This is a genomic window from Streptomyces sp. NPDC007205, from assembly GCF_040634095.1.
In the GTDB taxonomy this organism is placed as follows: domain Bacteria; phylum Actinomycetota; class Actinomycetes; order Streptomycetales; family Streptomycetaceae; genus Streptomyces.
The window spans coordinates 384,893-440,252 of the sequence record NZ_JBEYEW010000004.1 but is presented as its reverse complement, the minus strand read 5'-3'; the positions used below and the strand labels follow the sequence as shown (position 1 = coordinate 440,252).

At 72.0% G+C, this 55,360-nt stretch carries 55 protein-coding genes and 1 pseudogene (1 of these 56 only partly in view); 31 read left to right on the top strand and 25 right to left on the bottom strand.

Annotated features, from left to right (window positions below):
- A protein-coding gene (locus ABZ624_RS10780; protein ID WP_360085073.1) for a DUF5994 family protein crosses the window boundary here: on the top strand, positions 1–48 show its final stretch. Its footprint begins 612 nt before the window's first position; 48 of the gene's 660 nt are visible here — the last part of the coding sequence; its start codon lies off the left edge, out of view; its stop codon occupies positions 46–48.
- 422 nt (positions 49–470) lie between these two features.
- On the top strand, positions 471–677 hold the full coding sequence (locus tag ABZ624_RS10775) for a cold-shock protein (RefSeq protein ID WP_067116135.1): 207 nt from the start codon (positions 471–473) through the stop codon (positions 675–677).
- A gap of 368 nt (positions 678–1,045) precedes the next feature.
- Here the strand turns inward: ABZ624_RS10775 and ABZ624_RS10770 are convergent, their stop codons facing one another.
- The 3 genes from ABZ624_RS10770 to ABZ624_RS10760 all read right to left on the bottom strand — a co-directional run bounded on the left by ABZ624_RS10770 (position 1,046) and on the right by ABZ624_RS10760 (position 4,327).
- A complete protein-coding gene (locus tag ABZ624_RS10770; protein ID WP_360085070.1) occupies positions 1,046–2,578 on the bottom strand; it encodes an SDR family oxidoreductase in 1,533 nt (510 codons plus the stop codon).
- A 144-nt stretch (positions 2,579–2,722) separates the two neighbouring features.
- On the bottom strand, positions 2,723–3,484 hold the full coding sequence (locus ABZ624_RS10765; RefSeq protein ID WP_360085067.1) for a class I SAM-dependent methyltransferase: 762 nt from the start codon (positions 3,482–3,484) through the stop codon (positions 2,723–2,725).
- 105 nt (positions 3,485–3,589) lie between these two features.
- A complete protein-coding gene (locus ABZ624_RS10760) occupies positions 3,590–4,327 on the bottom strand; it encodes a flavodoxin family protein (RefSeq protein ID WP_360085064.1) in 738 nt (245 codons plus the stop codon).
- 546 nt (positions 4,328–4,873) lie between these two features.
- On the opposite strand from ABZ624_RS10760, the gene ABZ624_RS10755 reads away from it, so the two are divergent.
- The 4 genes from ABZ624_RS10755 to ABZ624_RS10740 all read left to right on the top strand — a co-directional run bounded on the left by ABZ624_RS10755 (position 4,874) and on the right by ABZ624_RS10740 (position 9,990).
- A complete protein-coding gene (locus ABZ624_RS10755; RefSeq protein WP_360085061.1) occupies positions 4,874–5,554 on the top strand; it encodes a TNT domain-containing protein in 681 nt (226 codons plus the stop codon).
- A 30-nt stretch (positions 5,555–5,584) separates the two neighbouring features.
- Positions 5,585–5,938: a hypothetical protein gene (locus ABZ624_RS10750; RefSeq protein WP_360085058.1), complete on the top strand. Its 354-nt coding sequence runs from the start codon at positions 5,585–5,587 to the stop codon at positions 5,936–5,938.
- A 106-nt stretch (positions 5,939–6,044) separates the two neighbouring features.
- Positions 6,045–6,533, top strand: coding sequence for a hypothetical protein (locus ABZ624_RS10745; protein WP_360085055.1), 489 nt, complete (start codon positions 6,045–6,047; stop codon positions 6,531–6,533).
- Between the two features lie 82 nt (positions 6,534–6,615).
- Positions 6,616–9,990 carry a CHAT domain-containing protein gene (locus ABZ624_RS10740; protein ID WP_360085052.1) on the top strand — a complete coding sequence of 1,125 codons (3,375 nt, stop codon included), beginning with the start codon at positions 6,616–6,618 and terminating at the stop codon, positions 9,988–9,990.
- A 77-nt stretch (positions 9,991–10,067) separates the two neighbouring features.
- Here ABZ624_RS10740 and ABZ624_RS10735 read toward each other — a convergent pair whose 3' ends face one another.
- The 3 genes from ABZ624_RS10735 to ABZ624_RS10725 all read right to left on the bottom strand — a co-directional run bounded on the left by ABZ624_RS10735 (position 10,068) and on the right by ABZ624_RS10725 (position 12,921).
- A complete protein-coding gene (locus ABZ624_RS10735; RefSeq protein WP_360085049.1) occupies positions 10,068–11,321 on the bottom strand; it encodes a hypothetical protein in 1,254 nt (417 codons plus the stop codon).
- Positions 11,322–11,427: 106 nt separating this feature from the next.
- A complete protein-coding gene (locus tag ABZ624_RS10730) occupies positions 11,428–11,916 on the bottom strand; it encodes a hypothetical protein (RefSeq protein ID WP_360085046.1) in 489 nt (162 codons plus the stop codon).
- 51 nt (positions 11,917–11,967) lie between these two features.
- Entirely contained in the window at positions 11,968–12,921 is a 954-nt protein-coding gene (locus ABZ624_RS10725) for a LysR family transcriptional regulator (RefSeq protein ID WP_360085043.1), read from the bottom strand.
- 137 nt (positions 12,922–13,058) lie between these two features.
- Here ABZ624_RS10725 and ABZ624_RS10720 point away from each other — a divergent pair, with 137 nt between their 5' ends.
- Both ABZ624_RS10720 and ABZ624_RS10715 read left to right on the top strand, forming a co-directional pair.
- Positions 13,059–13,979 carry a zinc-binding dehydrogenase gene (locus tag ABZ624_RS10720; protein ID WP_360085214.1) on the top strand — a complete coding sequence of 307 codons (921 nt, stop codon included), beginning with the start codon at positions 13,059–13,061 and terminating at the stop codon, positions 13,977–13,979.
- 19 nt (positions 13,980–13,998) lie between these two features.
- On the top strand, positions 13,999–14,475 hold the full coding sequence (locus tag ABZ624_RS10715) for a nuclear transport factor 2 family protein (protein ID WP_360085040.1): 477 nt from the start codon (positions 13,999–14,001) through the stop codon (positions 14,473–14,475).
- A 66-nt stretch (positions 14,476–14,541) separates the two neighbouring features.
- Here the strand turns inward: ABZ624_RS10715 and ABZ624_RS10710 are convergent, their stop codons facing one another.
- Entirely contained in the window at positions 14,542–14,760 is a 219-nt protein-coding gene (locus tag ABZ624_RS10710) for a hypothetical protein (protein WP_360085037.1), read from the bottom strand.
- Positions 14,761–14,887: 127 nt separating this feature from the next.
- Complete coding sequence (locus ABZ624_RS10705) at positions 14,888–15,721, bottom strand: helix-turn-helix domain-containing protein (protein WP_360085034.1); 834 nt, start codon at positions 15,719–15,721, stop codon at positions 14,888–14,890.
- Between the two features lie 266 nt (positions 15,722–15,987).
- Between ABZ624_RS10705 and ABZ624_RS10700 the strand changes: the two genes are divergently transcribed.
- From ABZ624_RS10700 to ABZ624_RS10690, 3 genes are all read left to right on the top strand, one after another.
- Positions 15,988–17,250 (top strand): S53 family peptidase, encoded by a 1,263-nt coding sequence (locus ABZ624_RS10700; protein ID WP_360085031.1) that lies wholly within the window; start codon positions 15,988–15,990, stop codon positions 17,248–17,250.
- A 229-nt stretch (positions 17,251–17,479) separates the two neighbouring features.
- Positions 17,480–18,112, top strand: coding sequence for an RNA polymerase sigma factor (locus ABZ624_RS10695; protein ID WP_360085028.1), 633 nt, complete (start codon positions 17,480–17,482; stop codon positions 18,110–18,112).
- Between the two features lie 105 nt (positions 18,113–18,217).
- Positions 18,218–19,075, top strand: coding sequence for a hypothetical protein (locus ABZ624_RS10690; protein ID WP_360085025.1), 858 nt, complete (start codon positions 18,218–18,220; stop codon positions 19,073–19,075).
- Between the two features lie 2 nt (positions 19,076–19,077).
- Here the strand turns inward: ABZ624_RS10690 and ABZ624_RS10685 are convergent, their stop codons facing one another.
- The gene (locus ABZ624_RS10685) at positions 19,078–20,109 is read right to left on the bottom strand and encodes a medium chain dehydrogenase/reductase family protein (RefSeq protein ID WP_360085022.1); all 1,032 of its coding nucleotides are present in this window, start codon (positions 20,107–20,109) and stop codon (positions 19,078–19,080) included.
- A gap of 103 nt (positions 20,110–20,212) precedes the next feature.
- On the opposite strand from ABZ624_RS10685, the gene ABZ624_RS10680 reads away from it, so the two are divergent.
- Complete coding sequence (locus tag ABZ624_RS10680) at positions 20,213–20,869, top strand: TetR/AcrR family transcriptional regulator (RefSeq protein ID WP_360085019.1); 657 nt, start codon at positions 20,213–20,215, stop codon at positions 20,867–20,869.
- A 191-nt stretch (positions 20,870–21,060) separates the two neighbouring features.
- A complete protein-coding gene (locus tag ABZ624_RS10675; RefSeq protein ID WP_360085016.1) occupies positions 21,061–21,579 on the top strand; it encodes a hypothetical protein in 519 nt (172 codons plus the stop codon).
- Here ABZ624_RS10675 and ABZ624_RS10670 read toward each other — a convergent pair.
- The 3 genes from ABZ624_RS10670 to ABZ624_RS10660 all read right to left on the bottom strand — a co-directional run bounded on the left by ABZ624_RS10670 (position 21,557) and on the right by ABZ624_RS10660 (position 22,913).
- On the bottom strand, positions 21,557–21,682 hold the full coding sequence (locus tag ABZ624_RS10670; RefSeq protein ID WP_360085013.1) for a hypothetical protein: 126 nt from the start codon (positions 21,680–21,682) through the stop codon (positions 21,557–21,559). The two genes, ABZ624_RS10675 and ABZ624_RS10670, sit on opposite strands and share 23 nt — an antisense overlap.
- Before the next feature lie 22 nt (positions 21,683–21,704).
- Entirely contained in the window at positions 21,705–22,202 is a 498-nt protein-coding gene (locus ABZ624_RS10665) for a hypothetical protein (RefSeq protein ID WP_360085211.1), read from the bottom strand.
- A 114-nt stretch (positions 22,203–22,316) separates the two neighbouring features.
- Entirely contained in the window at positions 22,317–22,913 is a 597-nt protein-coding gene (locus tag ABZ624_RS10660) for a hypothetical protein (protein WP_360085010.1), read from the bottom strand.
- A gap of 177 nt (positions 22,914–23,090) precedes the next feature.
- Between ABZ624_RS10660 and ABZ624_RS10655 the strand changes: the two genes are divergently transcribed.
- Positions 23,091–24,209, top strand: coding sequence for a helix-turn-helix transcriptional regulator (locus ABZ624_RS10655; RefSeq protein ID WP_360085007.1), 1,119 nt, complete (start codon positions 23,091–23,093; stop codon positions 24,207–24,209).
- A gap of 12 nt (positions 24,210–24,221) precedes the next feature.
- Positions 24,222–24,803 carry an HD domain-containing protein gene (locus ABZ624_RS10650; protein ID WP_360085004.1) on the top strand — a complete coding sequence of 194 codons (582 nt, stop codon included), beginning with the start codon at positions 24,222–24,224 and terminating at the stop codon, positions 24,801–24,803.
- A gap of 188 nt (positions 24,804–24,991) precedes the next feature.
- On the opposite strand, the gene ABZ624_RS10645 is transcribed toward ABZ624_RS10650, so the two are convergent.
- On the bottom strand, positions 24,992–25,138 hold the full coding sequence (locus ABZ624_RS10645) for a hypothetical protein (RefSeq protein ID WP_360085001.1): 147 nt from the start codon (positions 25,136–25,138) through the stop codon (positions 24,992–24,994).
- 101 nt (positions 25,139–25,239) lie between these two features.
- Here ABZ624_RS10645 and ABZ624_RS10640 point away from each other — a divergent pair, with 101 nt between their 5' ends.
- Positions 25,240–25,542: a hypothetical protein gene (locus tag ABZ624_RS10640; RefSeq protein WP_360084998.1), complete on the top strand. Its 303-nt coding sequence runs from the start codon at positions 25,240–25,242 to the stop codon at positions 25,540–25,542.
- A 244-nt stretch (positions 25,543–25,786) separates the two neighbouring features.
- Here ABZ624_RS10640 and ABZ624_RS10635 read toward each other — a convergent pair whose 3' ends face one another.
- Positions 25,787–26,560, bottom strand: a complete 774-nt coding sequence (locus ABZ624_RS10635; RefSeq protein WP_360084995.1) for a VOC family protein — start codon at positions 26,558–26,560, stop codon at positions 25,787–25,789.
- A 148-nt stretch (positions 26,561–26,708) separates the two neighbouring features.
- Here ABZ624_RS10635 and ABZ624_RS10630 point away from each other — a divergent pair, with 148 nt between their 5' ends.
- The 3 genes from ABZ624_RS10630 (at position 26,709) to ABZ624_RS10620 (ending at position 28,699) form a co-directional block, all read left to right on the top strand.
- Entirely contained in the window at positions 26,709–27,743 is a 1,035-nt protein-coding gene (locus ABZ624_RS10630; protein WP_360084992.1) for a hypothetical protein, read from the top strand.
- Between the two features lie 39 nt (positions 27,744–27,782).
- Positions 27,783–28,202 (top strand): hypothetical protein, encoded by a 420-nt coding sequence (locus ABZ624_RS10625; protein ID WP_360084989.1) that lies wholly within the window; start codon positions 27,783–27,785, stop codon positions 28,200–28,202.
- A 101-nt stretch (positions 28,203–28,303) separates the two neighbouring features.
- Positions 28,304–28,699: a hypothetical protein gene (locus tag ABZ624_RS10620; protein ID WP_360084986.1), complete on the top strand. Its 396-nt coding sequence runs from the start codon at positions 28,304–28,306 to the stop codon at positions 28,697–28,699.
- 121 nt (positions 28,700–28,820) lie between these two features.
- Here the strand turns inward: ABZ624_RS10620 and ABZ624_RS10615 are convergent, their stop codons facing one another.
- Together ABZ624_RS10615 and ABZ624_RS10610 are read right to left on the bottom strand one after the other, a co-directional pair.
- Positions 28,821–33,710, bottom strand: a complete 4,890-nt coding sequence (locus ABZ624_RS10615; protein WP_360084983.1) for a DNA repair ATPase — start codon at positions 33,708–33,710, stop codon at positions 28,821–28,823.
- Positions 33,711–33,884: 174 nt separating this feature from the next.
- The gene (locus tag ABZ624_RS10610) at positions 33,885–36,074 is read right to left on the bottom strand and encodes a flotillin family protein (RefSeq protein ID WP_360084981.1); all 2,190 of its coding nucleotides are present in this window, start codon (positions 36,072–36,074) and stop codon (positions 33,885–33,887) included.
- 246 nt (positions 36,075–36,320) lie between these two features.
- Between ABZ624_RS10610 and ABZ624_RS10605 the strand changes: the two genes are divergently transcribed.
- The 3 genes from ABZ624_RS10605 (at position 36,321) to ABZ624_RS10595 (ending at position 38,351) form a co-directional block, all read left to right on the top strand.
- Positions 36,321–37,403, top strand: coding sequence for a helix-turn-helix domain-containing protein (locus ABZ624_RS10605; protein ID WP_360084979.1), 1,083 nt, complete (start codon positions 36,321–36,323; stop codon positions 37,401–37,403).
- Between the two features lie 127 nt (positions 37,404–37,530).
- Positions 37,531–37,998 carry a hypothetical protein gene (locus tag ABZ624_RS10600; RefSeq protein ID WP_360084976.1) on the top strand — a complete coding sequence of 156 codons (468 nt, stop codon included), beginning with the start codon at positions 37,531–37,533 and terminating at the stop codon, positions 37,996–37,998.
- Positions 37,995–38,351: a transcriptional regulator gene (locus tag ABZ624_RS10595; protein WP_360084973.1), complete on the top strand. Its 357-nt coding sequence runs from the start codon at positions 37,995–37,997 to the stop codon at positions 38,349–38,351. Before ABZ624_RS10600 ends, ABZ624_RS10595 begins: the two co-directional genes overlap by 4 nt.
- Before the next feature lie 7 nt (positions 38,352–38,358).
- Here ABZ624_RS10595 and ABZ624_RS10590 read toward each other — a convergent pair whose 3' ends face one another.
- Positions 38,359–39,306, bottom strand: a complete 948-nt coding sequence (locus ABZ624_RS10590) for an MIP/aquaporin family protein (RefSeq protein ID WP_360084970.1) — start codon at positions 39,304–39,306, stop codon at positions 38,359–38,361.
- A 95-nt stretch (positions 39,307–39,401) separates the two neighbouring features.
- Entirely contained in the window at positions 39,402–40,067 is a 666-nt protein-coding gene (locus ABZ624_RS10585) for an SDR family NAD(P)-dependent oxidoreductase (protein WP_360084967.1), read from the bottom strand.
- 239 nt (positions 40,068–40,306) lie between these two features.
- Here ABZ624_RS10585 and ctaD point away from each other — a divergent pair, with 239 nt between their 5' ends.
- Together ctaD and ABZ624_RS10575 are read left to right on the top strand one after the other, a co-directional pair.
- Positions 40,307–42,019 (top strand): cytochrome c oxidase subunit I, encoded by a 1,713-nt coding sequence (ctaD, locus tag ABZ624_RS10580; RefSeq protein WP_360084964.1) that lies wholly within the window; start codon positions 40,307–40,309, stop codon positions 42,017–42,019.
- Positions 42,016–42,360, top strand: coding sequence for a cytochrome C oxidase subunit I (locus tag ABZ624_RS10575; RefSeq protein ID WP_360084961.1), 345 nt, complete (start codon positions 42,016–42,018; stop codon positions 42,358–42,360). Before ctaD ends, ABZ624_RS10575 begins: the two co-directional genes overlap by 4 nt.
- 125 nt (positions 42,361–42,485) lie before the next feature.
- On the opposite strand, the gene ABZ624_RS10570 is transcribed toward ABZ624_RS10575, so the two are convergent.
- Positions 42,486–43,172 carry a DUF6445 family protein gene (locus tag ABZ624_RS10570; protein WP_360084958.1) on the bottom strand — a complete coding sequence of 229 codons (687 nt, stop codon included), beginning with the start codon at positions 43,170–43,172 and terminating at the stop codon, positions 42,486–42,488.
- Between the two features lie 264 nt (positions 43,173–43,436).
- Here ABZ624_RS10570 and ABZ624_RS10565 point away from each other — a divergent pair, with 264 nt between their 5' ends.
- Positions 43,437–44,165 (top strand): DUF4142 domain-containing protein, encoded by a 729-nt coding sequence (locus ABZ624_RS10565; RefSeq protein ID WP_360085208.1) that lies wholly within the window; start codon positions 43,437–43,439, stop codon positions 44,163–44,165.
- Here the strand turns inward: ABZ624_RS10565 and ABZ624_RS10560 are convergent.
- From ABZ624_RS10560 to thrS, 4 genes are all read right to left on the bottom strand, one after another.
- Positions 44,162–45,820 carry a glycoside hydrolase family 13 protein gene (locus ABZ624_RS10560; protein ID WP_360084955.1) on the bottom strand — a complete coding sequence of 553 codons (1,659 nt, stop codon included), beginning with the start codon at positions 45,818–45,820 and terminating at the stop codon, positions 44,162–44,164. The two genes, ABZ624_RS10565 and ABZ624_RS10560, sit on opposite strands and share 4 nt — an antisense overlap.
- Before the next feature lie 87 nt (positions 45,821–45,907).
- Positions 45,908–46,252 (bottom strand): metalloregulator ArsR/SmtB family transcription factor, encoded by a 345-nt coding sequence (locus tag ABZ624_RS10555; protein WP_360084952.1) that lies wholly within the window; start codon positions 46,250–46,252, stop codon positions 45,908–45,910.
- A 69-nt stretch (positions 46,253–46,321) separates the two neighbouring features.
- On the bottom strand, positions 46,322–47,290 hold the full coding sequence (locus ABZ624_RS10550) for a nucleoside hydrolase (protein ID WP_360084949.1): 969 nt from the start codon (positions 47,288–47,290) through the stop codon (positions 46,322–46,324).
- Positions 47,291–47,387: 97 nt separating this feature from the next.
- Positions 47,388–48,614, bottom strand: coding sequence for a threonine--tRNA ligase (gene thrS, locus ABZ624_RS10545; protein WP_360084946.1), 1,227 nt, complete (start codon positions 48,612–48,614; stop codon positions 47,388–47,390).
- 327 nt (positions 48,615–48,941) lie between these two features.
- Between thrS and ABZ624_RS10540 the strand changes: the two genes are divergently transcribed.
- The 4 genes from ABZ624_RS10540 to ABZ624_RS10525 all read left to right on the top strand — a co-directional run bounded on the left by ABZ624_RS10540 (position 48,942) and on the right by ABZ624_RS10525 (position 51,481).
- Complete coding sequence (locus tag ABZ624_RS10540) at positions 48,942–49,730, top strand: hypothetical protein (protein ID WP_360084943.1); 789 nt, start codon at positions 48,942–48,944, stop codon at positions 49,728–49,730.
- A 61-nt stretch (positions 49,731–49,791) separates the two neighbouring features.
- Complete coding sequence (locus ABZ624_RS10535) at positions 49,792–50,157, top strand: MerR family transcriptional regulator (RefSeq protein ID WP_360084940.1); 366 nt, start codon at positions 49,792–49,794, stop codon at positions 50,155–50,157.
- A 47-nt stretch (positions 50,158–50,204) separates the two neighbouring features.
- Positions 50,205–51,221 (top strand): zinc-binding dehydrogenase, encoded by a 1,017-nt coding sequence (locus ABZ624_RS10530; RefSeq protein ID WP_360084937.1) that lies wholly within the window; start codon positions 50,205–50,207, stop codon positions 51,219–51,221.
- Positions 51,212–51,481 (top strand): hypothetical protein, encoded by a 270-nt coding sequence (locus ABZ624_RS10525; protein ID WP_360084934.1) that lies wholly within the window; start codon positions 51,212–51,214, stop codon positions 51,479–51,481. The genes ABZ624_RS10530 and ABZ624_RS10525 overlap by 10 nt, the downstream gene beginning before the upstream one ends.
- 287 nt (positions 51,482–51,768) lie before the next feature.
- Here ABZ624_RS10525 and ABZ624_RS10520 read toward each other — a convergent pair whose 3' ends face one another.
- Complete coding sequence (locus tag ABZ624_RS10520; protein WP_360084931.1) at positions 51,769–53,112, bottom strand: helix-turn-helix transcriptional regulator; 1,344 nt, start codon at positions 53,110–53,112, stop codon at positions 51,769–51,771.
- A 113-nt stretch (positions 53,113–53,225) separates the two neighbouring features.
- Here ABZ624_RS10520 and ABZ624_RS10515 point away from each other — a divergent pair, with 113 nt between their 5' ends.
- Positions 53,226–53,396 carry a hypothetical protein gene (locus tag ABZ624_RS10515; RefSeq protein WP_360084928.1) on the top strand — a complete coding sequence of 57 codons (171 nt, stop codon included), beginning with the start codon at positions 53,226–53,228 and terminating at the stop codon, positions 53,394–53,396.
- Between the two features lie 118 nt (positions 53,397–53,514).
- Entirely contained in the window at positions 53,515–54,756 is a 1,242-nt protein-coding gene (locus ABZ624_RS10510) for an amidohydrolase (protein WP_360084925.1), read from the top strand.
- Between the two features lie 22 nt (positions 54,757–54,778).
- Here ABZ624_RS10510 and ABZ624_RS10505 read toward each other — a convergent pair.
- A pseudogene (locus ABZ624_RS10505) lies at positions 54,779–55,360 on the bottom strand (hypothetical protein); the annotation flags it as partial.

The window sequence follows — 55,360 nt, the reverse complement described above, 5'->3', positions numbered from 1 at the left end:
CTGTCCGCCGCCGGTCTGACACCGGAACCGGGCCGCTCCCCGAGCTGAGTGGGGCCCGGGGGCGGAGGGAAATCTGTCACGGCGAGTGCATATCTCCATGCCTGCCGGAGTCAGGGTTGCCGCACGAGGCGGATGCTGGCGGACGCTTCGGAGCCCGGTGCCAGGCACGCCCGGGCCCCTCGCCGCGTCCCCGGACGAAGAAATGCGCCGAAAGCTGGACGGCCAGGACATGGATACCTGGTCTCGCCACCACAGAAATACACACCGGAACGGGATGAGAATTACCTGACGCTCCCAAAACGCGTGGCCGTTTCCATCCGGCCTGTGCTAGCGTGATATCAGTTGCAGTTTTGGTTGCCAGAGATTTTTTCTTTGCAGAGCTTTCCGGATCTTTCCGGAGGGGTGATCATCGCGGCGACTCGGCTCCGCAAAGTGCGGAGTCCGGCACTGCCCCCCAAGGGAGATTCAATATGGCATCTGGCACCGTGAAGTGGTTCAACGCGGAAAAGGGCTTCGGCTTCATCGAGCAGGACGGCGGCGGCGCTGACGTGTTCGCCCACTACTCGAACATCATCAGCAACGGTGGCTTCCGCGAGCTTCAGGAAGGCCAGAAGGTTAGCTTCGACGTCACGCAGGGCCAGAAGGGCCCGCAGGCCGAGAACATCGTTCCCGCCTGACGCTGACGCGATCGTCGCGAGCCAGTGGTTCGTGCATCACGTGGCTGGGGCCCGCACCCTTGGGGTGCGGGCCCCAGCCCATTGTTTTCCGCTTTCCGGATTATCAAGCGCGACGGCAGATGATGCGTCGTTCGCGGGTTGAAGACCGAAGGATGTGGCACCCGGCTTGTGGCGGGCCGGACGCGGGAACCGCGTCCCGTAGGGTTGATGGTTCGGCAATGAGCCGTAAGCCGCGCGAGGCCGGTACGACCCGCTCCCCCGGTTGTCGCCGCGAGGCTGCCCGGCGGCAACCGGGCGTGGCGTCGAGCCACACCCGGCGGTCCAGTGGTTCTTGCCCGTCCAGTGGTTCTTGCCCTCATCCGTAGGCGTCAGTGCACCCGGGCCGGTTCCTCGGCGGCCGACTCGGCCGCTGCGGCGATGTTGCGGATCATGCCGCCGAAGACCGCGGCGTGGAAGGGTGCCACGCCCCACCAGTACGCGTGCCCGGCCAGTCCGTGCGGATGGAACAGTGCCCGCTGCCGGTACACCGTGCGGCCCTGCGGATCCCGGTCGACGGCCATCTCCAGCCAGGCCAGGCCCGGCAGCCGCATCTCCGCCCGCAGACGGAGCAGCCGGCCCGGCTCGATCTCCTCCACGCGCCAGAAGTCCAGACTGTCGCCGACCCTCAGCCGGGTCGCGTTCCGGCGGCCCCTGCGCAGGCCCACACCGCCCACCAGCGTGTCCAGCCAGCCCCGCAGGGACCAGGCGAGCGGTGAGGAGTACCAGCCGTTCTCGCCGCCGATCGCCTCGACCACCTGCCACAGCGCCTGCGGCGACGCCGCGACCGTGCGCTCACGGTGATCCGTGTAGAGGCTTCCGCCCGCCCAGTCGGGGTCGGTCGGCAGCGGGTCGCTGGGGGCACGGGGAGTCGAGGCGGAGGACCACCTGGTGGCCACGTCCGCGTCCTGCACGCGCCTCAGAGCCAGCCGGATCGCCCGGTCGAGACCGACCGGTCCCTCCGGCGGGTCCGGCACGTGACGGACGATGTCCCGCTCGGTGCAGACCACCTCGTGCTTCAGCGACTCGACCAGCGGGCGCGCGAGAGCACCCGGCACCGGGGTGACCAGGCCGACCCAGAGGCTGGACAGCCGGGGGGTGAGCAGCGGAACAGGGACGATGACGCGTTTCGGCAGCCCGGCGACGACGGCGTACCGCCGCATCATCTCCTCGTACGTGACGATGTCCGGCCCGCCGATGTCGAAGGTGCGGTTCACGTCGTGCGGCAGCCGCGCGCACCCCACGAGCAGGCGGAGCACGTCACGGACGGCGATCGGCTGGATGCGGGTGCGCACCCAGCTCGGAGTCACCATGACGGGCAGCCGCTCGGTCAGATACCGCAGCATCTCGAAGGATGCCGAACCGGAACCGATGATCACCGCTGCTCGCAGTACGGCGGTCGGCACCCCCGAGGCCAGGAGGACGCGGCCCACTTCGGTGCGGGACCGAAGGTGGGGCGACAGCTCGTGCTCGGGTACTCCGGACGGGGTCAGCCCGCCGAGGTAGACGATCCGCCGGACCCCGGCGGCGCGCGCCTGCTCGGCGAAGATCCTGGCCGCGCGCCGGTCCGTCTCTTCGAAACCGCGCCCCGTGCCCAGCGCGTGCACCAGGTAGTACGCGACGTCCATTCCCTCCATCGCCGAGCGCACGGACTCCTCGTCCGTCACGTCTCCGCGCACGGCCTGCGCCTGCCCGGCCCACGGATGGTCCCGCAGCTTGCCGGGCGAGCGGGCCAGACAGCGCACGGAATGCCCGGCGGCCAGCAACTCCGGCACCAGCCTGCCGCCCAGGTAACCGGTGGCACCGGTGACCAGACAGCGCAGCGGCCTGTCCTCGTCGGTCGACCGGACCGCAGGAAACGTCATGGCTCTCATGCTCCCCGGGACGTGCCCCTCCCAAGGGCTCTGTCGATGCCCACCTGAGCCCATGCTTGGGTCCGGGGACGATTACCGCAACCGCAGCTGCTCCGGCCGGGGGCTGACACCGGCGTCGACGCCCGTACGCCAGCGTCATGGGCGAACGGCCACCAGCAGATCAACCAGGTAGGCCTCCTCGACCGTGCCAGCCGGGAAGGCCTCGCTCAGCAGTCTGCGTTCACCGGCGAAGAACGTACGTCGACGGGCCTCGTCCAGGACGAGGAACGCTGAGCGGCTGCCGATGTTGGCCAGGTGCGTGTCGAGGGAGACCACCCGGGTCCAGCGCGCCTGGCGGCGTGTGACCCGCAGACCTGTCAGGCCCGCCAGCCGGATGGCGTCGCTGTCGCCGGGGCGCGTGGCGGGCGCCGGTTCCGTCCCGCAGCAACGCGCGATGCGCTCGTGCTGCGCGCGGATCCACGGAACGTCGAAGGCCGTGGTGTTCCACCAGACCGCCAGCGCACCGGCTGGGCGCAGGACACGCAGCGCCTCCGGGACGGAGCGGGCCGGATCGGTCCACTGCCAGGACTGCGCGTACGTGACGAGGTCGCAGGAAGCGCCGGTCAGCGGCAGGGCGTTGCCGTCTCCACGTACGACCGGGACCTCCGGCAGCGCGGCGCGACACTCGCGCGCCATGGCCTCACCGGGCTCGACGGCGATCACCTCGGCGCCTCTCTCCTGCAGCAGTGCGGTGGCGATCCCGGTGCCCGCACCGACATCGGCGACACGGGCACCGGCCAGGCGGCCACCCGTGAGCTCCTCGATGGCGTCGAAGAGGGCAGGCGGATACGACGGCCGGCTGGCCGCGTACTGGGCGGCGGCCCTGTTGAACGACTGTGCGCGAGAGATGGCGGTCATCTCCCCATCATCGGCCCGCACCTGGGCGGCAAGAAACCGGTCACCGCAAACCCGGCCACCGCGTCGATCAGTGCCGTACGCCGCTCCTGGGGCTTTCTGGTACTCCTACCGGTGTTCGGGGTTTTCGTAGTCATGGCGGCAGCCGGCGTCCCAGGCGGTGCGCTGGTTGCCGTAGGCGGGGATGCCGCCGAGGTCCTTCAGCGCCCGGGCCAGGTGGAGCAGGTTCCAGGTCATGAAGGTGGTGTTGCGGTTGGTGAAGTCGTTCTCCGGGCCGCCCGAGCCCGGGTCGAGGTAGGAGGGGCCGGGGCCCGCCTCGCCGATCCATCCGGCGTCCGCCTGGGGCGGGATGGTGTAGCCCAGGTGCTGCAGGCTGTAGAGGACGTTCATGGCGCAGTGCTTGACGCCGTCCTCGTTCCCGGTGATCAGACAGCCGCCGACCCGGCCGTAATAGGCGTACTGGCCTGCTTCGTTGAGCAGGCTGGAGCAGGCGTAGAGGCGCTCGATGACCTGCTTCGTCACGGAGCTGTTGTCGCCCAGCCAGATGGGTCCGGCCAGCACGAGGATGTCGGCCGCCATGACCTGCCGGTACAGCTCCGGCCAGGCGTCCGTCTCCCAGCCGTGCTCCCTCATGTCGGGCCACACGCCGGTGGCGATGTCGTGGTCCACCGCCCGTACGACGTCGAGGTGCACACCCTGTGCCTCCATGATGGCGGTGCTCCGGTCGATCAGCCCCTGGGTGTTGCTCGTCTCCGGCGAGCGCTTGAGGGTGCAGTTGATCACCAGAGCCCGCAGGTCGTCGTACCGGGCCGGCGGTGCATCGATGGCGGGCGACGAAGCGGTCACACGGTCCTCCCATAGCCTTGCCGACGCACGGTGCGCGGCGGCGCGTCAAGCTCCCGGTCCAGCGTGCGGGCCGACCGCGACGGACGCCACTTGCACGCACTGCCGTGCGGTCCCCCGTTCGGAGGCGTTCTGCCATGGGCGCACGTCCGGCACCGTGAAAACAGGCCCGGCCCGGCGCGGCTGCACCGGGCCGAGCGACGGTCCGGGCCGCTTGTCTTCGACTTGTCTTCGACAACCGTGGTTACGTGCCGGCCCCGTCCAGCAGGGGCCCCGCCACGCTCGTGCGCTCCCGGAGAAGGGCCTCGGACCAGCGGCCTGCCTCGGCGCAGTCCTCGACACGGAGTCGACCTGGGCAGCCGCGCCGTTTCTTCGGCTGTTCGAGCAATTCCGGTCATCGTTTCGGGTGACTATCTGCGACGCCTTCATCCCTCGCGCATGTGCCGCGATGAAATGAGCCCCGTAATGATGCGGCCGGCCGCCAGTCAGCGACACCGGCTTCCCTCCCCACGCGGCGCCGGGCCGGCGCCGGATGAGAAAGGACACCGAATGCGCGTACTGCGCGCCTTCTCGGCGAGCGTCCTGGCGTCGCTTCTGCTGTTGATCGGCATCTCACCGGCCGCTGCCCGCGCCGACCTACCCCGTACGGGCAACGGAGTTCACTGCCCCACCACACACCGCAACCGCCAGACCAACGTTCCTCCGCCGACGGCCTATCAGCGCTACTACCACGACGACTGGCGGCTGGGACCGGCACACCTGCCCCAGACAGGCGCCATCGGCGCGATGCTGAAGGGCTATCACCGCACGGACGACACCTCCTCCTACTGGTTCCTCGGGTGCTACTGGCAGACGGACCCCCAGACGGCGAAGTCGGGCTGGTGGTATCCCGACAACCAGGGCTTCGTGCTGGAGAACGGCAAGCCGGTCAAGCATCCCGTGACGCTCCGCAAGGGCCAGCTGCTCGACCTCTTCGGCAGCGGTCTCGGCAACTTCCTCGCCCCGGCGGGCACGCCGTACGCCAAACGCGCGATCCCGCCGAACAATCTGGACACCTTCGCCCAGAAGTATCCGTTCAACTACCACCGCTACCGGGTCGAACAGCCGTTCACCGTCGAGGCCGGACCGATCCGGCCCTGGTTCGGCCAGCCCGGCCTGGGCCTGCAGTACGTGACGACCGACACGATCCCCGTGCTCGTCAACGCCTACAAACTGAAGGAACTGACGTAACCCGACGGCGTTCCATCCGGGACGGATCTGATGGACAGCGCAGAACTCGTCGAAAGACTCCGCGACGCGGGCGTTCCCGGGGCGTTCTACGAGATCGCCGGCATCCACGACGTACCCGTCGAGCCGGACGCCTACTACTTCCTGAGCCGTGAGGCGGATGCCTGGACCGTCGGCTTGCGCCAACGCTCCCAGGAAAGTGTCATACGGCGTTTCGGCACCGAAGCCGAAGCCTGCGAGTACCTCTACGACACGCTCACGCACCTGCCCCGTCCCTCATCAGAGGCCACGGAGCCCCTGGAGAGGCTCCTCGCGAACACCGAGGAGATCCAGCGGCAGGCATGGGAGGACTTCCATCGTGGCAGTGGAGCGGCCGACGACAGCTGAACCCCGGGGTGGTCCCTTCTGAAGCCACTGGTCAACTCCGTGTGCGGGCAAGGGTTTACGGCTCATTCCCAGGTGCAGCCGGCCCTTGACGCTGCACACTTGGACCATGTCCCGACGACACGATCTGGCACAGGAGATCCGCGCACTCTCCGCGGAGGAGGCTGTCCGGGCGCTGACGGTACTGGTGGAGGACCGCGGGCTGCTCGCCTCGGCCGAAGACATGCCCGTGACGGACGAGGAGTTACGGGACGCGTTGACCACGGCTGCGGCTGCGGGGGAGGTGCCTGCGCCGGACGGCTCATCGGCCGACGAGGGCGATGTGGCGCGCGCGGCGTTGCAACACGCCGCGGCGCGGCCGGACCTGGCGAGTGTGGCCGGTGAGGCCGTGGAGTACGCGCGGTCGCCGATGGACCGCCTCGACCCCGTGTCCGTCTCTGTCGGCGCCCTGGTCGTCACGCTTCTCCAGACGGAGGTCGTGGTCAAGCGCGATGAGCAAGGCAGATGGCGTCTGACCGTGCACAAGCGGGCCCTCCGGGACGCCGCGCTCGGCCGCCTGCTGACCGCGCTTCTGGCCCACCTCACCAACGGCAAGTAGGCCGGGGGCGAAGGTGCCGGTATCGGTGAGAGCGCCCTACACGTGGCGCTGCGAACAGTGTGACAGGCAGTGCCAGGCCCCGGTGTGGCACATAGTCGACGGCCGTGAGCGCGCCGACGTCGTGGAAAGCCCCGGTACGCCGGACGGGTTCGGCCCCGGCCTGTGCCGGGTGGACTGCCCCGGCTGCGGGACCCTGGCGTACATCGAGGCACCGCTGCTGGTCCTGCGGCCCGGGGCGACCGTACCGGTGTTGTTCGCGACCTCCGTCATGGATCTCCAGCAGGACGCCACGGCAACCGCGGCCGGCCTGCTGGCGCAGGCGGAGCGAGCGGGGGCCTTCCGCGGTACGGCGTTCGCCGGCCAGGAGATCGTCCCGCTGCCCCGCAGGCTGCTGCCCTTCGTGTTGATCCGTGACGTCGAGACGGACCTCGCGGACCCCGAGGCGGCGTGCCGGGAGCTGACGTCGTACGGGCCGCCGACGGTGGCCAACTACCGGTATTTCCTCCAGTGTGTGGCGCAGAACCTGGAGGAGACACGCGTCGGTGAGCTGCTGCTCGCGGTCACGGTGGCCATGCCGGACCGGCTCGCCGAGCTGGTCCGCGCGCACCCCGAGCTCACCGGCGGCACTCGGGTGCGTGACGCGGGGACCGAGGAGCTGCGCGCGGCCGTCGGCACGCCGTTGGAAGCGACGCTGCGCCTGCGCCAGCAGCTCCTGGACGATCTGTGCGGCGGCCGAGTGCCTGCGGGAACGGCGATCGGCCGCTACCGTGCGTCGCTGGGCGCCTTCGCCGACGACCTGCGGGCGCGGCTGCACACGATGTACGTCCAGGTGCGTACCGCCGACGGCCCGGACGTCATACCGCTCGCGCGTGAAGCGCTCGAACTCGCCGGGCACCTCGGCGAGGAGGAAGTGGAGACGGAACTCGCCGCCAGGCTCGGCGAACGTCTGGTCGTCGCCGTGCGCACCGGGTTCGCCGCCGATCTCTCCGAGGCGCTGCGTCTGCTGGAACTCGCCCCGACCCGCCTGCCCGAGGGGACCCTTCAGTGGGTCGAGGTGGCGAACAACCTCGCCGCCGCACAGCACCTTCGCGACGACGGGGACCGGCTGGAGTGCTGGGAGGCCGCCCGCGACCTGCTCGCCCGCGCCACCGCGTTGGACCGCCGGACCCACAGCGAGTTCTGGGCCCGCGTGCAGACCAACTACGGACTGCTGCTCGCCGAACGCCCGGGCGGTGACCGCACCGATCTCACTCTGGGCATCAGCCACGTCAGGGCCGGGCTGGAGGAACGGTCCCCCGAGCGGAACCGCGTCGACTGGGCCTACTCCCTGATCAACCTCGGCCTTCTGCTGTACCGGCGCGCCGAGCCGGGCGACGTGGAACAGGCGGAGCAGTGCTACCGGGACGCCCTGCACCGGTTGCGCCCGGACGATGAGCCCGTGCTGTGGTCGCAGCTGCAGTGCAACCTGGCCGACCTGCTGCTCTCGCGCGACCCGGCCGACCCGCGTGGCGCCCGTGAAGCGGCCACCGCGGTGCTCGCGTACGACGCCGCGCATCCGGGTCTCCTCGACACCAGCCGCGTCACGTGGCTCCTGGCACAAACCGCCGACCTGCTCGACGGGCCGGGCAGCGCCGAGAGCGTACGGCTGCGCCGCGCGACCCTGGCCGCCGTACCGCCCCATGTCTCCCCGTCCCTGCATCTCGCCGTCGCCCGGGAAGTACTCGACGCCCTCGCCGCGGCCGAGGACTGGGGCGGTGCGGCGGACGTCGCCTCGGACCTGCTGTCCGCCGTCCACGCGCTCTACGACGCGCAGGTCACCGCCGCCGGCCGCCGCAGCGTGCTCGCGCAGGCGAACGGGATCGCCCGCCGGACTGCCTTCCTGCTGGCCCGTGCGGGGCGGCCGGAACGCGCGGTCGAGGCAATCGAACGCGGTCTGGCCTGCGAGCTGTCGGTGGTGGCCGGGCGAGACGCGGTGGACCTGGAGGCGCTGGAGCGGGCCGATCCCGTCCTGGCCGACCGCTACCGGCGGGCACGCGAGCGGTACAGGTCCCTGGTCGCGGAAGCGCCCGCAGCCCCGGCCGGTGACACGGCCGCGGGACTCGTCGCCGCGGCGCAGACGCAGACGCAGACGCAGGCAGCGGCGGAGCGCGGTGTGCGCACGGTGGTCGAGGAGATCCGCGAGATCCCCGGTTTCGAGGGTTTTCTGCGCACCACCCGACTGACCGACATCGTCCGGGCCGCCGGCGGCATGCCGCTCGCCTACCTGGTGAACGCCCCCTGGGGCAGCTGTGTCCTGGTGATCCCGCGCGGCGCGCATGCGCTGGAGTCCGGCGACGGCCGAACAGGTGTCACACCGGCGGAACCTCTCGTGCGCGCCCTCTTCGTCCCCGAGGTGACCAGCACCACGATCGTCCACATGCTGGCGCTGGACCCGGAGGGCACCGGTGCGGGACTGCTGCTGGTTCAGCAGGCCGGCGCACTCAAGCGTCGTCGTCAGCTCCCGTCGGCCCTGGACAGGCTCCGAGGTCTCGCCCCGCTCCTGCGCCCCCTCGCCGAGCTCCTGGCGCAGGATCCGCGACACGAGGCAGTGGTCGTACCGACCGGCCTGCTGGGGCACGTCCCGCTGCACGCCGTACCGCTCGCCCCGGGGACGGACGGCCTGCTCGACGACCTCGGGACGCTGACGCTCGACGACCTCGGGACGCTGACCCTCGCCCCCTCGGCCGGCGCATACGCCGCCTCCCGTGCGGCCGGCACCCGGCCGCCGAAGCCCGTCCCGCGACTGGTGGCCGTGACGGACCCCGATGGTTCGCTGCCCGGTGCCCGCAGCGAATTCGCCGAGATCCAGGCACTGTTCGGGCCGTCCGGCGAGACCGTCCAGGCGATGGGGTCCGAGGCAACCGTCGGTTGGCTGCTCGACCGCCTCGCCGAGGCATCGCACGTTCATCTGAGCTGCCATGGCAGCGCCGACCTCGGCGGCCGGGGAGGATCACTGGCCCTCCACGACGGCCCGCTGGACATGGACACCCTGGTGCGACACCAACTCCCCTACTGCCGCCTCGTGGTGGCGGGCGCCTGCCAGTCCGGCCACTATGAGATCGTCGAGGCCCCCGACGAGTTCATCGGGCTCCCGGCCGGCTTCCTCCAAGCCGGCGCCGCCTGCGCGATCACCAGCCTGTGGCAGGTGAACGATCTGGCGACCGCGCTGCTGATGACGCGCCTGTACGAACTGCTCGCCCCCACCGGTCCCACGCCGGGGGAGCCGCCCACGTCCGCACTGCGCCTCGCACGGACCTGGCTGCGCCGTCTGACATGGGACGGACTCGCCGCGTACACCGCGGCCCACCCCCACCTGGCGGCCCTCACCGGTCGGTACGCCCAGCCGACGCACGACCGGGACGCGCGTCCCTTTGTCTCCCCCGTCCACTGGGCGGCGTTCGTCGCGTGGGGGGTGTGATCGCGCGGCCACCGAAGGCGCCCGGCGTCTCAGCCTCTGAGCCACCCAGTCTCTGAGCCACCCAGTCTCTGAGCGACTCAGTTTCTGAGCGTCGGGCCGAGCTCGTCGAGCGAGTAGAGGGCGACGGGCTGGACGGGCGATCGCGGTGCCCTGACCTCCATGACCGTGTAGCGTCCGCCGGCCAGTCCGGAGACGGTCACCGTGGCCGGTGAGCGTACCTCCCCGCCCTCGACGCAGCTGGGAACGCAGCTGACCTCCGCCACCCATCCCTGCGCACTGGCGGCGGGCTCGCCCCAGTCGCTCCAGGTCAGGTCCAGAAGCACGGCTCCACCGTCACCGCAGGCCAGCGTGAGCATGGTGGGCTCGGTCAGGGGCGCGCCACTGCAGTCGTCGATCACTCCCTGCTGTCTGGTCTGCTGCGTGGCGGGGGAGGTCGGCACCTGGCTGGTGGGCGCCGCCGGCTCGGTGGCCGGGTCCTGCTCCGGCGCCGACTGCTGTGGTGCTTCAGTGGGTTCTTCAGTGGGTTCTTCACTGGGTGCTTCCCGAGTCGGTTGCCACAGTGATGGCTGACTCGTCAGGGGCGCCTCGGCGGTGCGCATACCGCTGCCGTGTCCCGGCACCAGCGCCAGGATGACCGCGGTGATCGCACCGGCGAGGACCACGGCCATGCCGAGCGCCGCGAGACGGGACCGGGCCGGGCCGGGCGGGGACGAGAGCACGTCCGGGGCGTTCGGCGGCTCGGCCGGAGGAGCCGACCGCGGGGCGCGGCCGGTCGCGTCTGCCGGGCCGCCGGCTTGCCTGACGGCGATGAGTTCGTCCACCTCTCGCGGCCAGGCATACGGTGCGGGCGTGAGCGAACCCATGACGTCGAGCAGTTTCTGGGCGGTCGGCTGCGCGGCCGGCTCCTCGGCCAGGCAGACCGCGACGACTTGACGCAGTCTCACCGGGAGCGTGCTGATGTCGGGTGTCCGTGACGAGACGGGCGCGGCACCGGAGCGTCTGCCGGTGTACGCGGTGATCAGCAGCATCCCGAGGGCGACCAGGTCACCGGACGGCTCGTGCGGCCCGTCGTTCCGTCCCGGCGTGCGGGCCCGTCCGCTGCCACCAGCGGTCCTGTCGCCGTCGGAGCCGGTCAACCGCGGACCGTTCCCGGTCAGCAGCACATTGACGGGCCGGATGTCGCCATGGACGCGACCGGCTCGGTGCAGAACGGCCAGGGCGCCGGCCACCGCCGCGGCAATCCACAGCACCGACTCCTCCGGCAGCGCGCCGACGGCGTCGACAGCCTCGGCCAGCGAGGGCCCGGGGTCACCCGTGTCCAAGCGCTTCATCCTGTCCCCCTCAGAAGAAGTCCTGCAACGAGTCTGGCCGCATCCAACTCCCGCTACAAGGGGCCCCGCTGCCGCACCCAGCCACTCACCGACTCACACGTCCGTGTCACGGTTGGCCTTTCGCGCGTTCGCGCACCAGGAGGTTCTGCGTCCCCAGACCGATCGCCAGGTACGCGTACACCGACGCGGTCCCCAGCAGTCCGGCCCCGGCGGCGTGGTCGATCCAGAGGCCCAGCCCGATGTGCGCGGCCACCGAGGCGAGCCACAGTCCGGTCGTCGCAGCCGTCCCCTTGCGCAGCACCTCGCCCTGGGGATCACGCCAGATCCGTACGGTCCGGGCCCTGGCCATGCCGAATGCCGCCGCGACGGCCAGGCTGGCCACCAGGAGGACGACGGGCAGCGTGGTCAGCGGATGGTATTTGACGACCGAGGCGACGCCGAAGGTGATCCCCGCGGCACCCAGGACACCGAGGACGGCCGGCGTGATGAGCGAGCCGTAACGCCGCACCGGACGGGTGCGCAGCTGCTGTCGTATCACCAGGCCGACGACCACCAGGGCCAGGACGAGAGTGGCCCCTCCGTTCGTGTTGTGCATCTCAACTCCCCGTTACGGCACCGCCGTTCCGTGACGGCGCCGTACTGATCATTATGCGGTGGTGCTCAGTTTCGGGTGGTCGGTGTCGGGGAGCCAGTCCCGCTGGGGTGTGTACTCCAGCCAGCGCCGGGTGCGGCCGGCTTCGGCGAAGCCGCGCAGCAGGGTGTCGAGGAGGGGGTGCCTGGAGGACGCGCGCCAGGCCAGCGACCACGCGTACAGCGGTGTCGGCTCGACGAGCGGGATGCAGCGCAGGCCCGTGTGGTCCGGCAGCGGTGCGTCGGCGGGGAGGAGAGTGAAGCCCCCGGGGTCGGTGCGGATGTGCTGCGCCAGGTGGTCCAGGCCAAGATTGGGGCCGTCGTGCCGGCGCGTGATCCGGAAGGTGTCGGCGAAGCGGCGCAGGAAGTCCAGGCGGCTCAGCTCGGCCGGGCACCACAGGACGCTGTCGCACAGGTCGGCGGGGCGCAGTGCGGGTGCGCCGGCCAGCGGGTGGGACGGGCCGACCACCGCGTCGACGGGTTCCAGCCGTACCAGCCGCTGGGTGAGTCCCGCGTCCCGGCCGTCGGGCAGGGGGTGCACCCGGCCGAATCCCAGGTCCGTGTCGCCGCGCAGCAACGCCTGCGCGACGGACGGCCAGTCCCGTCCCGGGCCCGGCTCCCAGCGCACCGGGCCGAGTGCCTGTACGGCGTCGGCGACCGTGCGCATCGGCGCGTACAGATGACCCCAGGTGTCGATCCGTACGGCGGGTCCGGCGCCCGTCACCGTGGCGACCGCCCGTTCACCGGCCGCGAGTGCCTCGCGGGCGGCCGGCAGGAACCGCTCCCCCGCCTCGCTCAGCCGGATGCCGCCCTGGCGCTCGAACAGCCGGACGCCGAGCGTCTCCTCCAGCCGCGCGATGCGCTTGGACAGCGCCTGCTGGCTGGTGCCCAGCTCTTCGGCGGCCCGCCCGAAGTCGAGTGTCCCGGCGGTCGCGACGAAGGCGCGGACCAGGGCGAGGTCGAGATCCATGCCGCTGACCTTAGGCGACAACTCCGCGTTGTCGGGTGGGGGTTTGCGTTGTTGGCCGAGCCTCCGCGCCACGCGGTCGGATGGTCCCGGCAGACAGCACCGGGGAACGGCCCCGGGCCACCGAGGGGATGACCACGATGAAAGCCTTCGTACCGACCGGAGATCCCGCCGAGCCGGTCGTGCTCGCCGACGTCCCGGAGCCGGCACCGCGGCCCCATGAGGCGCTGGTGAAGGTCGAGGCGTTCTCGGTCAACCGGGGTGAGACGTTCAAGCTGGAGCGGCCCGCCCCCGGCGACCGTCCCGGCAAGGACATCGCCGGGCTGGTGGTGCAGCCGGCCGCCGACGGCAGCGGGCCGTCCGGGATCACGCGGGTCGTCGGCCATCCCATGGCGGGCGGCTGGGCGGAGTACGTGGCGGTGCCGGCCGACGCGCTCGCCGAGCTGCCGGACGACGTCTCCGTGCTCCAGGGCGCGGCGCTGCCGCTGGCCGGGCTCACCGCGCTGCGGCTGCTGCGCGGTGCCGGGCCGGTGCTCGGGCGGCGGGTCCTGCTCACCGGCGCCTCCGGCGGCGTGGGCCACTACGTCACCGAACTCGCGGCCGCCGCCGGGGCTCAGGTCACCGCCGTGACCAGGAACACCGAACGCGGCACCCGGCTCGCCGAGCTCGGCGCCGCCGAGATCGTCCACGACGTCGCCGACGCCCGGGGCCCGTACGACATCGTGCTGGAGTCGACCGGCGGAGCGGCCCTCCCCCTCGCGCTCGCGCGGCTCGCCAGGCGCGGCACGCTGATCTGGTTCGGGCAGGCCGGCCGCACACCGGCGACGCTCGACTTCTTCGACTTCTTCACCGGCCCCGAGTCGGCCGTCATCCGTCACTTCCACTACCTCGACGCGGACACGCGCCTCGACGACGACCTGGCGGCGCTGGTCCGGCTGACCGCCGAGGGCCGGCTGCACCCGGAGATCGGCCGGGTCACGGACTGGGCCGACACCGCGACCACGCTGACCGACCTGCGCGACCGCCGCATCCGCGGCAAGGCCGTCCTCACCCTGTCCTGACAAGCGAAGGAGCACGATCATGAACACCAGCGACCCCAGGACCGTCGTCATCCGCTACGTCGAGGCCGTACGCGACGGCGACGCCGACGTCATCCGCGACAGCTTCGCCGCCGACGCGACCTGGCACTACCCGGGCGACCTGCCCATCTCCAAGGTGTGGCACGGCCGCGACGAGATCATCGACGAGTTCCTCGGCAGCATGGGCCCGGTCTTCGTCCCCGGCACCATGGACGTCGAACTGGTCAGCACGATCGCCGAGGGCGACCGCGTGGTGGCCGAATGGACCTCCAGGGCCACGACCGTGTACGGCGGCACCTACGACAACCGCTGCATCGGCATCTACACGGTCCGCGACGGAAAGATCGTCTCCGTCATCGAGTACACCGACACCCACCACGTCGCCGCCGCACTCTTCCCGGACGCCACGCGAAGGCCCCGGACCGGTCACGGTCCGGAGCCTTCGGCATCCACTTCTCACATGAAGACAGGCCACTGAGGGCCAAGTGGGCGGCGGGCCGGTGGCCCGGGCGCCGAGACCCGATTCGGTGAGCCGGGTGACCGGCTAACACTCGGTGAACTGCGCGCCTGGATCGCCCTCGCCGTTCAGCAGGTTGCCGGCCAGGCCGTTGGCGATGCCCACCTCACCCAGGATGTCGACGCACCCGCCGCGATGCATGACCGCGCCTTGGGCGGTGGCGGCGGTGGTGGCGGTGCCGGTGGCTATGAAGCTCACGCTAGCGATGACCGCAGCCGCCGCAGCGGCCTCGGAGAGCTTGCGCATTCGTCCTCCTCGGGTCGAGTGAGCGCGCCGTCGAAAGATCCAATTTGCGCTCATTCCGGAGGCTAACCCGGCCCGCACAGCAGCGCTCATCGGCGGCGCCATCCGGGGGCTCCAGCCGCTCACCCGGTCACCGTGCCCCTCTTGGCACCAGGCCGGGCTCCCGGCCCGGTGCGGCGTCCTCCCACACGGTGTGGAAGGCCAGCCGCAGACAGCCCGCCAGGGCGGGGTGCTCGATGAAAAGGGTGGTGGTGGAGTCCGCGCCGGCCACCGGGTCGGGCATGTCACACAGGACGAGGGAGGCGTCGGCGATGACGAGTTTCAGCGGCAGTTCGGAGGCGAAGCGGGCCTCCTCGCCCGCGGCGGCGAAGCGCCGTACGTGTTCCACCGTCTCGGGGTCGTCCAGGGCGGCGTCGAGGTAGAGCGCGCGGACGGTGCCGCCCGCCCGGTGCAGCCTGCGGACCACCTCCATGCCCTCCGTGTTCTCGGCGGGGGCGACGAACGGCGGCTTGCAGAAGGTGAGTAGTTCGCGCTGCGCCTGCCGCTGGATGTCGGCGAAGCGTTCGGCGATCGCCTTGGGGTCACGCAGGATCTCGATGTAGTCCAGCGGGTCGGTGTGTTCGCGGCCCTGGAACCAGAGGGGCTGCAGGAGGCCGGTCAAGCCCTGTGAGACCCGCTCCAGCCGGTCGACCGACTCCCGTTGCACCGCCATCAGCCGGGCGAGGGCCAGCTCCGGGGTGACGGCGGAGTACGTGGCCACCCGCCCGGGGTGCGTGGTGGCCAGCTGCCGCCGTACGAGCGCGTCCAGCACGTCGTAGACGCGCTGGCGCGGCACGTCGGCCTCCCGGGCCACCTCGGCGGCCGTGTAAGAACCACGCCTGATGAGCGTCAGGTAGACCCGTGCCTCGTACCGGGCCAGACCCAGCGACATCAGGTCGTTGATGGTTCGGTCTTCAAGCTCCATGGCTGCACAAGGTACCGGCGCCGGCAAGGAGTTGAGGCCAAGGTTTTACCAACTGGCCCTGTTCTCTTCGGCAAAGTGTCCATAGCCTCTTGTGTAGCCACCACTGACCGGGGTGGCAGCAATCCATCGGTCGACCGACCGACAACATGCCCGGAAGTCGGCTTCGCTTCGGCGCCCCCAACGCCGGTTCGTTTGTCATGTGCTTGACAGCCCGACCGGTTCGCGCCGTCGAGGAGCCAACCCATCCCCCCACGGAGGGCAGTTCCTTGCGTTCTCACCGCAGAAGGACCCTGATACGCCGCGGCGCGCCCGCGCTGCTGTCCGCAGCGGCTCTGATCACCGGCGGCCTGGCCGTCGCCTCACAGTCGGCGGCGTTCGCGACGACGAAGACCGCCGCATCGCCCACGGCCGCCACGGCCTCCGCGGTGCCCACCCACCGGCTCTGTTCGGAGCCGAGCAAGCCCGGCTACATGGCGTGCCAGGCGGTCGTCCGCACCGATCTGAAGGCGCAGAAGTCCCTCGGCCGGCACGACACCCCCAAGGGTTTCGGACCGGCCGGTCTGCAGGCCGCGTACAACCTGCCGAAGGACGGCGGCAAGGGCGCCACCGTCGCGATCGTCGACGCGAACGACGACCCGAACGCCGAGAAGGACCTCGCGGCCTACCGCTCCCAGTACGGCCTGCCGGAGTGCAGCACGAGCAACGGCTGCTTCAAGAAGATCGACCAGGACGGCGGCACCAAGTACCCGACGCCCGACCAGGGTTGGGCCGGTGAGATCTCCCTCGACGTCGACATGGTCAGCGCCGCCTGCCCCCAGTGCCACATCCTGCTCGTCGAGGCCAAGTCCGCCAGCATGGACGACCTCGGCGCGGCCGTGAACCAGGCGGTCAAGCAGGGCGCCAAGTACGTTTCCAACAGCTACGGCGGCAACGAGGAGGCGGCCGACACCTCCGCGGACGACAAGTACTTCAAGCACCCCGGCGTCGCCATCACCGTCAGCTCCGGTGACAGCGGCTACGGCACCGAGTACCCGGCCGCCTCCCAGTACGTCACCGCCGTCGGAGGCACCTCGCTCAAGAAGGACAGCAGCACCCGCGGCTACTCCGAGTCCGTCTGGGGCACGTCCGCCGGCGGTGAGGGGGCGGGCTCGGGCTGCTCGCAGTTCGACGCCAAGCCGTCCTGGCAGAAGGACACCGGCTGCACCAAGCGCAGCGTCGCCGACGTCGCGGCCGTCGCCGACCCGGCCACCGGTCTCGCCGTCTACGACACCTACCAGGCCAGCGGCTGGAACGTGTACGGCGGCACCAGCGCCTCCGCGCCGTTCATCGCCGGCGTCTACGCCCTCGCGGGCACCCCGGGCAACGGTGACACCCCGGCCTCCTTCCCCTACGCCCACCCGGACAAGCTGAACGACGTCACCGACGGCACCAACGGGTCCTGCAGCGACTACCAGTGCAAGGCGGGCAAGGGCTACGACGGCCCGACGGGCCTTGGCACCCCGAACGGCGTCGCGGCCTTCACCAAGTAGACCGAAGACTCCGGCTCCGCCCACTCCGCCCACTTCGCCCCGTCGGTCGTCCGACGGGGCGAAGTGCTGTCCGCTCGCGGACCGCCGCGTACCGTGCCCGCCGCTGCGGCCCCTGGCGCCGTTGTGACATTTCTGTGAGGCCTGACGCTGGTCACCATGGGGCCGTCGATGCGACCGCAGCACGGCGGGCGGCAGGAATCGCTGGGGACCGGTGCGAACGAGGACAGTCTTGGGCCAGGTACGGCAACCCCGGCGCGTACAGGCGTACGACGGGGAACTGGGCGCGGCCGTCGCGCGGGCCCAGGACGGTGACGAGACCGCTTTCGCGGTCGCCTACCGGATCGTGCAGCCGGGCCTGCTCGGTTACCTCCACGGCATCGTCGGCGACGACGCGGAGGACGTGGCGTCCGACGCCTGGCTGGAGATAGCCCGCGATCTCGGACGGTTCAAGGGCGACGGCGCCGGCTTCCGGGGCTGGACCGCGACGATCGCCCGGCACCGGGCCCTGGACCACCTGCGCCGGCAACGGGTACGGCCCCGGGCGGGCGGCACGGAACAGGACGTACTCGACCTGCCAGCCCCGTGCAGCACCCATGAGCAGGCCTTGGAGTGCCTCTCCACCGAGCGGGCCCTCGAACTGGTCCGCGCGCTGCCCCGGGACCAGGCCGAGGCCGTGCTCCTGTGGGTCGTCGTCGGCCTGGACGGTCCCGCCACCGCCCGCGTTCTGGGCAAGCGCCCGGGAGCGGTGCGCACGGCCGCCCACCGAGGCCTCAAACGCCTCGCCCGCCAACTGGGCGCCGGCCGCGAGGCGGAGGCGGGTGTGACGGATGGGGCTTCCCGCGCGCTGGGGGAGTCGACATGAACTACGACGCCGAAATGAACACCGACGTCGACGGTGTGCGTACGAAGGGGCATCAGGCCCCTACGCCGAACGAATCGAAACTGCCGGACAGGAACGGAAGCACACATGGCTGAACGGCTGAGCGGCGACGGAGTCCCGGGCCGTCGACGCGTGCCCCCCGGGGGCGCCGTGTCCGGCCTGTGGGACGCACAGGAACCCTCGCTGGAAACGTTGTTGGCCACCGTCATCCGCGCGGACCGCCTCGACCCCGAGGCCGAGCAGCGGGCCCTGGCCGCCTTCCGGGCCGCCGCCCACGGCGCGGGCACCCACCGGGCGCATACCCGGCGCCGGGACGACTGGCGGCGGCCCGAGGAGCGGCGCGTCCGGCGCCCGGTGCGGCTGACGTTCGGCGTGGTCTTCGCCAGCCTCACCCTGGGCGGTGTCGCGGTCGCGGCCATCGGTTCCTCCGGTTCGTCCACGGACGGTGCCGGTAGCGGCCGAGGGGCCGCACACCCGTCGGCGGTCGCCCCGGCTCGGCCGGGCGGTGCCGCCTCGTCCGCGTCCTCCGGCGGGCACGGACCGACGGACCGCCCCTCCCCCGCCCAGGACACCGAGGCCCACTGCCGCGCCTACAAGCAGGTCGAGAAGCGTGGCAAGGCCCTCGAAGCGCGGGCGTGGCAGCGGCTGGTCGCCGCCGCCGGCGGGGAGGACAAGGTCGCCGCCTACTGCTCCGATCAGCTGAAGCGTGCGACGGCCGTGCCGGGCGGGCCGGCCGGCACGGGCAAGCACGGCAAGGGTGCCGCGGAGGCCGGCAGCAGCACGGCGGGGAACACCGGCGCCTCGGGCAACGGCGCCTCCGGCAAGAGCACGCCCCGCACCGGCACGTCCGGTGACAACGGGACCGGGAACGGCGGGGAAAGCGGCGGAAGCGGTCGGACAGGCGGCGAGAAGGGCAGCGGGAAGGACAGAGGGAAGCATCCGTAGCCCTACGGGTTCAGTACGACCTTTCCGGCGACCGTGCCGGACTCGGCCAGCCGCAGGGCGTCCGCGACACGGGAGAGCGGCAGCCGGGCGGCGATCTCGGCGGTGACCTCCCCGCGCTGGAAGGCGGCGAAGACCTGGGTGAGATCGGCACGCAGCCGGGACCGGAACCGGTTCTTGGCCAGCGCCCGGCCGGCCCAGACGTTGAAGAAGAAGGCGCGGCGGCGATTGGGCAGGGCGTTCCACAGCCACACCCTGCCGAGGAGTTTCAGTACGGGCCACTGCTTGGAGCCCTCGGCGTCACGGGTGGAGGCACTGCCGTACGAGACGAGGGTGCCGCCGGGGGCGAGGAGGCGCCAGGAGTCGACGATGCCGCGGCCGCCGACGTGGTCGAATACGGCGTCCACCCCCTGCGGGGCGAGGGCGCGGATCCGTGCGGCGACGTCGTCGGTGCGGTAGTCGACGGGGGTGACCCCCCTCTTCCGCAGGGCCTCGTGGTGACGCGCGGACGCCGTGCCGATCACGTGCGCGCCCGCGGCATGGGCGAGCTGGACCAGGACCGAGCCGACGCCGCCGTTGGCGCCGTGCACCACGACGGTCTGCCCCGCGCGGACGCGGGCCTTGCGGTGCAGCATCTGCCAGGCGGTGATGCCGTTGACGACGAGGGTCTCCGCCTCCGCGGCACCGATCCCGTCGGGCACCGGCACCACGTCCGCCGCGTCGACGAGCACGTGGCTGGCCCAGCCGCCGACCTTGACCAGCGCGGCGACCCGAGTGCCGGCGAGGCCCGGCTCGACGCCCTCGCCGGTCGCCAGGACCGTACCTACGAGGTCGTAACCGGGGACGAACGGGAACGGCGGCTGGTCGTAGTAGCGACCGCGCCGCATCTGCTGCTCGGCGAAGGAGACGCCGGTCGCCTCCATGCGGATCACGACCTGGCCCGGGCCCGCGGCGGGGACGACTCCGTGCCGGATCTGCAGCCCTTCGGGTTCGACCTTGCCCGGCAGGACGACCTCGACGAGTTCTTCGGCGTGCATGACGACCTCCACTTGGCCCGGGGATAACTTGCTTTCGCGTTCGTTAGAAGTTGTAACTCGATGGGCATGCGAGTGTCAATAACTTCAGTGATACCTTCTAACCATGATGAGTCCGGATGCGAAGACCCCGCGCGAGCGCTACCGCGCCCAGGTACGTACGGAGATCAAGGACCGCGCGTGGGAGCAGATCGCCACGGCGGGCGCGTCCGCGCTCTCGCTCAATGCGATCGCCAAGGGGATGGGCATGAGCGGACCCGCGCTGTACCGGTACTTCGGCAGCCGGGACGAGCTGATCACCGAGCTCGTCAGGGACGCGTACCGAAGCCTCGCCGACACCTTCCGCGCGGCCTCACAGGCCGGGGCCGACCTGCGCGCCCTGGCGCACGCCCTGCGGGGATGGGCCCTGGAGGACCCCCAGCGTTACTTCCTCGCCTACGGCACACCCGTCCCCGGTTACCACGCGCCCGACGACATCACCGCGATCGCGTCCGAGATCATGGCGACCCTCCTGGACGCCTGCGCCACGCTGCCCTCGCACGGCCCGGCGACGCCGTTCGACGCGCACCTCGAAGGCCGCGCGGACTGGGCGGACAGCCATCCCGCCCCGCCCGCGGTGCTCCACCGGGCCCTGGCCTTCTGGACCCGGCTGCACGGCGTCCTGTCCCTGGAACTCGCCGGACACTTCACCGGGATGGGATTCGACCCCGCACAGCTCTTCGCCGCCGAACTGGACGACCTGGCCGGCCCGTCGGCGCATTGACCGCGCGGCCACCGGCACGCCGCCGCCCACCAGGGGCGATCAAAGCTCCCGGGGGCAGCAAAGGGGGTGTCACCCGCAGCCGGATGCAGTCACGGCCGAGCGGCCCCGGACGGCGGAAGCCGCCCGGACGCCAGCCGTGCCGGGCGCAGAACGCCTGCGCCCGCACCACGAGGGCCGGCGAGGTGATGCCCGTGAGGGCGGCCTCCTCGGCGTCGTCCTCACCCCACTACGGCAAGACGGCGCGCGGCTACAACGACCCTCTGTTCACCAGCCAGTGGGGTTTCGCGCCGGCCGCGAAGTACGACTCCGCAGGCCTGCTCGCCAAGGGCGCCACGATGGTCGTCAACGCCACCCGCCGGCCGGAGCGGATCCTGACCCCGCAGCAGAACGAACTGTTCGAGCGGCTCGTAAACAGCGGCCGGGACACCGGCGGCAGCGTGGTCATCGAGGCCGTCATGCTCGTACGGTTGCTTCCGAAACCGGCAAGTGGCCAAATCGAAGTTGATGAGCATTACGTCTCAGTGCCCCTGCTGATGCAGTACAGCGAGGGCCCCGGGTGGCGGGTGCTGAACTTCGTCAGCGAGCAGATACCCGTGCCGGGCTGGCCGCGGAGCGGAGGACGGGCCGGCGATCGTGACGTTGCAAGGAGGTCCGGGCGGCGGGATTCGCTGGCCGGACCTCTGCCGTTCAGGCCTTCGGCGGAATGGTGAATCCGCGCACGGGCTTCGGCTGCGGGTCACGCGAGTCCGGCTGCTGCGTGCGCTTCCACGCCTCCACCAGGTCCGCGTACCGCGGGTCGATCCACTCGGACATGCGGCCTCCCTTCACCCGGAGGTTAGCTCAGGCCGGGCTTCGGCTTCGGTGTGATGACGATCGTGCACTCCGGGGCGTGCTGGCACTTTGCCGCGACCGAGACGAGAGTCTCGTCGGACGGTGGCCCCCACAGTTCCGGGTCTGCGGTCCAGCCGAGTTCGGCGATCTTCTCGCGGGTCCGGTCGAGAATCGGGGGGTCATAGTGGGTCGGGTCGTAGCCCGGGTAGTGGTGGACGAACGCGCCGCCGAGTCGCTCGCACAGGTCGGCGTACATGGCGGTGTGCAGGATCAGGGCGTGCCAGCCCTCGTCCACGATCCGCGACGGCGCCAGCCCGACGCCCGGATTCGCCGAGCAGGCCGCCACGAACTTCAGGCCCTCCTCGACGATCCGGCCGGCCATCTCCTCCGGCATGTCGGGGTTGGCGTCCATGACGGTCTTGCGGCAGGAGGTGAAGCGCTCGTCGGTGATGAGCATCCGGGCGAGCGCCGGCGGCTTCGGGTCGGGTCCGGGCGGCGGCATGGGGCCGGGGCCGGGCAGGGGTACGCTCACGGGCGTCTCCTTCGCTGGTTGCGGATGGGATACGCGCCCGGGCCGGGGGGTTCTTCGCGGGATTCACCGGCCTGGGCGTTCCCGTCACTGGCGCGCGTCGTGGCACAGGCCGGTGACGGAGGCTGTGGTGTCGGTGGCGTCTTCCTGGCGCGACTGCATGAGCAACTCGTGACCGGCAGCAATCAGCCGAGCAACGTGCAGGGGCGTGCACAGCACTGCGGGGGAATCCATGGGCACTGCCCAGTACGAGTCGATGCCAGGATGGGAGCGGTCGGCGTCCAATCGCGGCACGCCTAGGTAGGCGCCGCGCCCGATGACGGCCACTTCGGACGCCTGCCAGTCCCTCACGGCATCGTGCCAAGTCCTGGGCACGCTCGTGGGTAGGAGGGCGTAGTACCGGTCCCGGTGCTGGTCGCAAATCACCGGACCGCCCTCCAGGACTTCTTTCAAGAAGCCATCGATGTCCGCCGGCTTCTTGCTCGCGGCCACGGCATGGACGAGAGCGCCGGGGAGCCGGGCAGCGGCGAACAGCGTGCCCACGGGCAGCAGGGTCACGCCGTGCTCCTGCCACTCCATCCGAGCGCGCTCACGCCCGAAGCTGGGAAGGGTGGACAGAAGCCAGTGCTCGGCTGCCAACCGGCGTTCAGCCCGCGTGTGGACGACGACGGGTTCGCGGCTCACCGGAGGGACTCCAAGCCTGAAGTCGGTTCCTTCTCCGCAGGGGCGGTCATGGCGGCATCACTCCTACTACGCTGAGTTGCCAGGTCGTCACCCATGAAGGTATTTAGGGGTGCTCGCCACCTGTAGTGACCCTGAGTACGGGTAAGGGGCCTGTCCAGTGCGGACAAGAGGGGCGCCATGAACCAGCAGCCGAAAGGAACCCCGACCGACGGTCAGGGATCGCCCGGGCGGGGCCGCGCGGGCATCATCTCCGGGTACGTCTTCCGGGTCATACGTGAACAGCTGGGCCATACCCAGGACAGCCTTGCCGAGGCGTTCCAGGTATCCGCGGACACCGTCGCCGGATGGGAAGCAGGGCGCCGGCCGTTGACCGCCGTACCGGTCGGGCAGATGCTCGTCCACCGCCATCGCCTCATGCAGATGGGCACCGCTCCGGCCTTGCTCGCAGCGCTTGAACGGGCGCTGGAAGCCGATGTACTGCTGGCCAGCGCCCTTGAAGGCGACGACTCCACTGACGACAGCCCCCTCGGCGCATGGGTCATACAGCGCGACCTCGTCGAGGTCCTGACGTGGCCGCTGCACGGCGTGACCCCTGGACCGCTGCGCGACTTGCCGACGCCCCCGCGGCCACGGCGCGGGCCTGTTCCCGCCGCGCCCGAGCTACCGGTCGCGGACCGCGCCCGCTTCTTCACTCAGATGCGGAAGACCGCCGAGCAGGCGCGCGGTGGCCGCGACTTCCTCCTGCGCCGTCAAGCCCTCTACCTGGCTGGCTTCGACACGAACGCGGACACGTCGGAATGGCTGGCGCACCAGCAGCGAACCGAGCGGCCTGACGACTGGCTGACGCGCTGGCTCAACTCCCGATCAGTGGCCGCTGTCGCCGCCCGCCAGGGCGACCGCGAGCGCATGACGCACTTCATCACCCGGACCCTTGACGACGACGACAAGGCCGAGGCCGCCAACCTCAACTACTGGGCGTACTGGATTGGGGAATCTCCGCACATCCAGCTCTCCGACGACTTCATTGCCGAACCCACACCTGGGCCCTGGCACGGTGACCGCCTGCTAGGCCATCTCGTCAAAGGTCTCACGCCCCGGCACGGATTCTTCGACCTCAACGTGCACACCCTTTGGACGCTGCTCGCTGTGCGGCCGAACCTGCTGCGGGCGTCGTCCGCGGCTGGTCAGGCTCTACGCGAACGGCTGCCGGTGATGTTGGATGATGCCCAGTTGTCGCCGCAGGCTCGGCGGGAGCTGGAGGGCATCCGGTACGCGATCCGCCTCGCTGAGGCGTGAAAGGGGACACCAGTGGGTGAGCAGGACCTGGCGGACGTGGCCCACTTCCTGTGGGAGGCGGGCACGCTGAAGTCGGCACGCAGGACGGGCTGGTGGATGGCCGGCGTGCGGGACCCTGAGAGTGTCGCCGAGCATGCGTGGCGTACGTCGGTCATCGCCTCTGTCATCGCGACCCTTGAGGGCGCGGATGCTGCACGTGCCGCGCACATGGCGGTGTGGCACGACTCGCAGGAGACGCGCACGGGCGACGTGAACCACCTGGGGAAGAAGTACGCCGCTCCCGGCGATCCCGAGGCTGTGACCGCGGACCAGACGGCCGGGATGCCTGAGGTGCTACGCACCGCGGTGCGCGCCGTGGTCGCCGAGTACGAGGCGAAGGAGACCCCGGAGGCCATCTGTGCGCGGGACGCGGACAAGCTGGAGTGCATGCTGCAGGGCCTTGAGTACAAGGCGCAGGGGTACGCCTCGGCTCAACGGTGGATCGACAACAGCCGGGCCCGAATCGTCACGGAGTCCGGGCAGCGGCTGGCCGATGAGCTGCTGGCTCAGGAACCTCTCGACTGGCTGCGCGCGGTGATGGGCGAGAAGAGCTGACCCCGGGCGCACCGAAGCGGCCCCGCCCTCCCGTTGATGGCGAGCGGGGCCGCAGTCATAAGAGTTCGGCTCCGACGGTTCCTGAAACACCCTCCAGCGCTGCTTTTCCCGGTCGAGGCCGAGGGCCCGAAACTCGAAACCATGCAGGTCATCCCCGATATCGGGGGCGAAACCGGCTCAGCGTGCTGTCAGTCGTCGTCCTCGACGGCCGGGAGATCGGCGTAGCGCAGGCCCTTGGCACCCACGCAGCACTCCCGAATGGTCAGCTGCCGGGTGGAGATCCTGAAGGGCTTCAGGGCGGCGCTGAGCGCCGTTGAGGCGGCTGCCGCGCCCATCTCCGTCCACGGCTTGTAGAGCTCCGCCCGGTAGGCGGCGAGGGCCTTGATGAGCCGGTGCGAGTGGACGGCCTCGATGCCGTCGGGCCAGATCCCCGGATATGGTCGACGGCCGTCTCGACGTCCAGTTCCTCGACCAGCGCTCCGACGGACTGCCCGGACAGGGTGCCGGCCGCGGTGCGGAGCGCGACAGCGCGCTTGGTGATGTCCTCGGCCTCGGTCTGCTTGATGAACGCGGCCCGCGCGGTGAGGCCTTCACGGCCGCGGGCGAGGATGCCGGTTCCCTGCTCGTCGATGCTGATGTCCGTGGCGCGCAGGCCTCGGTCGTGGGCGCTGGTGCCGAGGACGTTGTTGTTAGCCCGCCACTCCATGACGGCCAGGCACAGCCGCAGTCCGCAAGCTAGTTCACCAGCGGAAAGCTAATGGAGCAGCACTGCGCTCGGTCAGCCCGCGGTCCGCACGTCCGCCGCGACAGGGGGTCTTACGGCCGTGACCACGGGAGCACCGCTCGTGGGACGCTCGGCGTCGGTCACGGTGGACAAGTCCGAGCCGAAGCTGTCCATGGTCTCCAGGGGAGGACCCCCGGGCCGGGGCGCGCTGCCGGACCACGCCTCCCCGGCCCCCGGCCAAGGCCTTCCCACCGGTCGTTCAGGCCTGGCGCGGATCCGGCCGGAGTACGGCGAACACCGCCTGGGCGGGGTCGGCCAGCCAGGCGATGCGGCCGACGCCGGGAACGTCCGCGGCCGGCATCAGCACCGTGCCGCCGTTGTCGCGCCCCACGGCGACGGTGGCGTCCGTGTCGGCCACGGCGAAGTACGGCACCCAGCGCGCGTCCTCCCGGCCGTCCCGCAGCGGGGCCACACCGCCGAAGGAACCCTCCTGCTGGTCGCCCTCGCCGATGCTGAGCACCTGGTACGTCATGCCCGGCGCCCGCATCTCCTGGGCGCGCCAGCCGAACAGCCCGCGGTAGAAGCCGATGGCCGCCTGCGGGTCGCCGACGTGCAGCTCCACCCACACCAGTGTGTCGTCCTCCGACGCCCGCTGCAGGCCCTGCCCGGACTGGAGCACGGCGAACTGCGCGCCCTGCGGATCGGTGAACTGGGCGAAGGCGGTGTCTCCCATGCTCATGGGTTCGGCGCGGACCGTACCGCCGGCCTCGGTCACGGCCCGTGCGGTGGCCTGCACGTCGTCGGTACGGAAGTACGTCATCCAGGCGGACGTCGCCCCCTGCTCGGTCAGCGGGCCGAGGGCGGCCACCGTGCCGCCGTTCTTCCGGAAGAAGCCGTAGCCGCCCGCTTCCGGGCCGGCGGAGGCGAACTCCCAGCCGAAGACGGCGCCGTAGAAAGCCGCGGCCGTCAGCGGGTCTGGGCTGCCGAGGTCGATCCAGATGGGCGAGCCGGTGCGGAACTCTGTGCCGAGCATGCGTGTCCTCCTGCCGGTCCGGTGTGCGGCCGCCTGCCGCGGAACTCCACGAATCTGCGCAGGAGAGCCACACGGGCTGCACACAGCCTTTCGAAAGGCTCGTTAGCGTGGCTGCTCGCCGCTCCCCCTGGACTCAGGAAGACCACAAATGGACTACTGCTCCTCGTGCCGCCGGCACCTCAACGGCGCCCTGGTCTGTCCCGGGTGCGGTGCCTACGCCCCGGACATAGCCCCGCCCGGGACCGACGGCTTCAGCATGAACGGTTTCGCCCTTGAGGGCTCTGCCGCCGAGGGCCCCGGCACGGACGCCGGCGGGAAGGAGCCATCGGCACCACTCGCCGGCCACGGCTGGTTCGACGCCGAGGCAGCCCCGACGGCGCGGCCCGCCGACACCACGTCCGCGCGGCCCGCCGACGTCCCGTTCGCGCGGTCCGCCGAAGTCCCGTTCGCCCCGGCCGCCGACACCACGTCCGCACCGCCCGCCGACGTCCCGTTCACTCCGCCCGCCGACACCACGTCCGCCCCGCCCGCCGACGTCACGGACGCGCCGCCCGCCCCGCGGGGACGCGCCGCGCGGCGGCGGCAGCGGGCCCGCTGGAAGAAGAGCCAGCGCCGGGCCGTGGTGGCGACCGCCGTCGCGCTGGTCGGCGGCGGCCTGACGCTCGCCTCCCTGGACCGCGGCTCCGGCGCCCGTGCCCAGGCGGCCACCGCGCCGGACCACCGCAGCATGGGCCTCACCGACGAGCCGTCGGCCGCGCCCAGCCACCCGGCGTCCACGCCCGCGCCGCCCGCCGCCGCCACGCACCACCGGCTCACGCCCGCCACCCCGACGGCACGGACGGCCGTCGTCCGCGTCCCCCGGCAGCAGACCCTCGCACCCGCGTCCCGCACGGCACTGTCCGCCGGCCTCCCGCACACCCCGGTGGCGGCCCCGCACCCGGCCGCACCGGCGACACCGGCCGCACCGCAGCCACGGACCACCGCACCGTCCTCCTCCGGCACGGGCACCGGCACCGGCAGTTCCGGTACGGCCACCCAGCCGACGTCCTCCACCGGCAGTGGCAGCGGCAGCGGCACCGCCACGTCCACGACCGCGTCGTCCCCGTCTTCCCCTTCCTCCCCGTCTTCCCCGACGTCGACCTCGTCCGGCAAGCTCTGCCTCGTCCTGGTCTGCCTCGGCTGATCGACTAGGCTGCGCGTCCGGCAACCGGGGGAGAGACACATGTTCGACACGATGTTCCGCAAGCACCTGGGCGCGGCCGGGCTGACCGCGCTCCTGCTGGCCGCGCTCACCGCCTGCGGCGGCGGCAGGGGAGACGACGCCCCCGACCCCGTCCACGGCCTCAAGGACACGGTCCGCCACATCCCCCGCAAGACCACCCGGGCCACCCGTCCGCACCTGGTCAAGCACTGCACGACCGGCACCCACCGCACCTGCCGCAAGGTCCAGGCCGGCACCGAGACCTACCGCAGGGAGCTGCGCCCGGAGCGCTGGTGCGTCCGCCTGGACGACGTCAACGGCAACCGCAAGCGCAACGACGTCTGGTACCGCGTCGACCGTGCCGACTACGACCGGGTCGTGGACGCCGGCGACCGGACCCGCGTGCAGTTCGTGCCCCTGCTCCCGGACAACGGCTGCTGACGGTACGGCCGTCCGGGAAGAGCCCTCGGCGGAGGGCGGCCCGGTACGAGTGAGTACGACAGCGGATGTGCCCCGCTCCGGCGCCCGGCCAGGATGCCGGTGTGAACCCTTCTCCCGAAGCATCCCCCGCCGAGGTGTCCCCCGTGCCCCCGCCCGACCCCGGCCCGGTCGTCGCGCTGCTCCTGGCGACCGCGCTCCTGCTGCTGCCCCTGCTCTACGGGTGGTACCGCCTCAGCCAGGACACGCTCGCCTGTCTCGGCCGGCCGGCCGGCTGCCGGGGGCAGGGTGCCCCCGTGATGTCGGCCGTGGACTGGGGGCTGTCGCTCGTCGGCGGGCCGGCCGCCGGTGCCGTGTTCCTCGGGACCGGCGGTGCGCTGCTCCGGCGCCGGGCCGCGATGTGGGCGGCGGCCGGTGCGCTCCTCGGCACGCTGGTGATGTGGGTCGTCGCGGTCCACGCGCTCGGCGAAGGCTTCCAGCACTCGCAGATCGACTTCTGAACGCGCCCCGTCTCTCACTTCCGGTAGCGGCGCGCGAGTCTCCGGTCCCGGCGGACCAGCAGCGCCGTGGTCAACGCGACGAACGCGAACGCGGTCGACAGTGGCGCGAGGAAGTACATCATCACCGCTCCTCGCCAGCGGCCCGGGCCCGGGTGATGGCGGTCTCCACGGCCGCCACCCGGTCGGCGAGCAGGCCCAGGGCCGCGACCGCGCGGGCGAGCGCAGCGAGATGGGGGTCCCCCGGGACGAAGTCCGGGGGAGGGCCGCTCCCCAGGTCCCCCAGGTCCCCGAGGCCGCGGGTCCGGGCATGGGCGCTCTTCACCTCGGCCCAGCGCGTCGCCCGGCCGGTGTCGAGCGCGCCGCGCAGCTCCGCCAGTTTCAGCAGGTTGGCCTCGGCGCCCGTGGTGAGGGTCTGGGCCTCGGCGGTGTAGTGGTCGTCGACGACGGCCTCGCGTTCTGCGTCGTTCATGACCGGCCGCAATCGCTGGGCGATCTTGTTCATGTCGCGGTAGGAGCCCTGGAGACGGAAGGGCGGTTCCGTGCGGGCCGCCTCCGACTGGGCGGCGGAGGCGATGTAGGCCCTGTTGACCTTCAGTACCGTCTCGCGGACCGCCAGTGCGTGACGCAACACCGCCAAGGTGCCGTCCAGTTCGGCCGCCGGCATCGGTGCGGTCAGCCGGTCGGCGCGGGCCGTGGGGTCGGCCGCGGCCAGCCGGACCAGCAGGTCCAGGTCGGCGCGGTCGCGGGCGGCGAGCGGGGCGAGCACCGGATTGGCGGTCAGGGCGTTCTCGACGAAGCTGAGCGCGAAGACGTCCTCCTTTCCGGTGAGGACGTCGCCGAGGTTCCAGACGTCCGCGCGGCTGGCGAGCATGTCGGGGATGCGGAAACGTGCCCCGGACTCCGTGTAGGGGTTTCCGGCCATGCAGACCGCGAAGCGCTTGCCCCGCAGGTCGTAGGTGCGCGGCTCGCCGTCCCACACGCCGTCCACGCGCCGGGTGGAGTCGCACAGCGGGATGAACTTCTGCAGCAGCTCCGGCGAGGTGTGCTGGATGTCGTCCAGGTACAGGAGGGTGTTGTTGCCCGCCGCCAGCGCGAAGTTGACCTTCTCGATCTCCCGGAGGGCGGTGGCGTTGGGGGCGTCGGCCGGGTCCAGCGAGGTGACGGTGTGGCCGAGCGCCGGACCGCTGACCTTGACCAGCATCAGACCGAGCCGGTCGGCGACGTATTCGATGAGGGTCGTCTTGCCGTAGCCGGGCGGGGAGACGAGCAGCAGCAGGCCGCCGGTGTCGGTGCGCTTCGACTCGCCGGTGGTGCCCAGCTGGCGGGCCAGGCTGTCGCCGATCAGGGGGAGGTACACCTCGTCCACCAGGCGGTTGCGGACGAACGCCGACAGGACCCGGGGACGGTGGTCGTCCAGGCGGAGACGGTCGCGTGCGGCGGTCACCAGGGCCGTGCGACGGCGCTGGTAGGCGCGGAAGGCGGGCACTTCCTCGGCCGTGAAGCGGGCCGTGCGGGCGAGGAACTCGTCGATGCGCAGATGCAGCCGGCCGCCGTGCACGCGCGGGTGTGTGCCCAGCAGACCTTCCGCCGTCGCGGTGAGCGGGGCGTCGCCGTCGTAGCGGGGCAGGCCGGGGCACAGCTCGGCGGTGACCGCCTCGGCCAGTTCGCCGGGTCCGGCCTCGGTGCCGGTGGCGGCGGCGTACGCGGCGAGCCAGGCGTGCACCACCTGGCGGCGTGCGGCGAGGCCGGTCAGGGCCTGCAGGTCACCGCCGTAACTCGCGTCGGCGTGGCGGAACTTCTCCAGCAGTGTGCGCGCCGCTTCGCCGAGGACGAAGCCCTCCGGGCCGCCGGTCAGCTCCTCGAAGAGGTACGTGGCGGCCGGACCGCCCGGCGCCTTGGCGTCCCAGGCCCCGATCGCCCCGGCCAGCTCCCGCTCCAGTTCCCCGACGGCCGGTACGGCACCGAAGGCGTCCCGGGCACGGGCCAGCGACACCGCCCGCCGGGCCCACGCGGTACGGGCCTCCTCGGTGGTGCCGTGCGCCCAGAACAGCTGGGCGGCGGCGCGGGCGGCGGGCTCGTGACGCAGGGTGCCGGCACCCTCGTACAAGGGCAGCAGGGCGGTGAGGACGACCGTCGCGTCGTGGTCGTGGACGCCGCGCTCATAGCCCTCGTCGTACGACTCCTGCGCCGCCCGGCGGACCAGGCCGGGCAGGTCGTCGGCGGCGGCGAGGGCGGCCGGGCCGTGCTCGGCGAGCAGTCGGGCGGCGAGGTGCTCGGCGCGGTAGACCTCGGGCGACTCGGACGGCAGGTGGCGGTCCCAGTAGGGGCGGTAGGCGGCGAAGTCGGGGTCGGTGACGGGGGCGCGGTAGTCGGTCCCGGTGACCGCGAAGGCGAGGCCGTCGCCGTGCGGGACGAGGGTGAGGTCGAGCGGCTGGGTGTTGACGGCGAAGCGGTGGCCGCCGAGCAGCAGGGTGCGGCCGTCCTCGGCGTACAGGTCGGTGCGGTCGCGCAGGGCGCGGGCGGCCTCCTGACGGGCCGACTTCAGCCGGCCGTCGAGCTCCTCGGCGCGCACGCTGTCGCCGAGGGCGCGCAGTTCGTCGGCGGTGCGGCGGACCTTGGCGACCAGCGGGTCGGAGGCGAAGTAGGTGGTGACCGCGTCGGTGTCGGCGAGGGTCGCCGCGCGCCGCCCGACGGTGTCCAGGATCCGTCCGGCGGAGACGGCGAGCTGTTCGGCGCGGCGGGCACGGGCGTCGGCGAGGGACTGCTTGCGGGCGGCGAACGCCTCGTAGATCTCCGTGCGCCGGCCGGCGAGTTCGGCGAGGAAGTCGTCGAACTCGGCGAACCGGCCGTCCAGGTCCTCCACCCGGGCGAGGACGGCCGCGAGCTGGTCGTCGCACTCCCCGGGGGTGCCGGACGCGGCGAGCGCGGCGGTGACGGCCTGGGCGAGCAGCGCGGTCTCGGCGGCGAACTCGGCCCGTCCCTCCCGGTCCTGGAGGGCGCGGCGGCGGCCGTCGAGGGTGGCACGGGCCCGGTTGACGCCGCCCAGCACCTCGGCGATCCGCTCCAGGACGGCCGTACGGACGGTGGCGTCGGCGATGTCGAGGCCGGTGACGACCTCGGTGACCGTGCGCAGCCCGGCGGCCAGTTCGTCGAGCCGGCCGGCGACGGTCCGGGCCGCGGCGACCGTCTCGGTCCCGGCGGCCTCGGCGACGAGCCGCTCGACCTGCGCCTGCTGCCCGGCGAAGGCGTCCTCGCGCGCCAGGTACGCCACCGCGCGCCGCCCGAACCCGGCGAGGTCCTCCTCGGCGGCGGCCACCAGCTCCTCCAGCCGGGCGGCATCGACGTACCGCAGCTCGCGCAGGGTGAGCAGATGCCCCTGCGCCTGCCGGAGTTCGGTCAGTCCGCGCACCCAGGCGGCGGCCTCGCGCGGGGCCTCGCCGCGCAGCCGGCGCACCACGGCGGCGATCCGCTCACCGGCTTCGTCGAGGGCACCGGTGGCCTGCCGGGTCAGCTCGCGTACGGTCTCGAACTCGCCCAGCACCTGTTCGGCGGTGACCCTGAGCTCACCCAACGGCTCAGCGAGTTCCCCGAGTTCGGGCTCGGTGAGCCAGTGATGGGCGTCGGCGGCGCGTACGCAGGCGGCGGTGAGCGCCCGGTACCCCTCGCTCGTCCCGATGCCGTCGGTGACCAGCCGGGCCACGGACAGACAGTCGGCGAGCCCGCGCACGAGGTCCGCGTTGCCGACCCGGGCGAGCGCGCCGCTGCCGGTGCGCAGGGCGGCGGCGTGGGTGTCGGAGACGTACGGCGAAGTCCACCACTGGACGGGGTGGGTGTGCGCGGGCTCGTCGCCGTCGGCGCGCAGCACGGCGAGCGCACCGTCCTCGAACAGCGCCCAGCCCCGGCACGGCAGCGGGTTCGCGACCTCCTTGCGCAGGGTGTTGTACGACAGCAGCAGCGTGCGGCCCTCGGCGCGGGACCGGAACACATACAGCACGTCCTCGCCGTTCGGCGCGCGCACCTCCCGCTCGAACTCCAGGCCGCGCGCGTCGAGTTCGTACGTCCTGTGGGCGCCGCCCGCCAGGCAGTACCCGCCGGGGAAAACGATCCCCTGCTCCTCCGGCAGCCGCCGGCACGCCTGTCCGATCCCGTCGAGCCGGACGACGGTCCGGGAGAGCGTGTCGAACACCAGGTACCGGTCGGTGTCCTCCTTGTACGGCCGCACCCGCAGCAGTACCAGTGCGCCTACGCGCGCGTGCCCGACGGCGGCGTCCGCGAGCGACTGCAGCGGCTCCTGGACGGGCTCCGTGTGCAGCTCCTCGCCGTCCGGGGTGCGGACGGCGAGGGCGCCGCCGACGGTCGACACACCGAGCCCGCCGGGGACGGCGACATGGGGCTCGCGCCCCAGCACGTGGTCTTCGCGGGTGGTCTCCGTCCAGGTCACGTCCTGGGCGGGCGGGAAGACGTCGTCGCGGTCGCCGCGCGCGTCCAGGAACTGCGCCGCCCGGCCGTCCTCGGCGAGGGACCAGCGCAGCACGCGGACGTCCTCGGCCTTCTCACCGGTGCGGAACACCGCCAGCAGCCGGCCGTCGACCCGGCGCAGCCGCAGCAGGCGGGCCTGCCGGTAGTAGCGGTGCAGGGCGGTGAACTCGCGGACGAACGCCGGGTCGTCGAGCAGCCCGGGCACGGCGTCCGCGGGCAGCCGCTCGCCGTCCCGGCCGTACAGCCCGAGTACGTCGGTTCCGCCGGTTCCGCCGGTTCCGCCGAAGAGCAGGTGGTCACCTACGGCCACGATGTCGCTCGGGACGAACGGGTGGCCGGTGCGGAGCCTGGCGGTGGCCGTGAGGTCCAGCCGGGCCGAGCCGAACTCCTCGGTCCGGCGGGCGTTGAGAGCGGCGGCCCTGCGGGCGAGCTCGGTTGCCTGCGCGGCGAGCCGGTCGCGGAGGACCTCGTAGGTACCGGCGTCCACATCGGCCTGCGGCACGGGTGCCTGCGGCGCCTGAGCGGTGGCCATGGCGTGTGCTTCCCTTCGTGGGCTGTGCGGCTACGAGCTCGGGGCTGCGGGCCGTCGGCCGGGGGCGGGTGCGTCGTGGTCGGTCGCGCCCCCGCGGCGGAGCCGCATGTCAGACACAGCCCCGCGCCCCTTCGGGGGCGCTCGGCCTGCGGGCGCGCCCGCCCCCGCCCGGCCTCAGCTCAGCGCACCGCTTCCGTTCAGCGCGGTCACCGGCGTGTCCTCGAGACCCAGCTCGCTCGCGCGGTCGAGGAGTTTCTGGAGCTGGCCCGCCTGCGGCCCGCCGCCCTTGATCTGCTTCATCAGCAGCGTCGACACCGTCAGGTTCCGCACGTCCGCCGAGCCGAGCGAGCCGAGGATCCTGCCCAGGTCGTCCGTGAAGCTGCCCGAGCCGTCCAGCCAGGGCCCCGCCAGGGCCTGCGCGGTGCGGGAGTTGTCGACGAATCCGTCCACCCCCTTGCCGAGGGAGACGGCGGAGACCAGCCGGTCGAAGAAGACCGACTCCCCGCCGACGATGTCGATGTCGGCGTTCTCCAGCCCGGTCGCCAGCACCGTCGCCTGCGCCTCGGCCACCTGCCGCTGTGTCTCCAGCCCGGCGAGCCGGATCTCCTTCTCCGCCTGCAGCCGCAGCCGGTACTCCTCGTGCCCGCGCGAGGCCTCGTCCAGCGCGGCCATCGCGGCGGCCTTCTCGGTCAGACCGGCGGCCTCGGCCTTCAGTTTCTCGCCGATGGCGGTGGCCTCCGCGAGCGCCTTCGCCTTGGCGCCCTCCGCGTCGGCCAGGCCCTTGGCCCGGGATCCCTCCGCCTCCGCCTTCAGCCGCGCCTCGGTGGCCTCCGCCGCCGCCCGCGCGCCCTCGGCCTCCGCCAGCCCCTTCGCCCGCGCACCCTCGGCCTCCGCCAGCGCCTTGGCCTGCGTGCCCTCGGCCTCGGCCCGCAGCCGTGCCTCGGTGGCCTCGGCCTCCGCACGTCCGGCCTTGAGGGTGACCTCGGCCTCCTTGTCGCGGACCTGCACGGCGGCCAGCCCCTCGGCGGCGGCCTCGGCCTGGACGCCCTCGGCGAGCCGCAGCTTGGCCCGCGCGTTCAGGTCGGCGGTCTTCAACCGCGCCTCGGCCAGCGTGAGTTCCTCGGCGGCCCGGTGCGTGGCCGCCTGCTCCGCGGCCTCGGCGGCCTTGATGTCCTTGACCAGCTTCTCCTGCGCCTCCGCCTCGGCGGCGATGACGAGGGCCTGCCGCTCCCGCTCGGCCTCCTCGACCACGCGGAGCTTCTTGATGGACTCCTCCTGCTCGGCGACCGTACGGTCCACCGCGACCCGCTCCCGGACGACCTCGGCGATGTCCCGCTTCTCCGCCTCGACCTCCTTCTCGGCTGCGATCTTCGTCAGCTGCGTCTCCCTCTCCCGCGCGATGACTTCGAGCAGCCGGTCCTTCTCGATGCGCTCGTTCTCGACGGCGATGACCCGCTCGCGGTTCTTCGCGGCGACGGCGATCTCGCGGGCCTGGTTCTCCCGCTGGACCCCCAACTGCTCCTCGGTGCGCAGGAACGCGCCCTGTGCGCGCAGCCGCTCCTCCTCCACCACACGGGCGGTCTCGGCCTCCTCACGCGCCCGGGAGGTCTCGATCTCCCGCTTCTGCTTGATCTCGGCGTCCGCCTGCCGGCGCTCCAGTTCGAGGATGGTCTCGCGGGCGTCGACGTTCTGCCGGGTGATCTCCTTCTGCTCGGTGCGCTGTGCCTCGTTGGTGCGCACATGCTCGATCGCCGTCAGTTCGGTGATCTTGCGGATGCCCTGGGCGTCGAGGACGTTGGCCGGGTCCAGCTGGGTGAGCGGGGTCTGCTCCAGGTAGTCGATCGCCGCGTCCTCGAGGTGGTAGCCGTTGAGGTCGATGCCGATCAACTCGATGATGTGGTACCGGAGTTCCTCGCGCTTGGTGTACAGGTCGGTGAAGTCCATCTGCTTGCCGACGGTCTTCAGCGCCTCGGAGAACTTCGCGTGGAACAGCTCCTGCAGCGTGTCCTGGTGGCTGGCGCGCTCGGTGCCCACGGTCTGGGCGACCTTGATGACGTCCGGGACGGTCTTGTTGACCTTCACGAAGAACAGGATCCGGATGTCGGCGCGGATGTTGTCGCGGCAGATCAGCCCGTCCCGGCCGGAGCGGCTGATCTCGATCGTCTTCACCGAGATGTCCATCACCTCGGCCTTGTGCAGGATCGGCAGCACGACCTGCCCGGTGAACGACACGTCGACCCGCCGCGTCTTCGAGACGATCAGGGCCTGGCTCTGGTCCACCTTGCGGTACAGCCGGGAGAACGCGAGCACCGCGAGCACCACGGCGAAGAGACAGACGGCGACGAGCACGCCGAGCGCTTCCATGACACACGTCCTTGCGTCAGACGACGGGATACGGAGCTCCCCCGGGGCCGCGGTGCCGGTCATCCGCGCACACATGCGCCGGTGCCCGGCACCGCAACCCTCCGTAGTGCTCCCCGCAGGAGATGGTGCGGCAGGGCAAACGCCCGCGCATTGCCGGTTTCCGGCAGTGTTCACTAGTGTCTGCATGCCGGACAGGCGCCAAGAAACCGTCACCGGCGCGTCAGGAACACGGGGGGCGGGGCAGGCGTGGGGGACCAGCACGAGACAAGCGGCATACCGGACCGCTATCTGGACGGTTTCTCCCGGACGCTGGCCGAGGTCGCGGTCACCGGCCGGCGGCTGACCAGGGAGGAGCTGAAGGTCCGGCGGACCCTGGGGGAGCAGGCCGCCGACGCCGGGCACGGACTGCGCGCGCTGGTCGTCGCCCACCTGGCCGCCACCCGCGCCGTCTGGCCGGCCGCGTCCGAGAGCGGTCTGGCCACCCTGGCCGCCGTGGAGCAGGCGGTCGACGCGTTCGCCGAGGGCTACGAACGCGCCCAGCGGCTCGCCGTGCGCCGCGAGGAGGCCGCGCGCCGGGAGTTCATCGACGACCTGCTCTACGGCCGCAGCGACCTGGGCCGCCTCGCCGAGCGCGCCGAGCGGTTCGGTCTGCGCCTGTCCCGGGCCCACGCGGTGGCCGTCGCCGAGGGCCCGTCCGCGTACGCCGAGGGCGGTCCGGTGGCCCGCCGCGTCGAGGCCGCCGTACTCGCCCGCTTCGACTCCCGCAGCATCCTGCTCACCACCAAGAACGGCCGGCTGCTGTGCATCGCGCCCGGAGAGGAGGACGAGATCCTCGTCCACTTCGCCAAGCAGGTGTACGCGGCGACGGGCGCCGCCGGCGCAGCACCGCGGATCGCCATCGGCCGCCCGCAGCACGGCACCGGCGGGGTGGTGCAGTCGTACGAAGAGGCCCTCGCCGCACTGGAGATGGCGGCCCGTCTGGACCTTGCCGGGCCGGTGCTGCGCGCCGCCGATCTGCTCGTCTATCCGGTGCTTGCGCGGGACCGGCAGGCCCTGGTCGACCTGGTGGAGCACACCCTCGGCCCGCTGACCACGGCCCGCGGCGGAGCCGTTCCCCTCCTGGACACGCTCAGCGCCTACTTCGACGCCGGCTGCGTGGCCGCCGAGGCCGCCCGCCGTCTCTCTCTCAGCGTCCGCGCGCTCACCTACCGCCTGGAGCGCATCCACCAACTCACCACCGCCGACCCGACCGACCCGTCCCACCGCTACATGCTCCAGACAGCGGTCATCGGCGCCCGCCTCCTGGACTGGCCGAACCGGCCCCTGTGATACGGCCGCCGGAACCCAAGCTCCTGGAAAGTACTTGCATTAATGGAAAGTACTATCCATGCTTACGGGTATGAACGAGAGGCGGCCGACCACCGCCTCTCGCCGACCCACCGTCGAAGGGACGCACATGGACACCACGGGGGACCCGCTGGACGCCCGGCAGGCACAGGACGCGCTCGCCGCCGCCTGCGCCGCGCGGACGGCGGCGCGCAGGGCCAGCGAGCGCGACCGGCCCCGCGGTTACGCCATCGGCCAGGGCCTGGCCTTCGCGGCCGGCTTCACCGCACTGGGCGTGGCCGACCGCGAGCCGCAGTGGGGGGTCTGGCTGGTGATCGCCGCCGCCGTGAGCCTGACCGGTTTCTTCGTGCTGATGTGGCAGGGCGCCCACCACAGCGGGGTGACACGCTGGTTCAGCCGGGACTGCGGGCCCGGCCGCCCGGCCTGGTATGCCTGGGTGGTGCCCTTCATCCCCGCGGCCGTCGGCGTGCTGGCCGCCATCCCCTACGGCTGGGCCGGCTGGTCCGTCGGCTTCGGCCTGGCGTCCGGCGCGGAGTACGTCCTGCGTGCGACCCGGCACCAGGCCCGCACCGCATGACCGGCCCCACCGGCGGCGCGCCCCCCGTGCTGGACCGCGAACTGCACCACCCGACCCGGCTGGCCCTCGCCGCTTACCTCTCGGCGTGCGGCGAGGCGGAGTTCGCCGTGCTGCGGGACTACTGCCGGGTCTCCGACTCCACACTGAGCAAGACCCTCTCCGCGCTGGAGAAGACGGGCTATGTCAGCATCCGCAAGGGGCACCTCGGCAAGCGCCCGCGCACCTGGGCCGCGCTCACGCTCACCGGCCGCAGAGCGCTTACCCGCCATCTGGCGGCCCTGGAGGACATCGCGGCGACGGCCCGCCGGGCGGCCACCGATGCCGACAGCGAGGCGGACAGCGGCTGCGGCTGAGCCCCGGTCACTCCTCGTCGGTCTCCAGCACCGGGCGGGTGCGCCCCGGTTCGGGCAGCTCGGCCAGCTCCGCCCGGACCAGCAGGACATCGCCGATGAACAGGTCGTACACCAGGATGCCGATGACACCGCCGATCAGCGGGCCGATGATCGGGATCCACCAGTAGGCGCTGAACGAGCCGGACACACTCCCCGGGAACGCCAGACTGTTCCAGCCCGCCGCATAGGTGAACAGGCGCGGCCCGAAGTCACGGGCCGGGTTGATGGCGTAGCCCGCGTTGGCGCCGTAGGACATGCCGATGGCGGCCACGGCGAAGCCCACGACCAGCGGTCCGAGGTTCGCCTTCACGGCCTGGTTGCGCAGGTCGATGACGGCGGCGATCAGCATGAGCAGGAAGGCCGTACCGACGATCTGGTCGGCCAGCGGTCCCCAGTAGCCGCCGTGGAAGTACGGGGCCGGGAACGTGGCGAAGATGGAGAAGGTCGCGTTCGTGTGCCCGTTCACCTTCGGTGCCGGCGACAGGTGGTCGTAGGCGCTGATCGCGTTGTGGTAGACGAGGTAGACGAGCGCCGCGCCGGTGAGCGCGCCGACGACCTGCGAGAACCAGTACGGCAGGACCTTGGCCCAGGAGAATCCGCGGCGCACCGCCATGGCCAGCGTCACTGCCGGGTTCAGGTGGGCACCGCTCACGCCGCCGCCGACGTAGACGCCGAAGACGACGGCGAAGGCCCAGCCCCAGGTGATCAGCAGCCAGTCTCCGGACGCCAGGAAGATCGTCGTGGGGGTGGCGGCACGGCCCGAACCGGGCAGTGCGGCGACCGCCATCGCGACCACACCGCAGCCGAAGGAGATGAGCACGAAGGTCCCGAGGAACTCGGCGAGACACTCACCCAGCAGCCCTCCTCGGGCTCTGAGCCGGGACGGCTTGATGAGCGCAGGGATTTCGACAGCCATGGCGGCCCCCTTGCAGAGAGCAATACGGCCAACATCACCATATTGGCCTACAAACCCCAACCCCGCAGGTTGACGGTGCCCCGTCAGCTGTCGAGTCAGCCGTCGAGGTCGTCGGCGAAGCGCCGGAACCCGTGCCGGTCCCGGTGCATGCCCCACAGCGTCTCCGCGAGCACAGCCGGATCCTTGCGCGCGTGCCCCGGGACGATCGCCCCCGGGATCACCAGCTGCGCGACGTGAATCCCCTCCCCCGCGAGCCGTTCGTGCAGCAGATGGCCGTACGCGGTCTCCGCGGCGAACGCGATGGACGTCCCGGCCCGCTCGGTGTGCGGTACGACGGCACTCCCGCCGTTGACGAAGAGGATCGTCCCGCGCCCCAGCCGGCGCATCCCCGGCAGCACCTGCTGCACGGCCGCGACGGGCCCGTACACGGAGAACTCGACGGGCCCGACGAGATCGCGCGGCCCGGTCTCCAGCACGGGCCGCATGAAGTCCCGGTGCGGCACCGGGCTGTACTGCAGCACCTCGACGGTCCCCACCTCGCCCGCCGCCCGCTCCAGCGCCCCGGCCAGCTCGTCCGGCTTGCGCACGTCGGCGACGAACCCGCGGGCGCCGACCCCGCTCCCGCCGAGCTCCCGCACCAGCACGTCGAGCCGCTCCCGGTCCCGGGCGAAGAGAGCGACGTCGAACCCCTCCCGCCCGAACCGCCGCGCGACAGCGGCCCCGAGCCCGGGTCCGGCCCCCACGATGGCGATGCTGCTCATGCCCCCATCCGTACCGCACACTCCGGGGTCGCTGCCAACGGACCGGGACGTACGGCGTTGCCGGGACGGATGCCGGCGTACCCGGGGCCGGTGTCCGTTGCGCCGTCCGTGTGCATCCGTCACGCGATCGGCCGCGCCTCGGCCACTCAGGCCGCCCCGCGCGCCGCCGCGCAGCAAGGATGGCGAGTAGCCGAGGTGATGGCGTGCGCGGTCCGCGAGCATCAGGAGACAGACGACCAGTGAGCATCCTCAACGAACCCCATGGTGCCGCCGAGGAGGCGTACGAGAGCGAGGTGCCGGTCAGGGGCAGGCGGCCCGGCAGTGTCGTGGTGAAGTGGCTGACGACCACCGACCACAAGACGATCGGCACGCTCTACCTGTCGACGTCCTTCGCGTTCTTCCTGGCCGGCGGTGTGATGGCGCTGGTCATGCGCGCCGAGCTGGCCCGGCCGGGCCTGCAGATCATCTCGAAGGACCAGTTCAACCAGCTGTTCACGATGCACGGCACCGTCATGCTGCTGATGTTCGCCACCCCGCTGTTCGCCGGCTTCACGAACTGGATCATGCCGCTGCAGATCGGCGCCCCCGATGTGGCGTTCCCGCGGCTGAACATGCTCGCCTACTGGCTGTACCTGTTCGGCTCGCTCATCGCGATGGGCGGCTTCCTCACCCCGGACGGCGCGGCCTCCTTCGGCTGGTTCGCCTACACCCCGCTGACCGACGCGGTCCACTCACCGGGGTTCGGCCCGGACCTGTGGATCATGGGCCTGGCCTTCTCCGGCTTCGGCACCATCCTCGGCTCGGTCAACTTCGTCACCACGATCATCTGCATGCGCGCCCCCGGTCTGACCATGTTCCGGATGCCGATCTTCGTGTGGAACGTGCTGCTGACCGCCGTCCTGGCCATCATGGTGTTCCCGGTGCTGGCCGCCGCGCTGTTCGCCCTCGAGGCGGACCGTAAATTCGGTGCTCATGTCTTCGACCCGGCCAACGGCGGCGCCCTGCTGTGGCAGCACCTCTTCTGGTTCTTCGGCCATCCCGAGGTGTACATCATCGCCCTGCCGTTCTTCGGCATCGTCACCGAGGTCATCCCGGTCTTCGCCCGCAAGCCGATCTTCGGTTACATGGGACTCGTCGCGGCGACCATCGCGATCGCGGGCCTGTCGGTGACGGTGTGGGCACACCACATGTACGTCACGGGGGGCGTCCTGCTCCCCTTCTTCTCCTTCATGACCTTCCTGATCGCCGTGCCGACCGGGGTGAAGTTCTTCAACTGGATCGGCACCATGTGGAAGGGCTCGGTGTCCTTCGAGACGCCGATGCTCTGGGCCGCGGGCTTCCTGGTGACCTTTCTCTTCGGTGGTCTGACCGGCGTCATCCTGGCGTCGCCGCCGATGGACTTCCACGTCTCCGACTCGTACTTCGTGGTGGCCCACTTCCACTACGTGGTCTTCGGTACGGTCGTCTTCGCCATGTTCGCCGGATTCCACTTCTGGTGGCCCAAGTTCACCGGCAAGATGCTCGACGAGCGGCTCGGCAAGATGTGCTTCTGGATGCTGTTCGTCGGCTTCCACGGCACCTTCCTGGTCCAGCACTGGCTGGGCGCCGAGGGCATGCCGCGCCGCTACGCCGACTACCTGGCGGCCGACGGCTTCACCGCCCTGAACACGATCTCGACGATCAGCTCGTTCCTGCTCGGCCTGTCGATGCTGCCGTTCCTCTACAACGTCTGGAAGACGGCCAGGTACGGCACCCCGGTCGGCGTGGACGACCCGTGGGGCTTCGGCCGTTCCCTGGAGTGGGCGACCTCCTGCCCGCCCCCGCGGCACAACTTCGTCACCCTGCCGCGGGTCCGCAGCGAATCCCCGGCGTTCGACCTGCACCACCCCGACATCGCGATGAGCGAACACGAGATCCAGGTCCCGGCGAGAACCGACCGGGGCCAGGTGTGAACGGTCCGCCGCGGCAGGGCTCCGACGGCGCCCTCGCCAACGAGGTGGAGGGCTACCTGCTCTGGCAGGCCCGGATCGCCGAGGCGCAGCAGCGCGCACGCGAGTTCACCGGACCCCTGGAATGGCTGACGACCGGCCAGCGCGAGGAGGTCGAGCGCCGCTACGTCGCCGACAGCCTGCACCGCGCCCGCGCGGACCTGGAACGCATCGCGTCCCGCTGCGCATCGCTGCGCACCGAGTACGAAGCCCGCTACCAGGAACTGCGGCGCCGCTGCGTGGGCGTGACGCTGGCGGTGTGCGCGGGCTGCACGGCGCTGGTGGCACTGTTGCTGGTGCTGTGACGCGGACGCCCCGGCCCCGGCCGTCGGCGGCACCCACTGGGCCGGGTCCTGGTCGGCCTCGCCGGGTTCGAGGCCGCTGACACGGCGACGAACGAGGCCGGGGCGTCCAGGTCAGGCCATCCGCCTCACGCCATCCAGAAGAACACCGCCGTCATCCGTTTCTCCTCCAGCGTCGTGCCGTGGTAACCGGTCGCGCTGTGGACCAGGTTGGCGTTGTAGAGGAGCAGGCGGTTGTACTTGTGCGGGACGCGTACGTCTTCCTCGAAGTGGTCACCCGGCACGAAACGGGTGCCCAGCGCCTCGACGAGGTTGTTGTGCGGGGCCTGGACGATGTTGCCGCCGAGCCGGCCGCCGGGCAGGGACTGGCGGTAGAAGGCGGTGCCGCAGTCCTTGGGGACGCCGGGATTCAGGTACAGCACGGCGGCGTACCGGCACAGCGCACGCGAATCCGTGTGCGGGCGGGGCTCGCTCTCGCCCTCGCCGACCACCTGGACACAGTTGTGGTTCAGCGTGCCGCCGCCGGGCGCCTGCTGCACCCAGAGGTCCTTCGCCCCGGTGGCCTTCTTCACCAGGCCTTCGACGACGGCGAGTTCGGACGGCTCCAGGCCGGGCATGGCGCGCAGGCCGGGCCAGGTCTCGGAGGTGTACGGGTAACCCTTGACCCAGTCGTCCTTGGCAAGGCACCGCTCCCGTACGGCGTCGACCTCGGGCAGGGCGTCGTCCAGGACCCAGTAGTCGCGGCCCTTGGTGGGCTTGCGGTAGGGGAGGACGGGAAGGGCCGCGGGCATGCGGGGCGGGGGCTGTGGGGGCATGCGGCGAATCTAGGCCTGTTTTTCGGCTGTTTTCTCCCGGCGACCGGTCAACCTTTGACCAACCGTTTGTCATGCGCACCAACGCATGGCAATCGGCACCCCGGCCTCGGTGTCCGGGAGTTTTTACCTGATCCACAGAGACGAACCGGCCTCCCGTCCGTACTGCTGTGCGTCCGAACCGCCCCGCGCCGTCATCGTGGGCGGATCCACGACCGGGCAGGAGGCACGGTGCGCTTTTCGCGGAACGCGACGGGAACCCTCTTCGTGGGCGGTGCGATGGCCATGACCCTTGTGGCCCTGGCCTACCCGAGCATGCTCGGTCTGAACACGGTCACCACCGCCCAGGACCGCGTCATCGCCAACACCCAGTGGGGACCGCTCACCGAGCAGGACCGGGACTTCGTGGTGAAGGTGCGGGCCGCCGGTCTGTGGGAGTACCCGGTGGGGCAGATGGGGCTGCAGAAGGGCGCCTCGAAGGGTGTGATCACGGCCAGCCAGCACCTGGTCGACGGGCACGCGGCGCTGGACACCACCTGTCGCAAGATCGCGCCGATGCTGAACATCGCGCTGCCCAACCTGCCGAGTCCCCAGCAGCAGGGCTTCGTCAGCCAGCTGAAGGCGGACAGCGGGAAGAAGTTCGACAGCGACTTCGCCAACATCCTGCGGATGACGCACGGCGCGATCTTCAACACCATCTCGAAGATCCGTTCCACCACCAAGAACTCGCTGGTGCGGGCCCTCGCCGACCAGGCCAACAACACGGTTCTGGACCACATGACGGTGATGGAGAAGACGGGCCTGGTCGACTTCGACCAGACCCTGTTCCAGCAGACGACCCCGCCCAAGCTGCCCAGCTCCGACCTGACCCCGCCACCCCCGGCCGCCGGCCAGCCGGAGGTGGTCCTCACCCCGCCCCCGAACCCCACGTCCACGCCTGTCGACATCAACGGCATCACCGGCTCTGCTCCGAGCCCGAGCCCGACCGTGGGTTAGGCCAGCCAGACGGTCGTGTCCGGCGGGAGGACCGCGCTCCCGTCGAGCGGCGTACTGGCCAGCAGCACCTCCCCCGGCGGCAGCGGCACCGGCTCGGCGGTGAGGTTGGTGACGCAGCGCCAGGTCTCCGAGCGGGTGAAGTCCAGGACTCCCGCGGGCGCGTCCGGGGTCCAGGCCAGCGTCTCGCCCTCCAGCAGCTTGCGGCGCAGCCGCAGGGCGGTGCGGTACAGCTCCAGGGTCGAACCCTCCGCCCCCGTCTGCGCCTCGACGGCGTACGACGCGAAGGACGCCGGCTGCGGCAGCCAGGCCGCGCCGCGCCCGAAGCCGTACGACGGTCCGCTCCTCGTCCACGGCAGCGGTACCCGGCAGCCGTCGCGGCCCTTGCGGACATGGCCCGTCTGCTCCCAGATCGGGTCCTGGAGGACCGACGTGGGCAGATCGGCCACCTCCGGCAGGCCGAGTTCCTCGCCCTGGTAGAGGTACGACGATCCGGGCAGCGCGAGCATGAGAAGGGTCGCGGCGCGGGCCCGGCGCAGCCCCGCCCCGGTGTCGATCGCGGGCGCGGTGCCGCCGGACAGCAGCCAGGCCGCCGGGTCGGTGCCGGGCGGCAGCATCAGCCGGGAGGCGTGCCGTACGACGTCGTGGTTGGACAGCACCCAGGTGGCGGAGGCGCCGGCGGCCCGGGCGGTGGCGAGGGAGCCGGCGATGACCTGCCGGAGCTCCTCCGCGTCCCAACCGGTCTCCAGGTACTCGAAGTTGAAGGCCTGGTCGAGTTCGTCGGGGCGGGCGTACAAGGCGCGGCGGGCGCCCGGGACCCAGGCCTCGGCTACGGCGGTGCGCGGCGGGCCGTAGGCGTCGAGGATCTTGCGCCAGTCGCGGTAGATCTCGTGGACCTCGTCGCGGTCCCAGTACGGGTGGCTGCCGGGCGGGACGTGCGGCAGGGCCGTCTCACCGGTGGCGCCGATGTCCCCGATGTCCCGCAGCGGCTCGGTGAGGTCCTTGGCGAGGCCGTGGGCGACGTCGATGCGGAAGCCGTCGACGCCCCGGTCGGACCAGAAGCGCAGGGTGGTGCGGAAGTCGGCGCGGACCTCCTCGTTGTCCCAGTTGAGGTCGGGCTGTTCGGGGGCGAAGAGGTGCAGGTACCACTCGCCGTCCGGGACGCGCTTCCAGGCGCTGCCGCCGAACACGGACGGCCAGTCGGAGGGCGGCAGTTCGCCGTGCGCGCCCCGGCCGGGGCGGAAGACGTAGCGGTCGCGGGCCGGGGAGCCGGGGGCGGAGCGCAGGGCCTCCTGGAACCAGGGGTGCCGGTGCGAGGTGTGGTTGGGGACGATGTCGACGACGACCTTCAGGCCGAGCCGGTGGGCCTCGCCGACCAGGGCGTCGAAGTCGTCCAGGGTGCCGAGGCGGGGGTCGACGTCCCGGTGGTCGGCGACGTCGTAGCCGCCGTCGGCCAGCTCCGACGGGTAGAACGGGCTCAGCCACAGGGCGTCGACACCGAGGCCGGCGAGGTGGCTCAGACGCTGGGTGATGCCGCGCAGGTCGCCGAGGCCGTCGCCGTCCGCGTCGGCGAAGCTGCGGGGGTAGACCTGGTAGATGACGGCCTGGCGCCACCAGTCGGGGTTCTTGGAGGAGAGGTCCGGGGAGCGGTCTGCCATACGGGATCCCTTCAGGGAGGAGGACAGTACAAATCTGTCCACATGACCCGGAAAGGGAACCTTGGCGGGGGGGCGGAGGGGAGCGCCTCAGCAGAGTTCCAGCACCGCGCGCACCTCGGCGTCCACCACGCGGTACCGCACCACCCGTCCCTCCTTCTCTCCGGCCACGACACCCGCCGCGCGCAGCAGCCGCAGGGCCTGGGAGACGGCGGGATCGTTCATTCCGGTGGCCACGGCCAGGTCGGAGACGGCGAGCGGGCCGGTGCGGTGCAGGGCGAGAAGCAGGGCGAGCCGGTTGGCGTCGGCCAGCAGCGAGAAGCGGCCGGCCCAGGTGCGCACCCGGTCGGCGTCACCGATGGCGGCGATCGCCTCGCACACCCGGTGACCGTCGATGGTGCGCCGGTCGGCTCGGTCGGCAGGCACGAGATGCATGACGTCATCCTCGCAGGTGACTTTGTGGAGGAGCGCTGGACGGATAAACCTGGCCCTGTCGCCCCTGCCTCAGGGACGCTCCACCGTCTCCAGGTACAGCTTCACGTACCGGTCCACGTCGACCTGCAACGCCACGTCCACCAGGGCCTGTTCGCGCTTGCCCTCGTGGATCTCGGACTCGCCGGGACGGGGGCGGCGGTCGACGACCGTCTGGCCCCGGGCCGGTCCCGGGGCGAGGGCGACCTCGACCGGCAGGAGTCGGGTGGTGATGCCGGCCGGGTCGGCGACCGCGCACACCGCGCCCGCGTCGCCGAGGCCGCCCGCCTCCTCCGCCTCCGGGGCCTCTCCCTGCGTGGTCGGCCGGTGTGCGAGGAGTTCGCCGGCCAGCCGGGTGCCGGGATCGCTGCTGGTGCGCAGCCGGTGGACGTCCGGGGCGTCCACGACGACCTGCATGAAGACGTCCAGGCCGTACATCGTGATCGGCACCCCGGCCGTGAGCAGGATCGCCGCCGCCTCCGGATCGTGCCAGACGTTGAACTCGGCGACCGGCGTGGCGTTCCCGACGGCGACCGCGCCGCCCATGAAGACGATCCGCTCGATGTTGCGGGTCACCTCGGGGTGGGTGCGCAGCAGCAGGGCGATGTTGGTCAGCGGTGCCGTGGGGATGAGGGTGACCGGGCGGGGCGAGGCGAGGATCTCGCGGCGCAGCAGAGCGACCGCGTCCAGCTCGGCGGGGGTGCGGGTCGGCGCGGGCAGGCCGAGGTCGCCCATGCCGTCCGAGCCGTGCACATGACGGGCCGAGCGGGCGGGTTCGAGCAGCGGGCGTTCGGCGCCCCGGCCCACCGGGATGTCCGGGGCGCCCGCCTGCTCCAGCACGGTCAGGGTGTTGCGGACCACGCCGTCGACATCCGTGTTCCCGGCCACGCAGGTCACCGCCCGCAGGTCCAGGCCCGGGTGGCGTACGGCGAGCAGCAGGGCCAGGGCGTCGTCGACGCCGGTGTCGCAGTCGATGATCACGGGGATGGGCTGACCGGTCACAGCGGACTCCTTCGTCGTACCGACGCTCAAACCCTAGATCAGCGCCCGGCGGTCAGCCCCACGGCGACCAGCCGCACCGCCATCGGTCCAGCAGCGGTCAGTCCCACAGCGCGGTGCCGCGTGCGGCCACCCGGGCGGTGATCCGGGCGAGCAGCTCCGGCACCGGCAGCTCACCGGGCCGGCGCCCGTCCCGCAGGCGTACGGCGGCCAGCCCGGCCCCGGCCTCACGGGCGCCGATCACCGCCTGGTACGGCACCAGGCGGGCCGCGCGGACCCGGGCGCCCAGGGTGCCGTCGGCAGGTCCGGCGAGCTCCGCCCGCAGGCCCAGCTCCAGGGCCTGCCGTACGACCGCCGCCGCCTGTTCCTCCTGTTCCCCGGCGACCGGCAGCACCACCAGCTGGACCGGGGCCAGCCAGGCCGGGAAGGCACCGGCGTGCGCCTCGACGAGATGGGCGACGGCCCGCTCGACGCTGCCGATGATGCTGCGGTGCACCATCACCGGGCGGTGCTTCGCGCCGTCGGCGCCGATGTAGTGCAGGTCGAAGCGGGCCGGCTGGTGGAAGTCGATCTGCACGGTGGACAGGGTGGACTCACGCCCGGCCGGGTCGGCGATCTGCACGTCGATCTTCGGGCCGTAGAAGGCGGCCTCGCCCTCCGCCTCCTCGTACGCCACCCCCGACGCGTCCAGCACCTCCCGCAGCAGCTCGGTGGCCCGGCGCCACAGCTCCGGGTCGGCGACGTACTTGCCGCCCTCGCCGGGCAGCGACAGACGGTGGCGTACGGCCTCGATGCCGAGGTCGGCGTAGGCGCGGGCGATCAGCTCCAGCGCGCCGCGGGCCTCCCCCACCGCCTGCTCCAGGGTGCAGAAGATGTGCGCGTCGTTGAGCTGGATGGCCCGCACCCGGGTCAGACCGCCGAGCACACCGGAGAGTTCGGCGCGGTACATGCCGCCCAACTCCGCGATTTTCAGGGGCAGTTCGCGGTAACTGTGGGAGCGGGAACGGTAGATCAGGGCGTGGTGGGGGCACAGGCTCGGACGCAGCACGACCTCCTCCGCGGCCAGCCGCATCGGCGGGTACATGTCGTCGCTGTAGTGGTCCCAGTGCCCGGAGATCTCGTACAGCTCCCGTTTGCCGAGCGCGGGCGAGTACACGTGCCGGTAGCCGGCGCGGCGTTCGGCCTCGCGGATGTACTCCTCCAGGGTGTGCCGTACGACCGCGCCGTCGGGCAGCCAGTACGGCAGGCCGGCACCCATCAGCGGGTCGGTGTCGAACAGGTCCAGCTCACGGCCGAGCCTGCGGTGGTCGGGCAGACGGTCGTTCATGGGGGTTCCTCCTCGGTCGGAGAGGCGAGAGAGGCGAACACCCCGTGACACGCCGAAGCCCCGGGGGCGTTCGCCCCGGGGCTTCGATGCTGGTCAGGTGTCAGCGCGCCGGGACGGTCTCCGGCGTCGTCGTGCTCTTCGGGCACTGCTGGGCGCGCTGCATACGGCGACCGTAACAGGCCGGGAAGCCGCAGGTCGCGCCGTTTTCGGCGGGCCACTCTCCCGGCCGCTCACCCGGACGGACCCAAGCGCTGGTGGGGCGGGCGGGGCGGTGGTGCCGTGAGAGCAGGCACCCCGTCGGCCGCAGCCCAGGGAGACACCTCTGCCATGATCGACGCGATACACCCCCGCCTCCGTGGCCTCCCGCTCTGGCTCACCGTCGCCGGCCTTCTCGGCTTCGGCGGCTGCGCGGCGCTCGGTCTGAAGCACCCGGCGACCGCGCCCCAGCCCCTCCCGACGATCGACAAGCAGGCCCCGGCGCCGAAGTCGTCCAAGCGGGCCGACGGCTCCACCCTCACCGACGCGCAGGCACAGGCCGCGCTCATCACCCAGACCGACCTCGGTGCCCCCTGGACGCCGACGAGCGGTGCGGCCACCTGGCGGGACGGGCTGCTGAAGGCGACCACGGAGGCCGGTGACTGCCAGCCGCTGCTGGACGCCCTCTACACCGACGAACTCCTCGGCGGCCCCGCCCGCGTCGCCGTCGGCCTGGACGACGCCGACACCGACGCCCAACTGCGCTACCAGATCGCCGCCCGCCGTCCCTCCGACGTCGACGCGGCGCTGAAGTGGCTCGCGGCGATGCCGGCGCAGTGCGCGCGTTTCACCGCCACCACGGAACTGGGGGTCGTCGAGGACGTCCAGGTCACCGACGCCCCGCTGCCGGAGGTCGGCGACGCGCGCCAGGGCCTGCACATCAGCGTCGCCGCCCTGGACCAGGACGGGCAGGAGGCCCTGCTCTCGCTGGACGTGGCCGCCGTCCGGGTCGGCGAGGACGCCTTCGCCTTCACCAACGGCGGCCTGGGCGACGTACCGAACGACGCGACCCAGGCCGCCGTCCAGGTCGGCGCACTCCGCCTGGCGGACGTCCGCAGACAGGGGCGGGCACAGGTGTGACGCGCGTGGCTCCGGTCACGGGTCGGGAAGATCACGGAGCGCCCGTACGTTGCCTCCGGGTATGCGGATCAGCGAAGCCGCCAGGGTCAGCGGCGTCAGTGCCAGGTCGTTGCGGTACTACGAGGACGAGGGCCTGATCGTCCCCGGTCGGCGCGGCAATGGCTACCGTGACTACTGCCGGTCCACCGTCGACCGGATCCTCGTCATCCGCTCGCTGCTGGAGTCCGGGCTGCCCGTGCGGTTGATCAAGGAGGCTCTGTCCCGCCGCACCGGCGCGCCCGACACCGGGGCAGCGGAGCCGAGCGCGCAGTTCCTGCACGAGGTGCGGAGCTACCGGGACCGACTCGCCGCCCGCATCGCCGTGCTCAGCTCCCAGCAGGCGGCGCTCGACGCCTACCTGCGGGAAGCCCGTCGCACCGATCGATGACCGCCGCTTGACCTTGACATACATGTGAGGCTCCTACGTTCGCGTGCATGGAGACCGACGAGCAGCACCACAGCGCTGAGCCCACGATGCGGGCCCTGGTCCAGCACTCGCACCGTGGGCCGGAAGACCTGATCCTCACGACCGGCCAGCGCCGTCCCGCCCCGGGCCCGGGCGAGTACCTGATCCGGGTCGGCGCCGCAGGGGTCAACTTCGCGGACGTCATGCGGAGCCGGGGAACCTACGGAGGAGGCCCGCAGGCGCCCTACGCGGCAGGCTTCGAAGCCGCCGGCGAGATCGTGGCCGTCGGCCCCGGGGTCGAAAGCCCCCTCAAGGTCGGCACCCACGTCATCGGAGCAGGCCGGGGCGCGTTCGCGCAGTACATGGTGATGCCGGCCGCGGGTGCGCTTCCCGTCCCGTCCGGCTGGAGCGACGCCGAAGCGCTGGGCCTGGTGCTGAACTGGGCGACCGCCTTGGCGGCGCTGAAGCCGCTGGGCGAGACCAAGGCGGGCGACGCGGTGCTCATCCATGCCGCGGCGGGAGGAGTGGGGCAGGCCGCTGTCCGGCTCGCCCGGCACTACGGTGCGCGCGTGATCGCCACGGCTTCACCGGCCAAGCACGACACCGTGAAGGCGCTGGGCGCCGACGCCGTCCTGGACAGTGCACGCCCTGACCTCGCCGCGGAGATCACCCGCCTGACCGGCGGTGTCGACCTGGTCCTGGAATCCGTGGGACGAGCCACGTTCCAGGTCAGCCTGTCGGTCGCCAAACCCTTCACCGGCCGAGTGGTCGTCTTCGGCGCCGCTTCCGGCGACGCCTCCCTGACCACGCACGACCTCGTCTTCACCCACCACGCCCAGATCAGGGGCCTGCACATCGGGGCACTGGCGGCTGCCGCCCCGCCCCTGTACCGGTCGTTGCTCACCGAACTCGAGACACTCATCGCCGACGGCGTGTACCCGCCCGGCACCCCCCGGACCCATCCCCTGGCCGAGGGCCCAGCGGTCCTCCGGGCACTCGAGGCAGGCCACACCCACGGCAAGCATGCCCTCGATCCGTGGCGCTAGAAACTCCCCGACTCCCGTGCCGCTCAGCTGTCCGGGCCTGGGGATTTCTGCGGTCACCCTCGGGGACCTCGCCGCTCCCCGCCCACCGCAGCCCCTACGCCCAGGACGACGCCCCGCTGGACGCGACCGCGGTCCGGGCCGTGCGGCCGTACCTGGCCGCGCATGAGCAACGCCGACGGCGGCGTGAACCGGTCCTGGCGGCACTGGGCCGGGACATGCCCGGCGCCTGCTGGGTGCACGGGATGGAGGTGATGGCCTGATGCCGACCGAGCCCCGTCTCCTGCCCTGGGCCGGCCCTGAGGGCAAGACCTGTTACCTGATCACGGATCACGACGGTGGGCCGGTGTCCCGGCCGGCCGATGTCATGGAGTCGGTCCAGCTCGGCGTGGGCGCGGAAATCGTCGACCATGCCCGGGCCCTGCTCCCCGGCATCCCGCCCGGGGAACTCCGCGTCCTCGCCGAGAGCCTGGCCGAAGCGCCGAGCGACGCTCTCCGTGTCGCCGAGAGCCGCGGCAGGCGCCTGAACCAGTTGAACCAGCAGCCGACGTCACAGCGGCGGCTGCGCCGGGGCCGGCCCCAAGGTCGTCGTACCCGGGGCCGTGCGGTGCCCCAGGCCCGTGCGGTACGCGTCCAGCGCCGCCTCCACCCGGCCCGTGCGGCGGAGCAGGTCGCCGAGGAGGCGGCACAGGTCGGCCAGGTCGCCGGCGGCGCCCGCGCGTTCTAGCAGGCTGAGCGCGCGGACGTAGTGCTCCTCGGCGGCCTCGGTGTCCCGGGCGTCCTCGGCGATGATGCCGAGCAGGCGGTGGGCCGCGGCGGCGTGCACCGCGCCGCGTTCGGAGGAGAAGTCGCCGAGGACGCCCTCCAGGAGTACGGCGGACTCCTCCGACTTGCCGCGGCGGTGCAGTACGTCGGCCAGTTCGACGGCGGCCTGGCTGCGGTAGAGGGCGGCCCGACTCTGCGCGAGCATGGTGTGCGCCTGGCGCAACTCCGCCTCGGCCCGCTCCAGTTCGCCGTTCTGGGCACAGACGTAACCGCGCATCCAGTGGCAGTTGGCCAGCTCGGTGCGCAAGCGCAGCTGGCGGTAGAGCTCGGCAGCCTTGGCGAGGGAGGCGTCGGCCTCGGCGACCCGGCCCTCGGCGATCAGGGTGCGGGCCACCGAGCGGTGCATACGGGCGATCAGCGCGGGGTCGGAGACCCGTGGCGCGAGCGCGAGGGCGAACTCGGCGGCCTGGGCGGCGCGGGCGTGCGCGCCCATGTCCATGTACGGGCCGATCACGCCGGTGTAGAGCAGGAGCAGGGCGTCGGGGTCGTGCAGGCCGCCGCGGTTCAGTTCGTCGAGGGTGGACTCCAGGAGGTATACGGCGTACCGGAGTTCGCCCGCGAGGTAGTGGGCGACGGCGCGGCCGCGGACGGCCGGTACGCGCACCGGGAGGGACTGGTCCGCGAGGTGCCCCTCGGCGCGCTCGAAGAACTCCCGCGCCTGCGTCAACTCGCCGGTCTCCAGCGCGCATTCGCCGAGCCCCAGCAGTGCGGCGGCCTGCTCGCCGCCCAGCCCGTGGGTCCCCGCCTCCGCGAGCAGCGCCGCGTACTGGCCTACGGCCTCCTCGGCCCTGCCGTCGGCAAGGACCCGCTGGGCCTCGGTGAGGCGCAGGCGCAGATCGGTGGCGAGGTGGGCGGGGCGGCCCGCGGCCAGTTCCTCGAAGGTCACACCGAGCCGGCCGGCGATGTGCCGCAGCGCCTCGTCGGAGGCCCGGACGCGGCCCGCCTCCAGGGTGGAGATGTAGGCGGGCGTGTAGGCGGGTTCCGCCAGCTGCCGCTGGGTCAGCCCGCGCTCGCTGCGCAGGTGTTGTACGCGCCGCCCGATGACCGCCGGGTCGTCCCGTTCCCGCATCACCGCGTACCCCCAACTCCCCTGGTCCCTCTTGCCGTTGGGACCGTCCAGCCCCTAGGTTAAACGGCGGATTAAGTCTGCTTAATACGTCGCTGTCGTGTTGCGAGGTCGCCGTGATCGGACGCACATCCGCACCCTATGGAAACACCACCGCACGCAGGGCCATAGCCGCCGCTGTGATCGCCACGGCGGCCCTTGTCCTCGCGGCGAACGCGGGCCCGGCGCGGGCGGCGGACGCGGGGCCGGGCAGCCAGACCCGGCAGGCGGCACCCGCGCACTCCTGAGCCGGGGGTACGCGGTGACGCGGGCCCGGGACGACCCATGGCGCGCACCTGCGTACATCCGATGCCTTGATTCCCCTCTCGGGGGCTCCCGTGCACCCGGCCCGCATACGCTGGCCCCGTGACTTCTCCCGCCGCCCGCACCGCCCTGGACCTGACCTCCGACCTCCCGGTGACGGACCTGGAGGACCTGTACCGGGACCTGCACCGCAACCCCGAACTGTCCCTGCGCGAACACCGCACCGCCGGGAAGCTCGCCGAACGGCTGGAGCGGGCCGGGTTCGACACCGCCCAGGGCGTCGGCGGCACCGGCGTCGTGGGCCGGCTGCGCAACGGCGACGGCCCGACCGTGCTGCTGCGCGCCGACATGGACGCGCTGCCGGTCACGGAGGAGACCGGGCTGTCGTACGCCTCGACGGCGGACGGTGTGATGCACGCCTGCGGGCACGATCTGCACGTCACCTGGCTGGCCGGGGCCGCGGCGGCACTGGCGGCCGGGCGGGACACCTGGAACGGCACGCTGCTGCTGGTCGGCCAGCCCGCCGAGGAGAGCGGGCAGGGCGCGGCCCGGATGGTCGCAGACGGGCTGTACGAGCGGTTCGGCCGGCCGGACGTGCTGCTCGGGCAGCATGCCGCGCCCGGCCCGGCGGGCCTGTACCCGCACGCGCCCGGCCTCATCATGTCGGCGGCGACGGACGTCGACATCGTCGTGCACGGCCGGGGCGGGCACGGTTCGCGCCCCGAGTCGACCGTCGACCCGGTGGTGACCGCCGCCTACCTGGTCACCCGGCTCCAGACGGTCGTCTCCCGGGAGTTGGCCGCCCGCGAACCCGCCGTGCTCACGGTGGGCCGCATCGAGGCGGGCACCCGGCACAACATCATCCCCACCGAGGCCCGTATCTCCCTGAACCTGCGTACGCAGTCGGAGGAGGTGCGCACCCGGATGCTGGCCGCGATCCGGCGCATCGCCCACGGCGAGTGCCTGGCCGCCGGCTGCCCGCGGGAGCCGGAGGTGACCGTCGGCAACTCCTTCCCGGTGACCGTGAACGACGCGGCCACCGACGCCGCCGTGGCCGCCGTGCACGGGGAGGTCTTCGGCGCGGGCACGGTGTTCGACCCGGGCCCGGCGATGGGCAGCGAGGACTTCCCCGAGCTGGCGCTCGGCTCGATCCCGTACTCGTACTGGTTCGTCACCACCACCCCCGCCGAGGTCTGGGAGCAGGCCCCCGGCGACACACTGGCGGAGAAGTTCGCGGCCGTGCCGAGCAACCACAGCCCGCACTTCGCACCCGACCTGTCCACGATCGCCCCCGGCGTCCGCACCCTGGTCTCCGGGGCCCTGGCCATGCTGTCGGCGGCATGAGCGCGTGACTGCGGGGGCGTGGCTACGGAGCCGCCTGAAGCCGGCGCAGATGCCGCTGGACGTTCTCCAGCGCGCCGCTTCGGCGGCCCGGCACGCGTAGCCTCAACTCGGCGAGTGCGGGCCCGAGTTCACGGGCCGGTGTCGCCTCCGTGATCCTCCCCCACTGGTGGTGGGCCCGGTCCACGGCCGCCTCCACGGCAGGCGAGTCCACCGCCTGCCCCGCGCCCAGCCGGGTCCGGGCGACCGCCAGCCAGGCCCGGCAACTGCGCACCGTGTCCCCCGCGAACATCGCGAGATCGGCGCGGACTTCGGCCCAGTGCAGGGCCTCGTCGGAGGCGGGCCCTTGATCGCGCACGGCGAACTGCTCATGCCGAGCGGCGAGCACATCGGCATCGGCATGCCGCCCGGCCTGAACGGCGGCGCTGATGAGGGTGTGGGGGTCCTCCCCGGCGCCGATGAGGGTGTGGGGGCCCTGCCCGGCGCCGACGACGGTGTGGCTGCTCGGCTCGAGGCCGACGACAGCACCGCGGGGCCGCCCGGCGCCGGCGACGGCGTAGGGGCCTTGAGCGGTGCCGATGACGGTGTAGGAGTCTTGCCCGACGCT

Coding starts and splice junctions, on each gene's coding strand:
- ABZ624_RS10775 (WP_067116135.1), top strand. CDS start 471: ATGGCATCTGGCACCGTGAAGTGGTTCAACGCGGAAAAGGGCTTCGGC.
- ABZ624_RS10770 (WP_360085070.1), bottom strand. CDS start 2,578: ATGACGTTTCCTGCGGTCCGGTCGACCGACGAGGACAGGCCGCTGCGC.
- ABZ624_RS10765 (WP_360085067.1), bottom strand. CDS start 3,484: ATGACCGCCATCTCTCGCGCACAGTCGTTCAACAGGGCCGCCGCCCAG.
- ABZ624_RS10755 (WP_360085061.1), top strand. CDS start 4,874: ATGCGCGTACTGCGCGCCTTCTCGGCGAGCGTCCTGGCGTCGCTTCTG.
- ABZ624_RS10750 (WP_360085058.1), top strand. CDS start 5,585: ATGGACAGCGCAGAACTCGTCGAAAGACTCCGCGACGCGGGCGTTCCC.
- ABZ624_RS10745 (WP_360085055.1), top strand. CDS start 6,045: ATGTCCCGACGACACGATCTGGCACAGGAGATCCGCGCACTCTCCGCG.
- ABZ624_RS10735 (WP_360085049.1), bottom strand. CDS start 11,321: ATGAAGCGCTTGGACACGGGTGACCCCGGGCCCTCGCTGGCCGAGGCT.
- ABZ624_RS10730 (WP_360085046.1), bottom strand. CDS start 11,916: ATGCACAACACGAACGGAGGGGCCACTCTCGTCCTGGCCCTGGTGGTC.
- ABZ624_RS10725 (WP_360085043.1), bottom strand. CDS start 12,921: ATGGATCTCGACCTCGCCCTGGTCCGCGCCTTCGTCGCGACCGCCGGG.
- ABZ624_RS10720 (WP_360085214.1), top strand. CDS start 13,059: ATGAAAGCCTTCGTACCGACCGGAGATCCCGCCGAGCCGGTCGTGCTC.
- ABZ624_RS10715 (WP_360085040.1), top strand. CDS start 13,999: ATGAACACCAGCGACCCCAGGACCGTCGTCATCCGCTACGTCGAGGCC.
- ABZ624_RS10710 (WP_360085037.1), bottom strand. CDS start 14,760: ATGCGCAAGCTCTCCGAGGCCGCTGCGGCGGCTGCGGTCATCGCTAGC.
- ABZ624_RS10705 (WP_360085034.1), bottom strand. CDS start 15,721: ATGGAGCTTGAAGACCGAACCATCAACGACCTGATGTCGCTGGGTCTG.
- ABZ624_RS10690 (WP_360085025.1), top strand. CDS start 18,218: ATGGCTGAACGGCTGAGCGGCGACGGAGTCCCGGGCCGTCGACGCGTG.
- ABZ624_RS10685 (WP_360085022.1), bottom strand. CDS start 20,109: ATGCACGCCGAAGAACTCGTCGAGGTCGTCCTGCCGGGCAAGGTCGAA.
- ABZ624_RS10680 (WP_360085019.1), top strand. CDS start 20,213: ATGATGAGTCCGGATGCGAAGACCCCGCGCGAGCGCTACCGCGCCCAG.
- ABZ624_RS10670 (WP_360085013.1), bottom strand. CDS start 21,682: ATGTCCGAGTGGATCGACCCGCGGTACGCGGACCTGGTGGAGGCGTGG.
- ABZ624_RS10665 (WP_360085211.1), bottom strand. CDS start 22,202: ATGCCGCCGCCCGGACCCGACCCGAAGCCGCCGGCGCTCGCCCGGATG.
- ABZ624_RS10655 (WP_360085007.1), top strand. CDS start 23,091: ATGAACCAGCAGCCGAAAGGAACCCCGACCGACGGTCAGGGATCGCCC.
- ABZ624_RS10645 (WP_360085001.1), bottom strand. CDS start 25,138: ATGGGCGCGGCAGCCGCCTCAACGGCGCTCAGCGCCGCCCTGAAGCCC.
- ABZ624_RS10640 (WP_360084998.1), top strand. CDS start 25,240: ATGGTCGACGGCCGTCTCGACGTCCAGTTCCTCGACCAGCGCTCCGAC.
- ABZ624_RS10635 (WP_360084995.1), bottom strand. CDS start 26,560: ATGCTCGGCACAGAGTTCCGCACCGGCTCGCCCATCTGGATCGACCTC.
- ABZ624_RS10630 (WP_360084992.1), top strand. CDS start 26,709: ATGGACTACTGCTCCTCGTGCCGCCGGCACCTCAACGGCGCCCTGGTC.
- ABZ624_RS10625 (WP_360084989.1), top strand. CDS start 27,783: ATGTTCGACACGATGTTCCGCAAGCACCTGGGCGCGGCCGGGCTGACC.
- ABZ624_RS10615 (WP_360084983.1), bottom strand. CDS start 33,710: ATGGCCACCGCTCAGGCGCCGCAGGCACCCGTGCCGCAGGCCGATGTG.
- ABZ624_RS10610 (WP_360084981.1), bottom strand. CDS start 36,074: ATGGAAGCGCTCGGCGTGCTCGTCGCCGTCTGTCTCTTCGCCGTGGTG.
- ABZ624_RS10600 (WP_360084976.1), top strand. CDS start 37,531: ATGGACACCACGGGGGACCCGCTGGACGCCCGGCAGGCACAGGACGCG.
- ABZ624_RS10595 (WP_360084973.1), top strand. CDS start 37,995: ATGACCGGCCCCACCGGCGGCGCGCCCCCCGTGCTGGACCGCGAACTG.
- ABZ624_RS10590 (WP_360084970.1), bottom strand. CDS start 39,306: ATGGCTGTCGAAATCCCTGCGCTCATCAAGCCGTCCCGGCTCAGAGCC.
- ABZ624_RS10585 (WP_360084967.1), bottom strand. CDS start 40,067: ATGAGCAGCATCGCCATCGTGGGGGCCGGACCCGGGCTCGGGGCCGCT.
- ABZ624_RS10570 (WP_360084958.1), bottom strand. CDS start 43,172: ATGCCCCCACAGCCCCCGCCCCGCATGCCCGCGGCCCTTCCCGTCCTC.
- ABZ624_RS10560 (WP_360084955.1), bottom strand. CDS start 45,820: ATGGCAGACCGCTCCCCGGACCTCTCCTCCAAGAACCCCGACTGGTGG.
- ABZ624_RS10555 (WP_360084952.1), bottom strand. CDS start 46,252: ATGCATCTCGTGCCTGCCGACCGAGCCGACCGGCGCACCATCGACGGT.
- thrS (WP_360084946.1), bottom strand. CDS start 48,614: ATGAACGACCGTCTGCCCGACCACCGCAGGCTCGGCCGTGAGCTGGAC.
- ABZ624_RS10540 (WP_360084943.1), top strand. CDS start 48,942: ATGATCGACGCGATACACCCCCGCCTCCGTGGCCTCCCGCTCTGGCTC.
- ABZ624_RS10535 (WP_360084940.1), top strand. CDS start 49,792: ATGCGGATCAGCGAAGCCGCCAGGGTCAGCGGCGTCAGTGCCAGGTCG.
- ABZ624_RS10530 (WP_360084937.1), top strand. CDS start 50,205: ATGGAGACCGACGAGCAGCACCACAGCGCTGAGCCCACGATGCGGGCC.
- ABZ624_RS10520 (WP_360084931.1), bottom strand. CDS start 53,112: ATGCGGGAACGGGACGACCCGGCGGTCATCGGGCGGCGCGTACAACAC.